A 56438-nucleotide genomic window follows, 5' to 3' on the forward strand; every position below is an offset into this window, starting at 1 on the left:
CGGATTGCCGTGCCGGCGGCGCTCACCGAGGCCGTCGACGGGCCGGCCGCCACCGCCGCCGACGCGGTCGACCTCATCGAGGCCCTGGCCCGCCGGCTCGTGCTCGGCATGGAGACCCTCGGCTGGGACGCCACCAAGGCCGGCGCGGTGGTCGAGGAGGTGGTCGGCGGGCCGGTGCCGAAGGCCGCCGAGGTGCTCGACTTCGCCGCCCGCGAGGTGGTGCCCCGGCTGGACCGGACCACCGACGAGATCGGCCGGGTGCTCGGCGCGCTCGACGGCCGGTTCGTGCCGCCCGGCCCGTCCGGCTCGCCCACCCGCGGGCTGGTCAACGTGCTCCCCACCGGCCGCAACTTCTACTCCGTCGACCCGAAGGCCATCCCCAGCCGCAACGCCTGGGACGTCGGGGTCGCCCTCGCCGATTCGCTGCTGGCCCGGCACCTCGCCGACACCGGGGCGTACCCGCGCTCGGTCGGGCTCACCGTCTGGGGCACCAGCGCCATGCGCACGCAGGGCGACGACATCGCCGAGGTGCTGGCGCTGCTCGGCGTCCGTCCGGTGTGGGACGACCGGTCCCGCCGCGTCACCGGCGTCGAGGTGGTGCCGCTGCCCGAACTGGGCCGCCCCCGGGTCGACGTCACGGTGCGCATCTCCGGCTTCTTCCGCGACGCCTTCCCGCACGTGGTGGCCCTCATCGACGACGCCGTCCGGCAGGTCGCCGCGCTCGACGAGCCGGCCGCCGACAACTACCTGAAGGCGCACGTCGACGCCGACGTCGCCGAGCACGGCGACGCACGCCGGGCCACCGCCCGCATCTTCGGCTCCAAGCCGGGGGCGTACGGGGCGGGGCTGCTGCCCCTCATCGACGCCCGGAACTGGCGCACCGACGCCGACCTGGCCGAGGTGTACGCCGTCTGGGGCGGCTACGCCTACGGGCCGGGGCTGGACGGGCGGGAGGCGCGCGCCGACATGGAACGCTCCTTCGCCCGGATCGCCGTCGCCGTGAAGAACCAGGACACCCGCGAGCACGACATCGTCGACTCCGACGACTACTTCCAGTACCACGGCGGGATGGTGGCCATGGTCCGCCACCTCACCGGCGGCTCCCCGGCCGCGTACGTGGGCGACTCGGCCATGCCGCACGACGTCCGCACCCGCACGCTCGGCGAGGAGACCCGCCGGGTGTTCCGCGCCCGGGTGGTCAACCCGCGCTGGATCGCCGCCATGCGCCGGCACGGCTACAAGGGCGCCTTCGAGCTGGCCGCCACCGTGGACTACCTGTTCGGCTACGACGCCACCGCCGGCGTCGTCGACGACTGGATGTACGAGCGGCTCGCCGAGGCGTACCTCTTCGACCCGGAGACCCGGGAGTTCCTGGAGCGGTCCAACCCGTGGGCGCTGCGCGGCATCGCCGAACGGCTGCTGGAGGCCGCCGACCGCGGACTGTGGGCCGCCCCCGAGCCGGTCACCCTCGACCGGCTGCACGAGACGTACCTGGCCAGCGAGGGCGACCTGGAGGACCGGCAATGACGTCGTACCCGTTCAGCGCGGTGCTCGGGATGGACGAGATGCGGCTCGCGCTGCTGCTCAACGCGGTCAGCCCGGCCATCGGCGGGGTGCTGGTCCGGGGCGAGAAGGGCACCGCCAAGTCCACCGCCGTGCGCGCCCTCGCCGGGCTGCTGCCCCCGGTCGACCGGGTCGCCGCCTGCCGCTTCGCCTGCGACCCGGCCGCGCCCGACCCGGGCTGCCCGGACGGGCCGCACCCGGCCGGGTCGGCGGCCGAGCGCCGCCCGGCCCGCCTGGTCGAGCTGCCGGTGGGCGCCGCCGAGGACCGGGTGGTCGGCTCGCTCGACCTGGAAAAGGCCCTCGCCGAGGGGGTACGCGCCTACGAGCCCGGCCTGCTCGCCGCCGCCCACCGCGGCGTGCTCTACGTCGACGAGGTCAACCTGCTCCACGACCACCTGGTCGACCTGCTCCTGGACGCCGCGGCGATGGGCCGCTGCCACGTGGAGCGGGAGGGCGTGTCGGTCAGCCACGCCGCCCGGTTCCTGCTGGTCGGCACCATGAACCCGGAGGAGGGGGAGCTGCGCCCGCAGCTGCTCGACCGGTTCGGGCTCACCGTCGAGGTGGCCGCCAGCCGCGACCCCGCCGTACGCGCCGAGGTGGTCCGCCGCCGCCTCGCCGCCGACGCCGACCCGGCCGGTTTCGCCGCGGGCTGGGCCGGGACGGACGCCGAGGTGGCCCGCCGGGTCGCCGCCGCCCGGCGCCGGCTGCCCGGTGTGGCGCTGCCCGACGCGGCGCTGCGGCAGATCGCCGAGGTCTGCGCCGCGTTCGACGTGGACGGCATGCGCGCCGACATCGTCACGGCCCGCACCGCCGTGGCGCACGCCGCCTGGCAGGGCCGGGAGCGGGTGGCCGCCGAGGACGTCCGGGTCGCCGCCCGCCTGGCCCTGCCGCACCGCCGCCGCCGGGACCCGTTCGACACCCCGGGGCTGGACGAGCAGCGCCTGGACGAGGCGCTGCGCCGCGCCCGCGAGCAGCACCCCGACGACGACCCGGACGGCGGCGGCCCGGACGGCGGGCCCGGCGGTGGGCCGGAGCCGGACCGCGGGCCGGACTCCGCCGGCGGGCCCGGCGCGACCGGGGCGGACCCCGACGGTCCCGGCCGGCCGGCCCGCGGGAAGGGCGGCGCCGGTGGTCGGGACCGGTCCGGGTCGTCCGACGCCGCGGGACGCCCCGGGCCGGCGGACGACGGGCGGGGCGCTGCCGGCCGCGACGGCCGCTGGCCGGCCAACGGCCGCGCCGACGGAACGGACCGGGACGACCGGTCCGGCGACGGTGCCGACGGGACGGGCCGGGACGACCGGTCCGGCGGCGACCGCGCCGGTGGGACGGGCCACGACGACCCTGCCGCCGATTCGGATCCGTCCGGCCACCCGGCCGACGACGGGAGCGGCGGTGGCGACGACGCCGACGGCACGCCGTCCGGTGGCGGCCACCGGGAGCGGCCGCACGCCCGACGGTTCCGCCCCGGCGGCGGGCCGGGGGACCCGGACCATGTGGAGGGAGGGACCGTGGCCGTACCCGACCGGGGGCTGCGCGCCCGGCTGCTCACCGCGCCCGGCGTGGGCGAGGGCGTGCCCGGCCGGCGCTCCCGGGCCCGCACCGGGCGGGGCCGCACCACCGGTGCCCGGGTGCCCGCCGGCCCGGCCGGGGCGCTGCACCTCCCGGCCACCGTCCGGGCCGCCGCCCCGCACCAGGCCGCCCGCGGCCGGGCCGGCGGGCCGCTGCGGCTGCGCCCGTCCGACGTGCGCGAGGCGGTCCGCGAGGGACGCGAGGGCAACCTCGTCCTCTTCGTGGTCGACGCCAGCGGGTCGATGGGCGCCCACCGGCGGATGGCCGCCGTCAAGGGCGCCGTGCTGGCCCTGCTCACCGACGCGTACCAGCGGCGGGACAAGGTGGCCGTGGTCGCCTTCCGGGGCGCCGGGGCACAGACCCTGCTGCCGGCCACCTCCTCGGTGCTCGCCGCCTCGGTCCGGCTGGCCGAGCTGCCCACCGGCGGGCGTACCCCCCTCGCGGAGGGGCTGCTCGCCGCGGCCGACCTGCTCCGGCTGGAGCGGCTGCGCGACCCGAAGCGCCGCCCCCTGGTGCTGGTGGTCACCGACGGCCGCGCCACCGCCGGCCCCCGCCCGCTCGACCGGGCCGCCCGCGCCGCCGCGGTGCTCGCCGCCACCGGCGCACCCTGCGTCGTCGTCGACTGCGAGTCCGGCCCGGTCCGCCTGCACCTGGCCCGCCGGCTCGCCGCCCAACTGCACGCCCCGCACCACCACCTCGCCGACGTGGCCAGTGACCCGCTCGTCGGCCTCACCACGAGGAGCGCCGCCTGATGCCGCAGGGGAAGCCGACCCACGTGCCCGCCGACGGGCTGACCACCCGGCAGCGGCGGCACCGGCCGCTGCTGATCGTGCACACCGGACAGATGAAGGGGAAGTCGACCGCCGCGTTCGGGCTGGCGCTGCGCGCCTGGACCGCCGGGCTGCCGATCGGCGTCTTCCAGTTCGTCAAGAGCGCCAAGTGGCGGGTGGGGGAGGAGAACGCCTTCCGGGCCCTCGGCGAGGTGCACGGGCGCACCGGGCAGGGCGCGCCGGTCACCTGGCACAAGATGGGCGAGGGCTGGTCCTGGATCCAGCGCGGCGGGGCGGCCGACCACGCCGAGGACGCCCGCGAGGGGTGGCGGCAGATCCGGCGCGACCTGGCCGCCGAGCGCTACGGGCTCTACGTGCTCGACGAGTTCACGTACCCGATGAAGTGGGGTTGGGTCGACGTGGACGAGGTCGTCGCCACCCTGCGCGACCGGCCCGGCTTCCAGCACGTGGTGATCACCGGGCGGGACGCGGACCCGCGGCTGGTCGAGGCGGCCGACCTGGTCGCCGAGCTGACCAAGGTCAAGCACCCGATGGATGCCGGTCAGAAGGGCCAGAAGGGCATCGAATGGTGAAGCCCTGGGCGCTGCCCCGGCTGGTCGTCGCCGCCCCGGCCAGCGGACACGGCAAGACCACCGTGGCCACCGGGCTGCTCGCCGCGCTGCGCCGCCGCGGCCTGACGGTCAGCCCGCACAAGGTCGGCCCCGACTACATCGATCCCGGCTACCACGCGCTCGCGGCCGGCCGCCCCGGCCGCAACCTCGACCCCTGGCTGGTCGGCCCGGAGCGGATCGCCCCGCTGCTGCGCCACGGCGCCGGCGTGCCCACCCCGGCCGACGTGGCCGTGGTGGAGGGGGTGATGGGGCTGCACGACGGCGCGGTCGGCCACGGCGGATACGCCTCCACGGCCCACGTGGCCCGGCTCATCGAGGCGCCGGTGCTGCTGGTGCTCGACACCACGGCGCAGGGCCGGTCCGCCGCCGCGCTGGTGCTCGGGATGCGCGCGTTCGACCCGGCCGTACGCATCGGCGGGGTGGTCCTCAACCGGGTCGGCTCGCCCCGGCACGAGACGCTGCTGCGCGACGCCCTCGCCGAGGTGAACGTGCCGGTGCTCGGCGCGGTGACCCGGGCCGCCGAGGTGGCCGCGCCGTCCCGCCATCTCGGGCTGGTGCCGGTCGCCGAACGCGCGCCGGAGTCGGTCGCCGTGGTGGCCGCCCTCGCCGACCTGGTCGAGTCCACCGTGGACCTCGACGCGGTGCTGGGGCTGGCCCGCACCGCGCCGCCGCTCACCGCGCCCGCCTGGGATCCCGCCGCCGTGGTCGGCGGCCCCGCCGGCACCGCCCGCCCGGTCGTCGCGGTGGCCGGCGGGGCGGCGTTCACCTTCTCGTACGCGGAGACCGCCGAACTGCTCACCGCGGCCGGCGCGGACGTGGTGACCCTCGACCCGCTGCGCGACGCGGCCCTGCCGCCCGGCACCCGGGCCGTGGTGCTCGGCGGCGGCTTCCCCGAGCTGCACGCCGACGCCCTGGCCGGCAACACCGCGCTCCGCGCCGAGCTGGCCGGCTTCGACGGCCCGGTGGTCGCCGAGTGCGCCGGGCTGCTCTACCTCGGCCGCTCCCTCGACGGGGTGCCGATGTGCGGGCGGCTCGACCACACCGCCCGGATGACCGGCCGGCTCACCCTCGGCTACCGCGACGCGGTGGCGGCCGCTGACTCCCCGGCGCACCGCGCCGGCGACCCGGTACGCGGACACGAGTTCCACCGCACCGTCACCGACCCCGGGCACGGCGACCGTCCCGCCTGGCACTGGGACGGCGCCCCGCACGGCTTTGTCACCGGCCGGGTGCACGCGTCCTACCTGCACACCCACTGGGCCGGGCACCCGGCGGCGGCCCGCCGGCTGGTCGAGGCGGCGAGCCGGTGACCCCGCCCGCCGCCGTGCTGACCGGGATCGGGGTCGGACCCGGCGACCCGGAACTGCTGACGCTCCGGGCCGCGCGACTGCTGGGCGAGGCGGACCTGGTGTTCGTACCCGTGCTGGACCGGCTCGCCGCGGACCCGGACGCGCCCGCCGGGCGGGCCGAGACCACCGTGCGGGCGCACGTGCCCGCGGACCGGCTGCGCCGGCTGCCGTTCGCCCTGGACGACCGGGGCGGGGTGACCGTCCGCCGGGAGCGGGCCTGGGACGCCGCGGCGGCGGCCGTGGTGGCCGCCGTCGACGCCGGCGCCCGGTCGGTCGCCTTCGCCACCATCGGCGACCCCAATGTCTACTCGACATTCGGCTACCTGGCCGACGGCGTCCGGGCCCGGCGACCCGGGGTCGCGGTGCGGACCGTGCCCGGCATCACCGCCATGCAGGACCTGGCCGCCCGCGCCGGGGTGGCGCTCTGCGAGGGCCGGGAACCGCTCACCCTGCTGCCCGCCACGGCCGGCCTCACGCCCGTCGCCGACGCGCTCGCCGGCCCCGGGACCGTCGTCGTCTACAAGGGCTGGCGCCGCCACCCTGACCTGGTCGACGAGCTGCGCCGGCAGGGCCGGCTGGGCGACGCCGTGCTGGGCCGGGCGCTGGGCCTGCCCGGCGAGCGGATCGGGCCGGTGGACGCCGGCGCCGGCGACCTGCCCTACCTGTCGACGCTGTTGGTCCCGGCCCGCCGGGACGGCCGGGGAGGAAAACTGTGACCACCACCGGCAAGGTCTGGTTCGTCGGGGCCGGCCCCGGCGCGGCCGACCTGCTCACCCTGCGGGCCGCCCGCGTCATCGCCGAGGCCGACGTCGTGATCTGGGCGGCCAGCCTCGTGCACGCCGACGTGCTGGCCCACGCCCGCCCGGACGCCGAGATCGTCGACTCCTCCCAGCTGCCCATCGAGGGCGTCCGGCCGCTGTACGAGCGGGCCGCCGCCGACGGGCTGACCGTGGCCCGGATCCACTCCGGCGACCCGGCCCTGTGGGGCGCCGTGCAGGAACAGCTCGACAGGTGCCGGGACCTCGGTTTGGCCGTCGAGGTGGTGCCCGGGGTGTCCTCGTTCACCGCGGTCGCCGCGCTGGTCGGCCGGGAGCTGACCATTCCCGAGGTGGCCCAGTCGGTGATCCTCACCCGCCTGGAGGGCGGCAAGACGCCGATGCCACCCGGCGAGCGGGTCCGCGAGTTCGCCCGGCACGGCACCACCATGGCGCTGTTCCTCTCCGCCGCCCGCTCCGGGCAGGCCCAGGCGGAGCTGCTGGCCGGTGGCTATCCGCCGGAGACGCCGGTGGTGGTCGCGTACCAGGCGACCTGGCCGGACGAGCTGGTCGTCCGGTGCACGCTGGGCGAGCTGGAGGCCACCGTCAAGGCGCACCGGCTGTGGAAGCACACCCTGTTCCTGGTCGGGCCGGCGCTCGCCGCCAGCGGCACCCGCTCGCACCTCTACCACCCGGGGCACTTCCACACCTACCGGCGGGCCGAGCCGGGCGCCCGCGCCGCGCTGCGCCGTGCCCGCGCCGACCGGCCCGGCGATCCAGCCGGGGACGGCCGGTGACGTACGCCGAGCCGCCGCTGCGCGAGCCGGACCTGCCGCGCACGGCGAAGGTCCGGCCCGCCGCGCTGCGTACCGGCTGGACCACCGGCGCGTGCGCCACGGCGGCGACCAAGGCGGCGCTGACCGCGCTGGTCACCGGCGAGCCGCAGCGCCAGGTGGAGATCGGCCTGCCGGCCGGCCGGCGGGTCACCTTCGCGGTGGCCCGCTGCGACCTCGACCCGTCCCGCCGGGCGGAGGCCGTCGTGGTCAAGGACGCCGGCGACGACCCCGACGTCACCCACGGCGCCGAGCTGACCGCCACGGTCACCTGGCGGGACGAGCCGGGGCTGCGCCTCGACGGCGGGCCGGGCGTCGGCACGGTCACCCGGCCGGGGCTCGGCCTGGCGGTGGGTGGCCCGGCCATCAACGAGACCCCGCGCCGCATGATCGGCCAGGCCGTCGCCGAGGTGGTCGACCTCGGCGAGACCGGCGTCCGCGTCGTGATCAGCGTGCCGCGCGGCGAGATCATGGCCCGCAAGACCACCAACCGGCGGCTCGGCATCCTCGGCGGCATCTCCATCCTCGGCACCACCGGGATCGTCCGGCCGTTCTCCACCGCCTCCTGGCGGGCCAGCGTGGTGCAGGCCGTGCACGTGATGGCCGCCCAGGGGGAGCGGACCGTGGTGCTCTGCACCGGCGGGCGGACCGAGCGGGCGGCCCGGGCGCTGCTGCCGGAGCTGCCCGAGGTGTGCTTCGTCGAGGTCGGCGACTTCACCGGCGCGGCCGTCACGGCGGCCGTCGGGGACGGGATGACCGGGGTGGTCTTCGTCGGCATGGCCGGCAAGCTGGCCAAGCTCGCCGCCGGCATCCTGATGACCCACTACACCCGGTCCAAGGTGGACCTGTCGCTGCTGGGGGCGGTCACCGCCGAGGCCGGCGGCGGCCCGGACCTGGTCGCCGCCGTCACCGCCGCCAACACCGGCCGGCACGCGTACGAGCTGTGGGCGGCCGCCGGGCTGCTCGGCCCGGCCGGGGACCTGCTCTGCCACCGGGTCCGGGCGGTGCTGCGCCGCTTCGCCGAGCACGCGGTCAGCGTCGACGTGGCCATGGTGGACTTCGCCGGCGACCGGGTGGTCGCCTCCTCCGGGCGGTGGGCCGCGTGACCCCGACCGTGCTCGTGGCGGGCATCGACGCCGCCGGCCGTCCGGCGCACCCCGCGCTCGTCGAGGCGCTGGCCGGCGCCGGGCTGGTCGTCGGCGCGGCCCGGCACCTGGCCGCCGTGCCCGTGCCGCCCGGCTGCCCCACGGTCGTCCTCGGCCCGCTCGCCCCCGCCCTGGACCGGCTCGCCGCCGCCGTCGCCGCCGGCACGCCCGCGGTGGTGCTGGCCAGCGGCGACCCCGGCTTCTTCGGCATCGTCCGCCGGCTCCGGGCCGCCGGCCTGCCGCTGCGGGTGCTGCCCGCGGTCTCCAGCGTCGCCGCCGCGTTCGCCCGCGCCGGGCTGCCCTGGGACGGCGCCGCCGTGGTCACCGCGCACGGCCGCGACCCGCGCCCCGCGCTCAACGCCTGCCGGGCGCTGCCCGCCGTCGCGGTGCTCACCGCCCCCGGCGCGGGCGCGGCCGAGCTGGGCGCCGGACTGGCCGGCTGGGACCGCCGCCTGGTCGTCGCCGAGCACCTCGGCGCCCCCGACGAGCGGGTCACCTGGACCACCCCGGCCGGGGCCGCCGCGACGGCCTGGACCGACCCGCACGTCGTGCTCAGCCTCGCCCCGGCGACCGCGCCGGCCGTGATGCGCGCCGACGACCAGCCCGCCGCCGCGCCGCCCGGGGGGTGGGCGCTGCCCGAGTCCGCGTACGCCCACCGGGACTCGATGATCACCAAGGCCGAGGTGCGGGCCCTCGTGGTGGCCCGGCTGCGGCCCCGCCTGGGCCGGCTCGTCTGGGACGTCGGCGCGGGCAGCGGCTCGGTCGGCATCGAGTGCGCGCTGCTCGGCGCGGCGGTGCTCGCCGTCGAACGCGACCCGGACGCGCCGATCCGGGCCAACGCCGCCCGCCACGGTGTCGACGTCCGGGTGGTGACCGGCACGGCCCCGGCGGCCCTGGCCGGGCTGCCCGACCCGGACGCGGTCTTCGTGGGCGGGGGCGGCGTGGACGTGCTCGCCGCGGTGGCCGACCGCCGCCCGCCCCGGGTGGTGGTCACCCTGGCCGCCCTCGACCGGGTCGCGCCGGCCGTGCACCTGCTGCGCGCCGCCGGCTACGCGGTCGACGGCTGCCAGCTCGCCGCCGCCCGCCTCGCCGACCTGCCCGGCGGCTCGCTGCGCCTGGCCGCCACCAACCCGGTCGTCGTCCTCACCGCGGAACACCGATGACCGTCCACCCGGAGGAACCCGTGACCACACCCTCGGACCTGTCCACAGGGGACCCCCGCGCCGCCGGAGGCGTCGACAGGGAGCCGCTCATTGTCGGACTCGTGGCGGCGACCGCCGCCGGGCGGCGGCACGCGCGTACCGTCGCCGCGGCCTGGCCGCACGCCCGGCTCGTGGAGGCGGGGAGCGCCGCCGACGCGCTGCGGGCCGCCTGGCGGGAGTGCGACGCGGTGGTCGCCTTCCTGGCCACCGGCGCGGTGGTCCGCATCCTCGCCCCGCTGCTCGGGGACAAGCACACCGACCCGGCCGTGGTGGTCGTCGACGAGGCGGCCCGGCACGCCGTGGCCCTGCTCGGCGGGCACGCCGGCGGCGCCAACGACCTCGCCACCGAGGTGGGCGCGCTGCTCGACGCCCGGCCGGTGGTCACCACCGCCACCGACGCGGTCGGCCTACCCGGGTTGGACACCCTCGGCTGGCCGGTGGAGGGCGCGGTGGCCGCGGTGTCCCGGGCGCTCCTCGACGGCGAGCCGGTCCGGCTGGTCGCCGACGCCACGTGGCCGCTGCCCGCCCTGCCCGCGCACGTCCACGTCGAGGTTGCGCGCCCGCCGACCGGCTCGCGCACAGCGCTGGCCGCCGCGGCGCCCATCGCCGGGACGCCTGACGTCGACGACGGTGCCGCCGACGCTGGTGACGGCGGCGGTGCGGACGGCTGGCGGATCCTGGTCACCGACCGGATCGTCCCGGTCGACGGGCGGACCGTGGTGCTCCGGCCGCCGTCCCTGGTCGCCGGGGTCGGGTCCAGTCGGGGTGTGCCCGCCGCCGAGGTGACCGACCTGCTGCGCCGGGCGCTCGCCGACGCCGGCCTCAGCCCGGCCAGCCTGCGCTGCTTGGCCAGCGTGGACCTCAAGGCCGACGAGGCGGGCATCCGGGCGGCCGCAGAGGCGTACGGCGTGCCCCTGGAGACGTGGCCCGCGGCGGACCTGGCGGCGGTCGACGTGCCGCACCCCAGCGAGGTGGTCCGCGCCGCGGTCGGCACGCCGAGCGTCGCGGAGGCCTCGGCACTGCGCGGCGGCGGCACGCTGCTGGTGCCGAAGACCGCCTCGGCGATGGCCACCGTCGCGGTGGCCCGGCACGCCCCGCGCGGCCGGCTCGCGCTGGTCGGCCTCGGCCCGGGCGCGGCCGACCTGCGCACCCCGCGGGCGGTGGCCGAGCTGCGCCGGGCCGCCGTGGTGGTGGGCCTGGACCAGTACGTCGACCAGGTCCGTGGCCTGCTCCGCCCCGGCACGCGGGTGCTGGCCAGCGGGCTCGGCGCGGAGGAGGCGCGGGCCCGGGCCGCCGTCGCCGAGGCCACCGCCGGTCACGCGGTCGCTCTGGTCGGCTCCGGCGACGCCGGGGTGTACGCGATGGCCAGCCCCGCCCTGGAGTACGCCGACGACCGGATCGACGTGGTCGGTGTGCCCGGGGTGACCGCCGGGCTCGCCGCGTCCGCGCTGCTCGGGGCGCCGCTGGGGCACGACCACGTCTACCTGAGCCTGTCCGACCTGCACACCCCGTGGGAGGTGATCGCGGGCCGGATCGCCGCCGCGGCCGGCGGCGACCTGGTGGCGCTGCTCTACAACCCGCGCAGCCGCACCCGTGACTGGCAGCTCGGCGCGGCGTTGGACGCCTTCGCGGCGCACCGCCCGCCGGACACCCCGGTCGGCGTGGTGCGCAACGCCAGCCGCCCCGGCGAGCGGGTGCACCTGGCCACCCTGGCCACCCTCGACCCGGCCCTTGTCGACATGTACAGCGTGGTGGTGGTCGGCAGCTCGCAGACGTGGGTGGTCGCCGGCCGGATGGTGACGCCCCGGGGGTACCGGTGGCGGTCGTGACCATCGGCGCCTGCCAGGGCTGCGGCGCCTGCCTGCTCACCTGCCCGACGCACGCCATCCGCCCCACCCCCGCCGGCCTGCGCGTCACCGACCGCTGCACCGGCTGCCTCGAATGCCTGGAGATCTGCCCCGTGGACGCGATCCGCGTCGACCCCGAACCCGGAGGAGAGCGATGACCTCGACCCCGACCGCCGTCCCCACCATCGGCCGCTGGAGCCGCGTCGAACGGGCCCGCCTGGGCGGCATCGTGTGCGCGGTCGCCGCGCTGCACGTGGCCGGCGTGACCCTCTACCTGTACTGGAACCACCAGCCGGCGGCGGCCGGCGGGCTGGCCGGCGCCGGCACCCTGGCCTACGTGCTGGGGGTGCGGCACGCCTTCGACGCCGACCACATCGCCGCCATCGACGACACCACCCGGCTCATGCTGCTGCGCGGCCGGCGGCCGGTCGGCGTCGGCTTCTTCTTCGCCCTCGGGCACAGCGCCGTGGTGCTGCTGCTCGCCCTCGTGGTCGGGCTCGCCTCCACCCGGCTGACCGGTGACCGGATGGCCGGCGTCCGCGAGGTCGGCGCGACCGTCGCGATCGTCACGGCGACCGGCTTCCTGCTGCTCGTGGCGGCCCTCAACGCGGTGGTGCTGGCCGGGCTGGCCCGGCTCTGGCGGCGGCTGCGCGCCGGCGCGCTGGACGAGACCGAGCTGGACCTCCTGCTGCTCAACCGGGGGCTGATGCACCGGATCCTCGGGGCGCGGGCCCGCACCCTGGTCCGCTCCTCCTGGCACATGGCCCCGGTCGGTTTCCTCTTCGGGCTCGGCCTGGAGACGGCCAGCGAGGTGACCCTGCTGGCGCTGTCGGCGAGCACCGCCGCGGCCGGCGGGCTGCCCGTGCTGGCGCTGCTCACCCTGCCGCTGCTCTTCGCCGCCGGGATGTCCGCCATGGACACCGCCGACAGCCTGCTGATGAGCCGCGCCTACTCCTGGGCGTACCGGCAACCGGCCCGGCGGCTCTGGTACAACCTGGCCACCACCACCATGACCGTGCTGGTCGGCGGCCTGGTCGCCAGCGTCTACCTGGCCGGGCTGCTCGCCGACCACCTCGGGGTCACCGTCCTGGCCGGGTACGCCTCGACCGCCGACCACTTCGAGCAGCTCGGCTACGCCGTGGTGGGCCTCTTCGCCCTCGCCTGGGGCGGCGCCGTGCTGCTCTGGCGGCTGCGCGGCCACGACCGCCGCTACGGGCAGGCCGCCTCGTGAGCGTGAGGAGTGAGCCGGGTCTGCGAGCCCCGCAGTCGCGAACGGAGATCCGCTCGTGAGCCGGACCGTGCACCCGATCGAGGCGGAGTCCTACCGGATCCTGCGCGGGCGGGTCGACCTGTCGCACCTGCCGCCGCTGACCCGGGCGGTCACCGAGCGGGTGGTGCACGCCAGCGCCGACCTTGACTACGTCGCCGACCTGGTCTGCGACGAGGACGGCCTGGCCGCCGGGCTGGCCGCGCTGCGGGCCGGCGCGCCGATCGTGACCGACGTGTGGATGGTCGCGGCCGGCATCACCCGGGCCGGGCGGGAGATCGTCTGCCCGGTCGCCGAGCCGGCCGCCGCCGAGCTGGGCCGCGCCGCCAGCATCACCCGCTCGGCCGCCGCGGTGCGGATCGCGTCCGACCGGGTGGGTCCGGGCGCGGTCTGGGTGGTCGGCTGCGCCCCCACCGCGCTCGTCGAGCTGATCGCGCTCGACGCGGCCCCGGCCCTGGTGGTCGGCCTGCCGGTCGGCTTCGTGGGCGCGGCCGAGTCCAAGGCGGCGCTGCGGGCCAGCGGCCTGCCCGCCGTGTCCAACGTGGGCGAGAAGGGCGGCTCCGCGGTGGCCGCCGCCGCCCTCAACGCCCTGCTGTATCTGGAGGAGAAGTGAAGGACCGGACCCCGCTGCTGATCGTCGGGCACGGCACCCGCAGCGCCGCCGGCGTCGCCCAGTTCGCCGCGCTGGTGGAACGGATCCGCCGCCGGGGCGCGGTCGCCGACGTCGAGGGCGGCTTCATCGAGCTGTCCCGCCCGCCGCTGACCGACGCCGTCGGCGCGCTCGCCGGCCGTGGCCACCGGTCCGTCGTGGCGCTGCCGCTGGTGCTGGCCGCCGCCGGGCACGGCAAGGGGGACATCCCCGCCGCCCTCGCCCGGGAGAAGGAGCGCCACCCCGGCCTGCGGTACGCCTACGGGCGGCCGCTCGGGCCGCACCCGCTGCTCCAGGAGACGCTCGCGCGGCGGATCGACGCGGCGCTCGACGGGGCCGACCGGGCCGGCACGTGGGTGGCCCTGGTCGGGCGCGGCTCCACCGACCCGGACGCCAACGCCGAGGTGACCAAGGTGGCCCGGCTGCTCTGGGAGGGGCGCGGCTACGCCGGGGTGGAACCCGGCTTCGTCTCGCTCGCCGAGCCGTCCGTGCCGGCCGTGCTGGAGCGGCTGCGGCGGCTCGGCGCCCGGCGGATCGTGGTCGCCCCGTACTTCCTCTTCGCCGGGGTGCTGCCGGACCGGATCGTGGCGCAGAGCCGGGAGTTCGCCGCCGACCATCCCGGACTGGACGTGCGGATGGCCGAGGTGATCGGGGATTGTGATCCCCTCGCCGACCTGGTCCTGGAGCGGCACGCCGAGGCGCTGCGCGGGGACATCCGGATGAACTGCGACACCTGCGCGTACCGGGTGGCGCTGCCCGGGTTCGCCGACAAGGTGGGCCGGCCGCAGACCCCGCACCACCACCCCGACGACCCGGCCGACGGGCACGGCCACCACCATCACCACCACCATGCCGGCCACCACGACGAGCCGGCGCTGCGTCCCGGACAGGTGGCCGTGGTGGGCGGCGGGCCCGGCCCGGACGACCTGATCACCGTACGCGGCCGGGCGCTGCTCGACGCCGCGGACGTGGTGGTGGCCGACCGGCTCGCCCCGGCCGGGCTGCTGCGCCGGCTGCGCCCCGGCGTGCTCGTGGTGGACGCCGCCAAGGTGCCCCGCGGCCCGTCGATGGCCCAGGACACCATCAACGACACGCTGATCGCGCACGCCCGCGCCGGGCGCCGGGTGGTCCGGCTCAAGGGCGGCGACCCGTACGTCTTCGGCCGGGGCCACGAGGAGGTCCTCGCCTGTGCCGCGGCCGGGGTGGAGACGGTGCTCGTGCCGGGGGTGAGCAGCGCGGTGGCCGCGCCCGCCCTGGCCGGGGTGCCGGTGACCCACCGGGGCGTGGCGCACGAGGTCACCGTGGTGTCCGGGCACCTGCCGCCCGGGCATCCCGATTCCCTGGTGGACTGGGCCGCGCTGGCCCGGGCCCGGGGCACGCTGGTGCTGCTCATGGCGGTGGACACCGTCGGGCGGATCGCCGCCGAACTGCTCGCCCATGGGCGGGCGCCGGAGACGCCGGTGCTGGTGGTCCGCGACGCCGGACACCCGGAGCAGTGGTCGGCCCGCTGCCGGCTGGACGAGGTCGGCGCGCTCGCCGACCGCGCCGAGGTCCGGCCGCCGGCGGTCTTCGTGGTCGGAGCGGTGGTGGGGCTCGCCGCCGATCCCGCTTCGGCGCCTGCCGCGACCGGGCGGGCGCCTGCCGCGACCCACCCGGCGACTGCCGCCGTCTCGGCTCGGGGGTGATGTGCGGGTCCGGCGGATCAGCCGGTGACGGCGCGGGCCAGCACGTAGCCGAGGGTGGCCGCGGCGAGGCCGGCCGCGATGCTGCCCAGCACGTTGGCCAGGGCGTGGCCGCGATGGCCGCCGCGGTGCAGCCGCAGGGTCTCGTAGCTCAGGGTGGACCAGGTGGTCAGCGCGCCGCAGAAGCCGGTGCCGAGCAGGGCGGTCACCGCGGGGGAGGCGGGCACGGCGGCCACCGCGCCGAGCACCAGCGACCCGACCACGTTGACCGTCAGCGTGCCCCAGGGGAACGGGGAGCCGTGCCGGGCCTGCACGGCCCGGTCGGTCAGGTAGCGCAGCGGCGCGCCCACCGCCGCCCCGAGCGCGATCAGCAGGACGGTCACCGGCCCGCCCCGCCCCGCGCCCGGGCCAGCACCCGGCCGGCCACCGCGTCCCCGGCCGCGACCGCCAGCAACGCCCCGGCCAGGGTTGCCGCCACGTACGCGAGCGCGGTGCCCGGCGCCCCGGCGGCGATCGCCCGCTGGGCGTCCACGGCGTACGTGGAGAAGGTGGTGAAGCCGCCGAGCACGCCGACGCCGAGGAACGGCCGGACCAGCGGCCCGGCCGGGCGGGCGGTGAGCACCGCCATGAGCGCGCCGATCAGCAGGCAGCCGGTGAGGTTGATGCCGAAGGTGGCCCACGGGAAGCCGGTGGGCGGGTGCGGGAACGCGGCCTGGAGCCCGGCCCGGCCCAGCGCGCCGAGCACCCCGCCGGCGGCGATGACCCCGAGCACCGCCGCCGGGTGGGCGGGCAGCTCCCGCCGGTCGGCGGGGACGCGCAGGTCGACGTCGGGGTCGACGCGGAACTCGGACGGTCCGGTCACGGTGCCTCCCACCAGGACGCGCAGCACTGGCAGGGACCGTTGGCGAGCGGGTCGCGGTTCTCCCGGCCGTTGCCGGGACGGCGGGCCCCACCGCCGGTTCCGCCCGAGCATAACGCCGTCCCTCAGCCGGCCTCGTCCGCGGCCGCGCCCGCCGGTCGGGACCGGCCGGGGTGGGCCGGTCAGGCCGCGACGTCGGCCAGCTCGTGGGTGGCCGCGGCGTCGCCCGGGGTACGCCGGGCACGCCGCTCGGCCACCAGCAGCACCGCGAGGCCGAGCAGGGTGAGCCCGGCGCCGGCCCAGATCGGGGCGGTGAAGCCGAGGCCGGCGTCGATGGTCAGGCCGCCGAGCCAGGCGCCGAGCGCGTTGCCGACGTTGAACGCGGCGATGTTCGCCCCGGAGGCCAGGGTCGGGGCCCGGCGGGCGTACTTCATGATCCGCATCTGGAGCGGCGGCACGGTGGCGAAGCCGAACGCGCCCATCAGCACCAGCGCGACCACGGTCAGCGCCGGGTTGCCGGCGGTCAGCGCGAAGCCGACCAGCACCAGGGTGAGCACCGCCAGCACGGTGACCAGGGTCCGGGACAGCGACACGTCGGCGGCCCGGCCGCCGGCCAGGTTGCCGGCGAACAGCCCGACCCCGAAGAGCACCAGCAGCCACGGCACGGTGCCGGCCGCGAAGCCGCTCACCTCGGTGAGCGTGTACGCGATGTAGGTGAACGCGCCGAACATGCCGCCGAAGCCGAGCACGGTGACCACGAGCGAGAACCAGACCTGGGCGTGGGTGAAGGCCCGCAGCTCGCCGCGCAGCCCGCCGGTCGGCGCGGCGTCGGTCGCCGGACCGCGGCCGGGCACCAGGACGGCGAGGCCGACCAGCGCGACCAGCCCGATGGCGGTGATCGCCCAGAACGTGGCGCGCCAGCCGAGGTGCTGGCCGAGGAGGGTGCCGAACGGCACGCCGAGGACGTTGGCGATCGTGAGGCCGGCGAACATCATGGCGATCGCGCCCGCCCGGCGGGCCGGCGCGACCAGGCCGGCCGCCACGACCGCGCCGATGCCGAAGAACGCGCCGTGGCAGAGTGCCGCGACGATCCGGCCGGCCAGCATGGTGCCGTAGTCGCCGGCCAGCGCCGAGAGCAGGTTGCCGGCGATGAAGAGCACCATGAGGCCGAGCAGCACCGGCTTGCGGCGCAGCCGGGTGACGGCGGCGGTGAGCGCCACCCCGCCGACCGCGACGCTGAGGGCGTAGCCGGAGATCAACCAGCCGGCCACCGACTCGCTGACCGCGAAGTCGGCGGCGACCTGGGGGAGCAGCCCCATGATCACGAACTCGGTCAGCCCGATGCCGAACGCCCCGATCGCCAGGGCGATCAGGCCGCCGGGGAGGGCCGAGGTGCGCTGTGCCATGCCGTACCCAATCCATGCGTTCGAAACAAAAGGCGCGTGCAACTACCCGCGCCGACAACGAAGATAGTTGCACGCGCCGTATACCGGCGCAAGGGTGGTAGCCTGGGGCCGTCCAGGTCACACCAGAGGGGGCGTCATGGGGATCGCCGACGACGCGGTGGAGATCCGCGCGCAGGGCTGGCGCACTCTCGCCGCGCTGCACGGCCTCATCGAGACCGCGCTGGAGCGCGCCCTCCAGGGCGAGCACGACCTCTCCGTCGTGGAGTACACGGTGCTCGACGCGCTCTCCCGGCAGGACGGCTGGCACATGCGGATGCGGCAGCTCGCCCGCGCCGCCGCGCTCTCCGGCAGCGCCACCACCCGCCTGGTCACCCGGCTGGAGGAGCGCGGCCTGCTCACCCGCGTGCTCTGCGCGGACGACCGGCGCGGCATCTACACCGAGCTGACCGCGGCCGGCTCGGAGCTGCTCGGCCGGGCCCGCCCCACCCACGACCGGGTGCTCGCCGACGCGCTCGCCGAGGCCGAGCGCACCCCCGAGCTGGCCCCGCTGGTCGACGCGCTGCACCGGCTGCCCGCCGCCCGCTGAGCACCGACACCCCCGGCGCGGCCGAATCTCCTCCCACTGCATCGGCGACCGGCTATGCCGACGCCGCTGACCTGGCAGGACGGGCCGTACGGGCGTACGGTGATCGCACCCGCCCGGCGTGACGCGGCGCCGGCGCACCCGTCGCGCAGGAGGCCACCGTGCAGGACCGCACCCCTCGTCCGGACGAGCTGGAACCCGTCGAGCGGGCCGGCGTCGACGAGCTGCGGGCGCTGCAACTCGACCGGCTGCGCTGGTCGCTGCGGCACGCGTACGACAACGTGCCGCACTACCGGCAGGCCTTCGAGGCGGCCGGCGCGCACCCCGACGACCTGCGCGAGCTGGGCGACCTGGCCCGCTTCCCGTTCACCGGCAAGGCCGAGCTGCGGGAGAACTACCCGTTCGGCATGTTCGCGGTGCCCCGGGAGCGGGTCGCCCGGCTGCACGCCTCCTCCGGCACCACCGGGCGGCCCACCGTCGTCGGCTACACCCGCGCCGACCTCGACACCTGGGCGAAGCTGATGGCCCGCTCGATCCGGGCCTCCGGCGGCCGCCCGGGCGACCGGGTCCACGTGGCGTACGGCTACGGGCTGTTCACCGGCGGGCTCGGCGCGCACTACGGCGCCGAGGAGCTGGGCTGCACGGTCATCCCCGTCTCCGGCGGGATGACCGAGCGGCAGGTCATGCTGATCCGCGACTTCGAGCCCGAGGTCATCATGGTCACCCCCAGCTACATGCTGGCCATCGTCGACGAGATGGAGCGCCAGGGCCTCGACCCGAGGTCCACGTCGCTCCAGGTCGGCATCTTCGGCGCCGAGCCGTGGACCGAGGACATGCGCCGGGAGATGGAGCAGCGCCTCGACATGCACGCCGTGGACATCTACGGCCTCTCCGAGGTGATGGGCCCCGGGGTGGCGGTCGAGTGCGTGGAGACCAAGGACGGCCTGCACCTGTGGGAGGACCACTTCTACCCGGAGATCATCGACCCGGTCACCGGCGAGGTGCTGCCCGACGGCGAGCGGGGCGAGCTGGTGCTCACCTCCCTCACCAAGGAGGCCATGCCGGTGGTCCGCTACCGCACCCGCGACCTCACCCGGCTGCTGCCCGGCACGGCGCGCAGCATGCGCCGGATCGAGAAGATCACCGGCCGGACCGACGACATGATGATCGTGCGCGGGGTCAACGTCTTCCCGACCCAGATCGAGGAGCTGATCCTGCGTACGCCCGCGCTGTCGCCGCACTTCCAGTGCGTGCTGGACCGGCAGGGCCGGATGGACACCCTCACCGTGAAGGTGGAGCGGCGGGCCGGGGTGGCCGCCGACGAGGCCGAGCGGGCCGGCGCCGTCCTGGTCGAGCAGGTCAAGAACACCATCGGGGTGAGCGTGGCGGTCCAGGTCATCGAACCCGACGGGGTGGAGCGCTCGATGGGCAAGATGCGCCGGATCGTCGACCAGCGGCGGGGCAACTGACGTGGCGGGCGAGGACGGCCGCACCGCGGCCCACGACATGTTCGACGCCGACGTGGCGTCCAAGGGGCTCGGCATCGAGCTGGTGTCGGCCGGCGACGGCGCGGCGGTGGCCCGGATGCGGGTCACCCCGGCCATGCTGAACGGCCACGCCATCGGCCACGGCGGCTTCGTCTTCCTGCTCGCCGACACCGCGTTCGCGCTGGCCTGCAACAGCCACGGCCCGGCCACCGTGGCCGCCGGCGGCGAGATCAGCTTCCTCCGCCCGGTCCGCGAGGGCGACCTGCTGGAGGCCCGGGCCACCGAGCGGGTCCGCTACGGCCGCAGCGGCATCTACGACGTCACGGTGTGGCGGGACGACGAGGTCGTCGCCGAGTTCCGCGGCCGCAGCCGCACCATCGCCCGCGACTGACCGGCGTGCCGGCCCGTCCGCCCGCCGCGCTGCGGCAGGATGGGCCGATGGCACACATCCTGCTCCTGCACTCGGTCTACGGGCTGCGCCCCGCCGTGCTGGCCGCCGCCGACCGGTTCCGCGCCGCCGGGCACGAGGTGACCACCCCCGACCTGTACGAGGTGCCGGCCGCCGACACCGTCGACGCCGGCTTCGCGCTGTTGGAGAAGATCGGCCGGGACGTGGTCCTCGACCGGGCCCGCGCGGCGGCGGCCGGACTGCCCGCGGACACGGTGCTGGCCGGCTTCTCCATGGGCGCGGGCGTCGCCGGGGCGCTGCTCGCCGAGCGGCCGGAGGCCGCCGCGCTGCTCCTGCTGCACGGCACCGGCGGCGATCCCGCCTCGGTACGCTCCGGCCTGCCGGTGCAGCTGCACCTCGCCGACCCCGACGACTACGAGACGCAGGACGAGGTGGACGACTGGCAGCGGGCGATGACCGCGGCCGGCGCCGAGCTGACCGTGTACCGCTACCCGGGCCCCGGGCACCTCTACACCGACCCCGGCACGCCCGATCACGACGCGCCGGCCGCCGCCCTCACCTGGGACCGGGTCCTGGCGTTCCTCGCCGACCGCTGACCCCCCCCGGGACCGGCCCCGGTCCGGCCGCCCCGGGGACGACGTCCGGGTCGGAGTGGCCCCGTGCCCGCTCCGGCCCGGACGTCGTCTCACGCGGCGAGCCCCCGCACGCCGCCGGCCGAGGTCAGCCCGGCCCGGGCGGACGCCCCCACCGGCCGCTCCCGGCCGGTCCGGCGCGGACGCGGCGGCCCGACGGCCGGCGGTTGCCCGCCCACCGCCCCCACCCGGCCCGCCGGCTCGCGCGGCGGGCCGCCGGGTAACGGGTCCCGGAGCCCCGGGAACACCCCGAGCCGGGCCCGCACCGCCCGGCCCGGCCGGTTGCCGCCGGACCGGACCGCCGGGAGAGCGCCCCGGGCAGGGGACCCGGCGGAGGCGCCCCCCGGCACCGCCGCCGGCCGGCCCGCCGCGCCGCCGACCCGTCCTCTGCGGACGGCGACGGTCCGCCGGCTGGCCGTCCGCCCGCTGGCCGGCGCGCCGGTTCCCGCCGCCGCGCCGCCCCCCGCCGCCACACCCGGCGTCGGGGTACCTACCGCGACCGTGCCGGGCGTCGGGCCGTCCCCCGCGGCCACACCCGGCGTCGGGCAGCCCCCCGCGGTCGTGCCGGGCGTCGGGCCGTCCCCGGCGGCCACACCCGGCGTCGGGCCGTCCGCCGGCACATCCGGCGTCCGGCCGTCCGCACCGGGGACCGGCGCCGGTCGGGCCCCTCCACCCGACCGGAGCCCCACCCCGGCCGGGCACGCGGCCCGGCCGGTGGTGACCCCGCCGGCGGCCGGGCGGATCGCCCCGACCGGCCCGGCGTCCCGCAGCCGGCGGGCGAACTCCGCCCGCACGGCGCGGGGCAGCCGGTGCGCGGCCACCCGGGCCACGGCCGGCTCGGCGACCGCGTACCCGCCGGTGGTGGTCCGGCGCAGCAGGCCCGCGTCGACCAGCGCACGCAGCACCGGCTCGGCGCGCCCGGCCGGCCAGCCGAGCATCCGCGCCAGCGTGGCGGCCGGAACGTCCACATCCCGGGCGGCGACCGCCATCAACACGGCCCGCCGCTCCCCGTCCAGCCGGTCCAGCCGGGCGTCGACCAGCCGGCGGACCGGCTCGGGCACCCCGGCCGGCTCGGCGTCGGCGCCGAGCGTGGCGACGTACGCCGCCGCGGCGCCCGGGTTGCCGACGACCAGCGGGAGCAGCTCCGCGGCCGGCGCCGTGGGCCGGCCGGCCCGGTCGAGCAGGTGCCGCAGCAGCCGTCCGGTGTCGACGGTGCCCAGCGCGGGCAGCGGCACCCGGCGCCGCCGGCCGGCCGCCCCGGGCAGCAGGTCGGCCCAGCGCGGACCGTGCGTGGCCAGCACGGCGAGCGGCAGGCTCCGTTCGGTGGCCGCGGCGAACAGCCGGTGCAGGAACCGGTTCAGCGCCGGCGCGGCCCGGTCCAGGTCGTCCACCGCCACCACCACCGGCTGGCCGCCGGCCAGGTCCAGCAGGAGCTCTCCGCACACCTCGGCGCCGCGCGCGGCGGCCGCCGGGTCGGCCGGTGCGGCCAGGAACGCGGCCAGCGCGTGCGCCGCCGCAGCGCGCCGGGCCGCCGGCAGCCCGTCCAGGGTGTTGCCCAGCCGCCGGCGTACGGCCTCCGGCGACTGGCCGTCGCGGAGCCCGGCGAGGCCGCGGACCAGGTCCGCCAGCGGCGCCAGCTCGCCGTCCGGGAACGGCGGGCAGTGCGCCACACACCAGCGCACCGCGACGCCGTCCACGGTCGACACCGCGCGGACCAGCTCGTGCAGGAGCCGGCTGCGCCCGCTGCCCGCCGGGCCGACCAGCGAGATCCAGCGTGGACGCCGCTCCCGCACGGCCCGCACGATCTCGTCGCCGGCCGTGGCCAGCTCGCGGCGGCGGCCGACCAGCGGGGCGTGGTGCCGGGCCGGCCGGCGCCGGGCCACCCCGGTCACCCGCCAGACGTCCAGCGGCGCCGCCCGGCCGGCCACCGCCAGGGCGGTGAGCGGGCGCTGCTCGACCAGGCCCGCGACGGCCCGCCGGGTGGCCGCGCACAGCACCACCCCGCCGGGCGGGGCGTGCTCCTGCAGGCGGGCCGCCGTGGTGATCACCGCGCCGCTGGCCGCGCCGTGCCCGCCGTCCCGGGTGGCGGCCAGGTCGACCAGCACCTCGCCGGTGGCCACGCCGACCCGGACCCGCAGCCGGGTGCCTGCCGGCAGCCGCCGGTCCAGCGCGTCCTGGATCTCCAGTCCGGCGCGTACCGCCCGGTAGGCGTCGAAGCCGTCCGAGTCGTGCGCCCCGAACAGTGCCATCACCGCGTCGCCGACGTACTTCTCCACGACGCCGTGCCACCGGTGGAGCACCGCGGCCACCGTGCCGAAGTAGGCCTGCTGCAGCGCCCGCACGTCCTCCGGGTCGAGCCGCTCGACGAGACCGGTCGACCCGACGATGTCGGCGAAGAGGACGGTGACCGTGCGCCGTTCCTCCGGCACGGGCCAGCGGGCCCCGGTGACCGCTTCCCGACTCCCCACGGGCGTGGTGATCAGCATCGCACCCACCCTTTCCCCGGTCCGGTGCCTGACGACCACCGGAGACTTTCACCACCGGGTCCTCGGGGGATCGGTAGGACGACGTATGTCGACCACCCGCAACCATTAGTCGTAATGTCGACGCGAGGAGTACCACAAGGGCGTTGAGCCCGTAGAACGGTGCGGGAACCTGTGACTAGGCTGCGGGGCATGGCCAGCGATGTGGACACTGCGCCGCTCGTCGGCCGTGCCGACACGGTGGGAGCGCTGCGGTCGGCCCTGCTCGACGACGTCGCCCCCGGTCAGACCGCGGCGGTGTTCCTCACCGGTGAGAGCGGCGTGGGCAAGACCCGGCTGCTCACCGAGGTCGGCGAGCGACTGCGGGACGCGGGGGCGCTGGTCCTCACGGGCGTCTGCCTCGACATCGGCGACGCCTCGCCGCTGCACCCGCTGCGCCAGGCGCTGCGCCGCCTCGACGCCGACCTGACCGAGGCCCGCACCTCCTCCGCGGTCCGCGGGCTGCTCCAGGTCTTCGACGAGGAGACCCCCGGCCCGGACGGCGCCGGCGCGCTGCTGGAGCGGGTGTCGCGCGGCCTGCACCTGGTCGCCGGCGGGCGGCCGCTGGTGCTGGTCCTCGACGACCTCCAGTGGGTCGACCGCAGCACCCGCCAGCTCCTGCTGTACCTGCTCGCCGGCCTCGGCGACCTCCAGCTGTCGGTGCTCGCCGCGATCCGGGCCGAGTCGTTGCAGGGCGCGCACCCGCTGCGCCGGGTGCTCACCGAGCTGCGCCGGCTGCGCTCGGTCCGGGTGGTCGACCTGGCGCCGCTGGAGCGGGCCGGCACCGACGAGCTGGCCGCCGCGATCGTGGGCGCGCCGCTGGCCCCCGACGCCGCCGACCAGATGTGGCAGCGCAGCGGCGGCAACCCGTTCGTGGTGGAGGAGCTGGCCCGCGACCTCCGCGACGGCCACGACGGCCTCTCCGACACGCTGCGCGAGGTCTTCCTGGCCCGGGTCGACGCGCTGCCGCAGCCCGCGCACGCCGTGGTGCACGCGGTCGCCGCCGGGGTCGAACCGGTCGAGCACTGGCTGCTGGCCCAGGTCGTCCGGCTGCCCGAGGACCAGCTGATCGAGGCGGTCCGGGAGGCGGTGGCGCACCGGCTGCTGGTCGGCGCCGACGACGGCTACCGGCTCCGGCACCGCCTGGTCGCCGAGGTGCTGGCGCACGAGCTGCTCCCCGCCGAGCGGGCCGCGCTGCACCGCCGCTACGCCGAGACGTTGACCTCGGCCACGGCCGAGCTGCACCAGGCCCGGCTGGCCCACCACTGGCGGCTGGCCGGCGAGCCGGCCCGGGCCCTGCCGGCCGCGATGGCCGCCGCCCGCGAGGCCGAGCGGCTGCACGGCTACGCGGAGGCGCACCGCCACTGGTCGGCGGCCCTGAGCCTGGCCACCACCCCGCCCGCCGTGCTGCCCGACGGCGGCCGGCCCGAGCCGGCCGAGGTCGACCGAGCCGAGCTGCTGACCCACGCGGCCGAGTCGGCGCACCACTGCGGTGAGCACGCCCGCGCGCTGGCCCTGCTGGAGGAGCTGGCCGCGGACCCGGCCGGCCCGCCCACCTGCGCCCTGCACATCCGGCGGGCCCGCTACCTGGCCGCCGCCGGCCGGTCCGCCCCGGCCGAGGCCGAATACCGGCGGGTGCTCGCCGCGGACGACTGCACGCCCCGGGAGCGGGCCACCGCCGCCGCCCACCTGGCCGAGCTGCTGCTGCATCTGGGCCGCTACGCGGAGGCCGGCGACCAGGCCCGCGAGGCGCTCCGGCTCGCCGCCGACGTCGAGGGCACCGCCTCGGAGGTGGTGCTGGCCAGCGCCGCGCTCGGGTTCAGCGAGGCCTACCTGGAGGACCCGGACGCCGGGCTCGCCGTCATGCGGGAGGCGCTGGACACCGCCGAGCGCTCCGGCCGGCCGGAGGACGTTGCCTGCGCGTACCTGCACCTGGCCGAGCTGCTCACCGGGCCGCTGAACATCCTCGAGGAGGGCGTGGTGGTGGCCCGCCGGGGCGCCGAGCGGGTCGCCGAGCTGGGGCTCGGCCGCACCTGGGAGACCCGGCTGCTGGCCATCGCCACCAACGGGCTGTTCCGGGTGGGGCAGTGGGCCGAGGCCGAGAAGGTGGTGGCGGCCGCGCTGCGGCACCGCCCGTCCGGCGCCGACGCGGTCGAGCTGCTGCTCGCCCGGTGCCGGCTCTCCGTCGGCTACGGCGACGTCGAGGCCTCCGACCGTGACCTGGAGGCGGTCGCCACGGTGCTGGCCGGCGGCGGGGCCCGGCACGTGCTGCCGATGCTCATCCTGCGGGCCGGGCTGGCCATGTGGCAGGGTCGCCACGACCTGGCCCGGCAGGCGGTCCAGCGGGGCCTGACCGAGAGCCGCTCCGACGACGTCATCGTGCTGGCCACGCTGGCCTGGCACGGGCTGCGCGCGGAGGCGGAGGCGTCGGCCAGCCGGACGGTCGAGGTGGACCCGAACGCGGTCCGCCGGCTGCGCGGGGTGGTCGACCGGGTGGCCGCCAAGAGCGGCAAGGCGGGCGCCCCCGTGCGCTACGTCGCCGACGCGTTCCTGGCCCTCTGCGCCGCCGAGCTGAGCCGGCTGGACGACGGCCGGGGCGACCCCGAGCTGTGGGCCCGCGCGGCCACCGAGTGGGACCGGCGCAACCACCCCTACCCGGCGGCCTACTCGCGGCTGCGGCAGGCCGAGGCGCTGCTGGCCCGGCGCAGCCGGGTCGCCACCGCCGGCAAGCTGCTGCGACAGGCCCACCGGACGGCCCAGTCGCTCGGTGCCCTGCCGCTGAGCGAGGAGATCCGCACCCTGGCCGGGCGGGCCCGGGTCGCCCTGGACGAGGGCACGGCCGCCGCGCGTCCGGCGCCCCGGCCCCGGGCCGCCGAGCCGGCCGCGCCCACGGTGGACGAGCTGGTGGTGCTCACGGCCCGGGAGCGGGAGGTGCTCGCGGCGGTCGCCGAGGGGCTGACCAACCGGGAGATCGGCCAGCGGCTGTTCATCAGCGAGCGGACCATCGGCGTGCACGTGTCGCACATCTTCGACAAGCTCCAGGTCCGCACCCGGGTGCAGGCCAGCGCGATCTTCCTGCGCAACCGGGCCGAGTAGCCGCGCGTCGGCAATACGTCGTTCTACTGATCCGGCCGCCGTACGCCGGCTGGAAGGCTGTCCAGCGTCACCGGGTGGCGTCGTGGGGGCGCCGACCACTGTGGAGGAGAGATGACCGAACCGGTCTGGGGTCCCGTGCACCACGACATCGTCGGGCTGCTCGCCGACCACCCCGCCGACGTGCCGGCGGTCGTCGACCACCTCACCAAGCTCCAGGACCTGCTGGTCCGGCTGCCTCCGCTGGAGGAGAGCTGCCCGCTCGCCGATTTCAACAAGCTCTACCTGGTCATCACCTCCACGGTCCTCGACGGCCTGTACGACGACCGCTTCAGGGACCCGACCTTCCTGGCCCGGCTCGACGTGGAGTTCGCGGCCCGTTACTTCGACGCGCTGCGGTTCTGGACGGACTCGCACCCGAGCACGCCGAAGGCCTGGTCGTGCCTGTTCCGGCGGATGCGCGGCCCGGACGCCCGGCCGCTGCCGTCGGCCGCCGCCGGGGTGAACGCCCACATCAACTACGACCTGCCGTTCGCGCTGGTGACCACCTTCGACAGCCTGGAGTCCGAGCCGGTCGACAGCAGTGACCAGCACCACGACTACCTGGAGATCAACAAGATCTTCGCCGAGCGGATCCCGGAGCTGCGCCGCGGCTACCTGGACCACTGGCAGCTGATGATCGACATGGTGAACGGCGACATCGACGACTGGTACCAGGGCGAGCTGGTCGAGTACACCCGGAACGTGGCCTGGCGCAACGCGCAGAAGATCTGGCGCTGCCGGCACGACCCGGAGGCCCGCGAGTGTGAGCGGATGCGGCTGGACGACAACGCCGCACTGCTCGGCCGGCTGCTGCTGTCGCCCCTCGGGGCGTTCCTGCAGTAGCCGGGACGGGGGGTCCCCGCGTCCCGCCCCCGTCGGGCGCGGGACGCGGGGACGCCGTCGGTGGTGCGAGGATGGGCCGGTGGAAGAGGCGCTCCCCGGCAACGTGACGGCCGGGGTGGTCCGGGTCGGCGACACCGTCCGGCGTCCGGCCGGCCCGTGGACCGCGAGCGTCGACGCCCTGCTCGGCCACCTGCACGCGGTGGGCTTCCGCGGCGCGCCCCGGCCGCTCGGCCGGGACGACCGGGGCCGGCAGGCGCTGGAGTACGTCCCGGGGGAGCTGGGCGACCCGGCCGGCACGTACTCCCTCGACGAGCTGGCCTCGATCGGCGCGTTCCTGGCCGATCTGCACCGCGCGACGGCGTCCTTCACGCCCCCGCCCGGCGCGAGCTGGCAGACGGCCATCGCCCCCGACGGCGCGGAGCTGGTCTGCGGCTCAGCGGCCGGCGCTGGCCGCGCTGCTCGGTCGCCGGGCCCGGGCCATGGTCGACCTGCTGACGGCGGGCGCCCGCGACGGGGTGCAGCTCTGGGCGCGGATCCACGCCGAGGACGGGGCGTACTGGCGGGCCACGGCCGCGCTGCTGGACGCGGGGGTGGACCGCTGGAGGGCCGCCCTGGCGTGACCGGTCAGCCGCGCCGGGTCCGCCCCCGGTACGCGGCCGCGGCGGCCCGGTTGTTGCACAGCTCGCAGCAGTAGCGCTGCCGGCCGGCGCGGGTCCGGTCCAGGTAGGGCGCGTCGCATCCGTCGGCCGCGCAGACGCCGAACCGTTCCGTCCCGCCGGTCGCCGCGGCCCGGGCCAGGGCCCCGGTGACGAGGGCGGCGAACGGTCCGACCGGGCCGGGCCGGGGCAGCGGGGTGAGCCGCAGCGTGCCGTCGGGCCCGGGCTCGACCACGGTGCCGGCGCTGACCCCGGCGAGCACCTCGTTGAGCGTGGCCACCCGGGCGGCCGGGTCGGGCGCGGCGAAGACCGCGTGGAGCCGGTCGCGCAGGTCGCGCAGTCGGGGCAGGTCGGCCTCGGTGAGCGGTGCGGTGACCTCGGCGAGGCCGGGGTCCCGGGCGGCGGCGCGCAGCCGCGCCACGGAGAGCTGGTCGACCGGGTCCTGGAGCACCCAGGAGCTGTGCAGCAGCGTGATGGCCAGGCGCAGCGCGGGTTCCAGGGGTGGCACCGCGCTCATCCGCGTCTCCTCCCTCGTCGGGTTGCCGACACGTCCGCGGTCCTCCCGCACTTGACCGATCGCCGCCCGCCATCCTAGCGTCGTCAGTTGTAAAGCGGCTTTAAAAACTTATGGAGGTGGCACATGCGACGTCTGCCCGCCCTCGTGTCCGTGGCCGCGCTGCTGGTCACCGGCGCGCTCGCCGGCGGCGGCAGCGCCCAGGCGGAGGCGCCCGCCGAGCCGGCGGCCGCGGGCCACGCGGCGCCCACGGTGGTCCGCGACATCGAGATCCCGGTCGCCGGGCAGCCGGCCGTCCGGGCCTGGCTGGTCCGGCCGCAGCGCGCCGGGGGCGGGCTGGCCGGGGTGCTGGACCTGCACTGGTTCGAGCCCGGCCGGGCCAACCAGGACCGCGGCGAGTTCCTGGCCGAGGCCACCGCCCTGGCCGGGCGCGGCGTGGTGTCGGTGCTGCCGCAGCTCACCTTTCCGTGGGCGGGTGACCCGGTCGGCGACGCCCGGGACCGGGGCGCCGTCACGGCCCAGCTCGACGGGGTCCGGGCGGCGTACCGGCGGCTGCTCGCCGAGCCGGGGGTGGACCGGGCCCGCACCGCGGTGGTCGGCCACGACTACGGCGCCATGTACGCCGTCGACCTGACCGCCCGCGAGCCGGGGCTGCGCAGCGCCGTGCTGCTCGCGCCGGACGCGACCTGGGCCAACTGGTTCGACCGCTACTGGCTCCAGCTGCCGGCGGGGGAGAAGGAGGCGTACCGGGCGGTCTTCGCCGGCCTGGACCCGGTGGACCTCGTGGGGCGGCTGGGCGCCGGGGCCTACTTCCAGTTCGCCGGCGCGGACCGGTTCGTCGGCGCGGAGACCCGCGCCGCCTTCGCCGCCGCGGCGCCCCGGGCCACGGTGTCGCTCTACCCGGAGGAGGAGCACGACCTGGGCGCCGCGCGCACCCGGGACGACCGGCTCGCCTGGCTGGCCGGCCGGCTCGGGCTGCGCGGATGACCCGAGGGATCCACCGGACCGGGCGGCGTCGGGGGGCGTCGCCCGGTCCCGGCCGGCGGTTGAGCGGCCCGGACTGAGGGCGCGGACGGGTGTCGGTCCGGCCCGACCGGGTACCCGGCGGCCATGCCGCACACCGGGTCGGTCCGCCGCTTCGCCTTCCGCTTCGACCCGGCGTTCCGGCTGCCGCTGGCCCTGCTCGGGGTGCGGCCGGAGACCGCCCGGGTCGAGCTGGGCCCGGACGAGCTGACCGTGCGGTTCGGTCCCTGGCGGCTGCGTACCGCCCGCAGCAACGTGAGCGGGGTCGAGCTGGGCGGCCCGTACCGCTGGTGGCGGGTGGTCGGGCCGCACCTGTCCCTCGCCGACGGTGGGGTCACCTTCGGCACCGGCGTGGCCGCCGGGGTCTGCCTCCGGTTCGCCACTCCGGTGCCGGCGCTCGTCCCCGGCCCGTGGCCACGCCACCCGGCCGTCACGGTGACGGTGACCGACCCGGAAGCGCTGCGCGACGCCCTGGCCACCCCACCCTGATCATCTTTCTTCCGCTTGCCCGGTTCCGCCGGGCCGCGCCCCGGGTACCGCCTACCGTCGGGTCAGGGCCTGAAGGGGTGCACATGGCGGAGGCACGGGACGGGGCGCAGCCCCGGCGGGGGCGGGGGCGCCGCCACCAGGCGCAGTCGACCCCCGCGGACCGGGCGCTGCGCGACGCTCGCGACCCCGAGCGCGGCGATCGCGCCCGGCGCGGCCCGGCGACGCTGCCCGAGCGCGTGGAGAGCCCGGTGCGGCGGGCCCAACCGACCGGCGGGTTCGCCCGCTGGCTGTTCCAGCACCGGGTGCAGCCGGAGGGCCCGGAGACCCGCGAGCACCAGTCGAAGGGTCATCCCTGGTGGCGGGTGATGTGCCTGACCGGTGTGGACTACTTCTCCACCCTCTCCTACCTGCCGGGCATCGCGGCGGTGGCGGCCGGCGCGCTGAGCCCGCTCGCGACCCTGCTGATCGTCGCGCTGACGCTGTTCGGGATGCTGCCGATGTACCGGCGGGTCGCCCGGGAGAGCCCGCACGGGCAGGGCTCGGTCGCCATGCTGGAACGGCTGCTGCCGTTCTGGCGGGGCAAGATCTTCGTGCTGGTGCTGCTCGGCTTCGTGGCCACCTCGTGGATCATCACGATCACGCTCTCCGCCGCCGACGCCACCGTGCACCTGCTGGAGAACCCGGTCCTGCCCGAGTCGTTCCCGCACGGCACCACGGCCGCCGTGGTGGTGACCGTGGTGCTGCTGCTCATTCTCGGCGGGGTGTTCCTGCTGGGGTTCAGCGAGGCGGTGCAGGTCGCCATCCCCCTGGTGGCGGTCTTCCTCGGCCTGAACGCGGTGATCGTGGTCGCCGGCCTGGCCGAGGTCGCCGCCGACCCGGAGACGCTCACCGGCTGGACCGACCGGCTGACCCAGGTCGGCGGCGCGGGCGACGTGCTGGCCACCAGCGTGCTCGCGTTCCCGCTGCTGGTGCTGGGCCTCTCCGGCTTCGAGACCGGGGTGAGCATGATGCCGCTGGTCAAGAGCGACGGCGTCGACGCCGAGCACCGGTTGGCGGCCCGGATCCGCAACACCCGCAAGCTGCTCACCACCGCCGCGCTGATCATGTCGGTCTACCTGATCGCCACCACCTTCGTCACCACCGTGCTCATCCCGGCGCACGAGTTCGCGCCCGGCGGGGCGGCCAGCGGCCGGGCCCTGGCCTTCCTGGCCCACGAGCACCTGGGCGAGGCGTTCGGCACGGTCTACGACATCAGCAGCATCCTCATCCTCTGGTTCGCCGGCGCCTCGGCGATGGCCGGCCTGATCAACATCGTGCCCCGCTACCTGCCCTCCTACGGCATGGCGCCCGAGTGGGGGCGTGCGGTCCGGCCGGTGGTGCTGGTCTACACGGCGATCAGCATCGCCATCACGGTCGCCTTCCGCGCCGACGTCAACGCCCAGGCCGGCGCGTACGCCACCGGGATCCTGGCCATGATGGTCTCCGGCGCGATCGCGGTGACCATCTCCGCCTACCGGTCGCGGCACCCGTTCGCCGGGATCGGCTTCACGGTGCTCACCCTGGTGCTGCTCTATGCACTCGTCGAGAACGTCATCGAGAAGCCGGACGGCATCACGATCTCCGGCCTGTTCATCGCCGGCATCGTCGCCGTCTCGCTGATCTCCCGGGTGTCCCGCACCACCGAACTGCGCGCCGAGCGGATCGAGTTCGACGAGGCGGCACGGCGGTTCGTCGCCGACTCGATCGCCCACGACGGCCGGCTGCACCTGATCGCCAACAAGCGGCAGAGCGGCTCGCTGAAGGAGTACCGGCTCAAGGAACGCGCGCAGCGCGGCATGAACCCGGTGCCCGGCGCCGCCGACGTGCTCTTCCTGGAGATCGACATCAGCGACCCCTCGCGGTTCAGCGAGGTGTTGCGGGTGCACGGGGTCGAGGTCGGCGGATACCGGATCCTGCGGGCCGACAGCCCCGCCGCGCCCAACGCCATCGCGGCCATCCTGCTGGCCCTGCGGGACGCCACGGGGGTCCGCCCGCACTGCCACTTCGAGTGGTCCGAGGGCAACCCGATCGCGCACCTGCTGCGCTACCTGATCCTCGGCCGCGGCGACACCCCGCCGGTGGTCCGGGAGATCATCCGCAAGACCGAGCCGGACCCCACCCGCCGGCCCGGTATCCACGTCGGCGGCTGAGCACCGCCACCGGCCGCCGGCCCCGTCCCGCTTCCACGACCCGAGGGGTACGCGGGCCGCCACCCGCACCGGGCTGCGCCCGGCTACCGGCGCCCCGCCGGTGCGCGCCGGTCAGGCGAGCGCGCGCACCCGGGCGAGGAAGTCGCCGGCGCAGAAGTCGAGGAAGCCGTCCGGGTCCGGGCCGGCGTTCTGCAGCACGATGTGGTCGTACCCGGCGTCGACGTAGGCCTTCACCTTCGCCAGGTGCGGCTCCGGGGCCGGCCCGACCGAGAACTGCTGCCGGATGTGCTGGTCCTCCACCCAGACCGTGGCCGCGTCGAAGTTCACGGGGTTGGGCAGCTCGCTCATCACCTTCCACCCGGTGACCGCCCAGCGGCTGGTCTCCTTCGCCGCGCGCACCGCCTGCTCCTCGTCGGAGGCCCAGGCCATCGGCACCTCCGCGTAGTGCGGCCCCCGCCCGCCGGCTTCCCGGTAGCACTCCACGATCGACGACTTCGGCTCGGTGGCGAACAGCCCGTCGCCCAGCTCGGCGGCCATCGCCGCCGAGGACCGTCCGCTGGCCGCCACGGCGATCGCCGGGGGCGTCTTCGGAAGGTCCCACACCCGGGCGTCCTCCAGCTGGAGGTGCCGGCCCTCGTACGACTGGTAGCCGCCCTGCCAGAGCAGCCGGATGATCTCCAGGGCCTCGCGCAGCCGCTCGTGCCGGCCGCGGACGCTGGGGAAGCCCTGCCCGACCACGTGCTCGTTGAGCCGTTCGCCCGCGCCCACACCCAGGGTGAACCGCCCGCCGGAGATCAGCGCCATGGTGGCCGCGGCCTGGGCGATGATCGCCGGGTGGTACCGCACCGAGGGGCAGGTGACCCCGGTGGCCAGGCCGATCGTGCGGGTCTTCGCGGCGATGGCGGCGAGCGCGCTCCAGGTGAAGCAGGAGTGCCCCTGCACCTCCAGCCAGGGGTGGTAGTGGTCGCTCATCTCGACGAAGTCGAAGCCGGCCTGTTCCGCGCGGACCGCCTGCCGGATGAGTTCCTGCGGGCCGAAGGCCTCCGAGGCCAGCTTGTAGCCGATCTGCATCGCCCTGGTCTCCCGTTCTCCGCGCGGCTGGACCGCTGCCCTTCCCATCCCACACCGCGACAAACGCCGCCGGAGCGAAGGACCCAGCCTCCTAGGACGCCCTGGCGGTGGTGACCCTGCGCGCTCCGGGCACGGAAAGGCCCGCGCCTCGGGGGAGCGGGCGCGGGCCGGCGGTGCGGGGGTGCGGCCTACTTGGACGGCTCGGGGAGCTCGCAGTCCACCTTGGGGTTCGCGCCGATGTAGTTCAGCGGGCCGGCCACGATCGTGACGAGGATGGTGCCGGCCTCGGCGCAGTTGGTCTCGTCGTTGCCGTAGTAACCGCGCTGTCCGGCGGCGATGGCGCCGATGACGAGCCAGATGACGACCAGGACGCCGACTATCGAGGTGCCGCGCATGGGTTGCCTCCACTGGGGTTGTGGTGGATTCGAGGTGGAGGTCATGTACCCAGAGCGGGGGAACGGTCAAACGGCGCCGCGGCTGCGGCGCGGCCGATTCCGACCATCGCTTGCCCGGATCAGTGCGGCGGCGCCGGGCTCTCCGGGGGTCGCCCCCGGCTGCGCAGGTGGTCGGCGACGGCCACCCCGGCCAGCACCAGCGTCGTGCCCAGCGCCGCGTAGATGGGGGCGAGGTAGAGAAGGAAGGGCGCGAGCGTCAGCAGCGCCAGGACGCCGCCCGGTCGGGAGACCGACACCCGGCTGAACACCTCGTACTCGAACGCGGCGCGACCGGTCAGGAACAGCGCCGGCCCACCCAGGATGATCGCCAGCCAGGCCGGCGGGGTGCGCCCGGTCGGTTCGAGCAGCACCAGGTCGAACCCCGCGGCGCTGGTCACGACGCCGGCCACCATCAGCAGGTGGGTGTACGGGGCGGAGTTCAGGAACTTGCTCGGCTGTTTGGACATGGCGATGGCGTGCGGCAGCAGCTCGCCGGACTTGTGCACGTAGATCCGCCAGAGCAGCAGGGTGGTGGCGAACGCGATGGCGAACGCCCCGATGTTCTCCGCCTCGGAGTGGTGCAGGCTGAAGACGGTGCCGGTGACCAGGATGGCGTCGCCCAGCGCGATGATGAAGAACTGCTGGTAACGCTCGGAGAGGTGCTCGGCGGTCACGTTGCGCTGGGCGTCCGGCACCACGCCCAGTCCCGGCACCGGGTACGCGAGCCGGAAGCCGAGGTAGTCGATGCCGAGGGCTACCAGCCAGAGCGTCTCGCGGGCGTGGCCGCTCGCCGTCGCACCGACCAGCCAGGGGATCGCGGAGACCGCGAACCAGATGAAGATCCGGGCGGCCCGGCGCTGGGTCTGCCGGTGGTGCCGGACGGCCGGCATGAGGAACAGCCCGCGTCCGAGATGGATCGCCACGTACGCGCCGGCGAAGACCAGCCCCCGGCCGCTGAAGGCCTCCGGGATGGCGGTGGTCATCAGCAGCGCCCCGAACATCACCCCGACGATCAGCAGCTTGATCTCGGGACGTTGCGGGTCGTACATGTCGGTGACGAGCGTGGTGATCGCCCAGGTCCACCACAGCGCCATCAGCATGATCAGCGCTTGGACGGCCCGCTCCCAGTCGATGCCGGTGACGAGCCCGCGGGAGATGAGGGAGAGCGCGACCACGTACACGAGGTCGAAGAAGAGCTCCAGCAGGGTCACCCGGCGTGGCGCCTCGGGGTCCCGGACCGGTGGCCGCCGCTCGGCGGGCTGCTCCGGCGTGGGGGTGGGCACGAGCTGCTCCTGCGGTGGCGGGATCGGCGCGGCGGGCCGTCCGGCCCTGCACCGACCGTAGCCACGCCCGCGTGGGCGCGGGCCGGCTTCCGGCATTTCGCGCCCGTCCGAGGCGCGGCCAGTGGTGACCGCCGGTCACCACCGGCCGCGCGTCGGATCAGGCGCCCTCGCCGGCCCCGGCCGGCAGCACCCGCTCGGCCTCGGCGCGGGCGCCGGCCAGCACCTTCGCCTGCTGCGACCAGGTCGCCAGGCCCGGCGCGGCGCGCAGGCCGGCGGCCTTGACGGTCTCCCGCAGCGTCGCCTCGTCCAGCTCGCTGAGCTGCTGGTAGGTGCGGATGCCGGCGGCCTGGAGGGCGGCGGCCAGCTTCGGCCCGATGCCCTGGATCCGCCGGAAGTCGTCGGCGGCGTCCACCTGGGCCGGAGCGGCGTCCTCGACCGCGGCGCGCGGCGCGGGCACCGTCACGGGCGCGACCGGCTCGTCGGCCACCGGCTCGTCGGCCACCGGCTCGGTGGCGACCGGCTCGTCGGCCGCCGGCTCGGCCGCTGCGGCCGGCTCCTCGGCCACGGCCACCGGCTCCGGCGCGGTGCGGGCCGGCTCGGCCTCCTCGTCGGCGGCGCGCGGCGCGGGCACCGCCACCGGCTGCCCCTCCTCGGCCACCGGCTCGGCCGCCACCGTGCGGGCCGGCACCTCGTCGGAGGCGGCCGGCTCGGTGACCGTCACCGGCTCGGTGGACGGCAGGGGGGTGGCCTCGGCGGCCAGCGTGGCGGCGGCCGGGGCGGCGTCCTGGTCGGCCGGGGCCGGCGCCTCGGTCACCGCGGCGGGCGCCGGCACCTCGTCGACCACGGCCTCCGGCCGCTCCCGGTCGACCGTGGCGGTCACCTCGGGCGCCGGGGCGGCGGCACCCTCCACCGTGGGCGTGCCGGTGCCGGCCGTGTTCCGTCGGCCGCTCACCACCCACCCGATGACCAGGCCCACCAGCAGGGCCAGGATCAGCACCAGCCACTGCCCGAAGCTCGACGGCATGCCAACCTCCTCCTATGTACGTGAACGACAATCGCGAGAAAACCGGGGGCAGCTTCGCACACGTACGCGCGGGACGACAGGGAGGTCGGCGGCTGCCGCCGCCGGTGGGACGGGACGTGCCGGCCGGTGGCCGCGGGATGACCGAGCGTGTGCTGCGCCGAAGGGGCGCCCCGGACCCTGGTGCCGTTCGAGGGTTCGGGACGCCCCGGTCTTCGCGCCGGGCCGCTCAGCAGGCCTGGCGGGGCGCCGGCAGGTCGGCCGCGTCCCAGCTGTAGAAGCAGCCGGCCACGGCGTCGCGGGGGGAACGCCAGGTCGGCAGGTACGGCGAGGTGTGCGCCGAGAGCCGCTCGTTGACCTGCTGGTAGAACGGGTTGTCGCGGACCTCGGCGGCCAGGTCCGGGTCGACGTCCACCGTCTCCATGAGGTGCACGCACAGGTCGTGCAGGTAGTACAGCGAGCGGTGCCGTATCCCGGTGAGGCGAGGCAGGTCGGTGGCGTCGGACTCGGCGAAGATCTGCGCCACCCGGCCCTGTGCGCCCGGCACGATCCGGCTGACGACCAACAGTCGACTCATCGGGACCCCTCTCGCCGCTGGCGGTGCCGACTCCGGTCCAGGGCGCCGACCACCGTGGGCACACCCTGCCGGGCCCGCTGTCACCTGGCCGTCACGGCCCGGACGGTGACATTGATGGCGGTGGTGACGCCGGCGGCGGTCAGCGCGGGTGGGGTGTGGTGGGTGCGGTCGAGCCGCGCGGCGACGAGCCGGTCGGGCGGCCGGGGGCGTTGGTCCGGTCGGCGCGCCGTTGGGGCGCCTCCCGCCGGCTGGCCCGCCGGATCGGGGCGAGGGTGTCGTCGAGCAGCGCGCACATGGCCGGGGACGGTTCCAGGCGCAGCTCGCGCAGCAGCAGGTCGCGGTAGACGTAGAAGGCGTGCACCGCTTCGAACGCGTTGCCCTCGGCGAGGTGGATGCGGACCACCAGGCGGTGCGGTGTCTCCCGCAGCGGCTCGGCGGCCATCGCCTCCAGCGCCGCCTCCAGGGCCTCGCCGTGCCGCCCGGCGGCGAGATGGTTGCCGGCGAGCTCCTCCAGCATGTGCAGCCGGAGCTGCCGCAGCCGTTCCCGTTCCAGCAGCACCCAGTCGTCGTACCAGCCGGGGAGCAGGTCGTGCCGGCCGGCGCCGGCGGCGCCGCGGGGCACCCGGCCGTCGCGTACCTGGTCGGCGGACGCCACCAGCTCGTCGACGTCGAGGTGGACGGCGGGGTCGAGGCGGACGGTGTCGCCGTCGGTGCGCAGCGGGCAGCAGGGGTCCTGGCGGAGCCGCCACAGCGCGGTGCGCAGGGAGGAGAGCGCCCGGTCCTCCGAGGTCTCCGGCCACAGCAGCCCGGCGAGGTGGCTCCGGGTGGCGGCCGGGCGGAGCCCGATGAGGGCGATGACCCGTTGCAGGCCCCGGGGGACCACCACCGGTACGCCGTCGTGGAGCAGCCGGAACCCGCCGAGCAGGTGCAGCGACACCTGTGGGGCGGGGTCCCCCGCCGTCGGCAATCTCGATCCACCGGACACGGGCGCACCCCCAGCACGCGGAACCCTCGTCCCGACCGTCCTCTGTCGCTCGGCTCGGCTGCCCGCGACGCCGGTGTCGGAACGGCTCCGCCGTGGCGGAAAAAGCCCGCTGTGACCGGGCTGACCGGTACGGAGGATATCAACACTTGTTACTCTGAGTCAACGACGCGTCGGTTTGCTGACCGTCTGTAATGGTCACACGAGCGCCCTGTGAACTGCGAAAAAGTGTCGCTATCCATTCGCGGATTCTGATCTTCACATAGCCCGCACACAGTTTGCGTCAACGCAGCGTCACCAACTTCCCGGGCCGATGGTGGCCGGTTGACGCCGCGTTGACGGTGCCGGCGGCACCGTGGCGCCAGTCGTGCGCCGAGATCGCTCGTCCCGCACCGGTACGCATCCAGGGGAGGCCGCGGATGGACCGCTCGCTCATCGTCGCCAAGGTGGTGCCGACCGCCGAGGATCGGGTCGCCGAGATCTTCGCCGCGTCCGACGCGACCGAGCTGCCGGGCCTGGTCGGCGTCCGGCACCGCTCCCTCTACCGGCTGCACGACCTCTACGTCCATCTCCTGGAGACGGAGGCGCCGACCGAGGGGGCGGTGGAGGAGGCGCGCGGCCATCCCGAGTTCGTCCGGGTCAGCGAACGGCTGCGCCCGTACATCTCGCCGTACCTGCCGACCTGGCGGTCGCCGCGCGACGCCATGGCCCACTGCTTCTACCGGTACGACGCCCCCGGGCGGCGGCCGTGACCACCACCGCACCGCGGGACGAGCAGCTGTGGGCCCGCTGCGACGACTGCGCCTCGCTGCTCTACCGCAAGCGGCTGCGGCGCAACCTCGACGTCTGCCCGGAGTGCGGGTCGCACGCCCGGCTGGACGCCCCGGACCGGGTGGCGCAGCTGGTCGACCCGGACTCGTTCACCCCGCTGCCGGACCGGGCGGTGCGGGTCGACCCGATCGGGTTCGTGGACGCGCTGCCCTATCCGCACCGGCTCGGCGCGGCCCGCGCCGGCTCCGGCCTGGACGAGGCCGTGCTCTGCGGGACCGCCCGGGTCGGCGGCCACCCGGTCGCCCTCGCGGTGATGGACTTCCGGTTCCTCGGCGGCAGCCTCGGCTGCGCGGTCGGCGAGCTGATCACCCGCACCGCCGAGCGGGCGCTGGCCGACGCCACCCCGCTGGTGATCGTCACGGCCTCCGGCGGGGCGCGGATGCAGGAGGGCGCGCTGTCGCTGATGCAGATGGCCACGGTCAGCCAGGCCGTCGCCGGGCTGCGTGAGGCGGGGCTGCTCACCGTCAGCGTCGTCACCGACCCCACCTACGGCGGGGTGGCGGCCTCCTTCGCCACCAACACCGACGTGGTGCTCGCCGAGAGCGGCGCCCGGCTGGGCTTCGCCGGCCCCCGGGTGATCCGCCAGGTCACCGGCGCCACCCTGCCCGAGGGCTTCCAGACCGCCGAGTTCCTGCTCCGCCACGGCCAGGTCGACCTGGTGGTGCCCCGGCACGCGCTGCGCGGGCGGTTGACGGCGCTGCTCGCCGCCGCCGAGGCCAGCCGGCGGGTGCCCGTACCCCGGCAGGAGCCGGCGCCGCGACCGGCCGTCACGGCCGGCGCGCCCGGACCGGCCCGGGACGCCTGGGAGACGGTACGCACGGCCCGGCACCCCGGCCGGCCCACCACACTGGACTACCTGGAGACCGCCTTCGACGGCTTCGTGGAGCTGCACGGCGACCGGCTCGGCGCGGACTGCCCGGCGATCGTCGGCGGGGTGGCCCGCCTGGACGGCCGGCCGGTGATGGTGATCGGCCACCAGAAGGGGCACAGCACCGCGGAGCTGGTGGCCCGCAACTTCGGCATGGCCAGCCCGGCCGGGCACCGCAAGGCCCTGCGGCTCATGCGCCTCGCGGCCCGGCTCCACCTGCCGGTGGTGACCCTCGTGGACACCCCGGGCGCGGACCCGGGCGTGGACGCCGAGCAGCAGGGCCAGGCCGCCGCGATCGCGGAGAACATCCTCGCGCTGAGCGTCCTGCCCACGCCGGTCGTCGCGGTGGTCACCGGCGAGGGCGGCAGCGGCGGCGCGCTCGCCCTCGCGGTCGCCGACCGGGTGCTGATGCTGGAGCACGCCGTCTATTCGGTGATCAGCCCGGAGGGTTGCGCCGCGATCCTCTGGTCGGACAGCTCGGCCGCCCCGCAGGCCGCCCGGGCGCTCCGGCTCACCGCCACCGACCTGTGCCGGCTCGGGGTGGTCGACGAGGTGGTGCCCGAGCCGCGGCCCGCCGCACACAACGATCCCGCCGGCGCGGCCGAGCTGCTGGGCCGGGCCGTGGCGGCGAACCTCGCCCCGCTGCTCGCCGTGCCGCCCGCCACCCTGGTCCGCCGCCGCCGGCAGCGGTTCCGCCGCTTCGGCGCGGCCCGGTCGGCCGGCGTGAACCCGCCGGTCGAGGCGGTCGATCGGACGCGAACGGAGGTGGCCGGGTGAGCGCGAGGAGTGAGCCGATCTTGCGAGCCCCGCAGTCGCGAACGGAGGTGGCCGGGTGAGCGCGAGGAGTGAGCCGATCTTGCGAGCCCCGCAGTCGCGAACGGAGGTGGCGCAGTGAGCGCGGACGGCGGAGCCGAGGAGGTGCTGGAGGGGTTGAGCCGGCACGCCCGCAAGCTGGTCGCCGAGCTGGCCGGCCCGGTGCGTCGGGTACGGCTGCGCAGCGGCGAGACCGTGCTGGAGGTCGAGTGGCACCACCCGGTCCCGCCGGCCCCCGCGCCGCGTGCCGAGGCCGACCCGGTCACCGCACCGCGGGTCGAGCCGGCTCCCGTGACGGAACGGCCGGCGGTGCGGGCGCCCGTGGTGGGCACCTTCTACCGCGCCCCCGAGCCCGGCGCCGCCCCGTTCGTGGTGGTCGGCGACGTGGTCCGCCCCGGCCAGGTGATCGGCATCGTGGAGGCGATGAAACTCATGAACGAGGTGGCCGCGGGCCAGGCCGGGCGGGTGGTCGAGGTGCTGGTGGAGGACGGCAAGCCGGTCGAGTACGACCAGCCCCTGATCGCCCTGGAACCGCTCACCGGACGGGACGCCTGATGTTCGAGAAGGTGCTGATCGCCAACCGGGGCGAGATCGCGTTGCGGGTGCTGCGCGCCTGCCGGGAGCTGGGCGTGCGGACCGTGGTGGTGCACTCCAGCGCGGACGCCGACTCGCTGCCGGTGCGGCTGGCCGACGAGACCGTCCAGATCGGACCGGCGTCCAGCCGGCAGAGCTACCTGAACGCCGCCGCGATCGTCGAGGCGGCCCGGCAGACCGGCGCGCAGGCCGTGCACCCCGGCTACGGCTTCCTCTCCGAGGACGCCGACTTCGCCGAGATCTGCGCCGAGAACGCGCTCGTCTTCGTGGGCCCGCCGCCGCAGGTGATGGCGGCCCTGGCGGACAAGTCCACGGCGCGGGCGCTGATGCGCCGGGCCGGCCTGCCGCTGCCGCCGGGCAGTGTGCGGACCCTGCCGACCGCCGCCGAGGCGCTCGACGTGGCCGCCGAGGTCGGCTACCCGGTGATCGTCAAGGCCGCCGCCGGCGGGGGCGGGCGCGGGATGACCGTGGTCCGCTCGGCCGCCGAGCTGCCCCGCGCGTACGCCCGCACCCGGGCCGCCGCCCAGGTCGCCTTCGGCGACGACCGGGTGTACGTCGAGCGGTACCTGGCCGACGCCCGGCACGTCGAGGTGCAGGTGCTCTGCGACGGCCACGGCAACGGCATCCACCTGGGCACCCGGGACTGCTCGGTGCAGCGCCGGCACCAGAAGCTCATCGAGGAGGCGCCCGCCCCGGCGCTGCGCCCGGCCACCCTGGACACCCTCGCGGAGACCGCGCTGCGCGGCGCCCTGTCGGTCGGCTTCAGCGGCGCCGGCACCGTCGAGTTCCTGGTGGACGAGGCGGAGCGCTGCCACTTCCTGGAGATCAACTGCCGGATCCAGGTGGAGCATCCGGTGACCGAGCTGGTCACCGGCATCGACCTGGTCCACGAGCAGCTGCACGTGGCTGCCGGCACGCCGCTGCGCTGGCGGCAGGAGGACGTCCGGCTGCGCGGGGTGGCCGTCGAGTGCCGGGTCAACGTGGAGGACCCGGACCGGGACTTCGCTCCCGCCCCCGGCCGGCTGGAGCGGTTCCGGCCACCCGGCGGCCCGTTCACCCGGGTGGACACCCACGGCCACGTCGGCTACCTGGTCAGCCCGCACTACGACTCCCTGCTGGCCAAGGTGGCGGTCTGGGCGCCGGACCGGGACGGCGCGCTGGACCGGCTCGACCGGGCGCTCGGCGAGTTCGAGGTGGCCGGCCCCGGCGTGCGCACCACCATCCCGTTCGCGCGGCGGGTGCTGCGCGACGACGCCTTCCGGGCCGGACGGCACACCACCGCCCTGGTCGACCGCCTGCTCCACCCGCCCACCGCCGACGCCGCGCCGGTCGCCGAGGTGGCCCCGCCCGCCGAACCGGCCGTGCCCACCCCCGTGCCCGACATCCGCGCCGACACCGACCCGGCCGGCCGCACTCCCGTCACCGCCGCGCCCGCCGCCGGCCCGAACGCCTGGAGGAACCCATGACCGTCGCTCCCGACCGACCGCTCACCAACGAGATCACCGACATCCTGGTGACCCATTGCGGCCTGGACGCCGACGCGGCCGCCCGCACCCCGGCCGCGAGCCTGGAGGAGCTGGGCATGGACTCGCTGGCGCTGCTCGAACTCTCCGCGGTCGTGGCGGACCGCTGGCGGGTGAAGATCCCGGAGCAGGCCGGGCAGCTCAGCATCGCCGGCGTCGCCGACCTGGTGGCCCGGAAGGCGGACCCGCCGGGGCACACCGAGAACGCCGTCGACATCGCCGCCCCGCTGCCGCTGGTCTGGGAGATCACCAACGACGTGGCCCGGTGGACCGAGCTGTTCACCGAGTACGCGGCGGTCGAGATCCTGCACCGGGAGGGCGACACCGTCCGGTTCCGGCTCACCATGCACCCCGACGAGAACGGCACGTCGTGGAGCTGGGTCAGCGAACGCACCGCCGATCCGGGCACCCGCGAGGTGCACGCCCGGCGGGTGGAGACCGGCCCGTTCGAGTACATGCGCATCCACTGGCGCTACGACGAGGTCGACGGCGGCACCCGGATGACCTGGGTGCAGGACTTCGCCATGAAGCCCACGGCGCCGGTCGACAACGCCGGCATGACCGAGCGGATCAACACCAACAGCAAGGTCCAGCTCGCCGTCATCAAGGAGCGGATCGAGCGGGCGCACGCGGGAGGCGCGCGATGACCGACACCTCCACGGCCCGGGTCTCCGTCCACGACGTCACCGCCGACCGGCGGCGCGGTGGCGAGCTGCGGGTGCTGCTCGGCCCGAAGACCGTCGGCAGCACCTCCGGCTTCATGGGGGTGGCCACCCTCGCGCCGGGGGAGCGGATCGCCGAGCACTACCACCCCTACAGCGAGGAGTTCCTCTACGTCGCCCGCGGCGCGATCACCGTCGACCTGGACGACCGGCCGGTGCCCGTCGCCGCCGGGGAGGCGCTGTTCGTGCCCAGGGACGTGCGGCACCGGCTGCGCAACACCGGCGACGAGCCGGCCGAGGTGGTCTTCCACCTCGGGCCGCTCGCCCCCCGCCCGGAACTCGGCCACGTCGACACCGAGGGCGCCCCACCACCCCGGAAACCGTCGTGACCGGCCGGCGGACCGTGGTCACCGGCGTCGGCGTCGTCGCACCCGGCGGCGCCACCCGGGACCGGTTCTGGAAGACCATCACCGAGGGGCGCACCGCCACCCGGCGGATCAGCTTCTTCGACCCGTCGCCGTTCCGCTCGCAAATTGCCGCCGAGTGCGACTTCGACCCGGACGCCGCCGGCATCACCCTCGCCGAGCGGCAGCGGGCCGACCGGTACGTGCAGTTCGCCCTGGCCTGCTCCGCCGAGGCGCTCGCCGACAGCGGCCTCACGCTCACCGACGCCGACCGGGAGCGGGCCGGCGTGGTGCTCGGCACCGCCGTCGGCGGCACCATGGCGCTGGAGAAGGAGTACGTGCGGGTCAGCGACTCCGGCCGGAACTGGCTGGTCGACCACACCCTCGGCGGGCCGTACCTGTACCAGGCGCTGATCCCGAGCAGCCTGGCCGCCGACGTGGCCTGCCGGCACGGCCTGCACGGCCCGGCGCAGGTGGTCTCCACCGGCTGCACGTCCGGCATCGACGCCATCGGGTACGCCCACCAGCTCGTCGCCGACGGCGAGGCGGACATCGTGCTGGCCGGGGCCGCCGACTCGCCGATCTCCCCGGTCACCGTCGCCTCGTTCGACGCCATCGGCGCCACCAGCCCGGACAACGACGACCCGGAGCACGCCTCCCGGCCGTTCGACGCCGACCGGCACGGCTTCGTCCTGGCCGAGGGCGCGGCCGTGCTGGTGCTGGAGGAGGCCGAGCACGCGCTGCGGCGGGGCGCGCACGTCTACTGCGAGGTCGCCGGCTACGCCAGCCGCAGCAACGGTTTCCACATGACCGGGCTGCGCCCCGACGGGGCGGAGATGGCCGTGGCGATCACCGACGCGCTGCGCCAGGCCCGGCTCGCCCCGTCGGCCGTGTCGTACGTCAGCGCGCACGGCTCCGGCACCCGGCAGAACGACCGGCACGAGACGGCCGCGTTCAAGCGGGCGCTGGGCGCGGCGGCGTACCGGGTGCCGATCAGCTCGATCAAGTCGATGGTCGGGCACTCGCTCGGCGCGATCGGCTCCATCGAGATGGCCGCGTGCGCCCTCGCGATCGAGTACGGCGTGGTGCCGCCGACCGCCAACTGGGCCACCCGGGACCCGGAGTGCGACCTGGACTACGTGCCCAACGAGGCCCGGGAGGTGCCGGTGGACGTGGCGCTGTCGGTGGGCAGCGGCTTCGGCGGCTTCCAGTCCGCGATGATCTTCCGCCGGCTGGCGGTTTACCCGTGAGCGCGAGGAGTGAGCCGGTGTTGCGAGCCCCGCAGTCGCGAACAAGGACAGCGCCGTGACGGCCCGGGCCGTGGTGACCGGGATCGGGGTGGTCGCCCCGACCGGTGTCGGCGCCGACGCGCACTGGGACTCGGTGCTCGCGGGCACCCGCCGCACGGGGCCGATCACCCTGTTCGACCCGGCCGGCTATCCGACCCGGGTGGCCGGGGAGGTGCCCGACTTCGACCCGGCCGGTTTCAGCGACACCCGGCAGCGGGTGCAGACCGACCGGTGGACGCACCTCGGCTTCGCCGCCACCCGACTGGCGCTGACCGACGCCGGCCTGCCCGACGAGGCGCCCGACCCGTACCAGTGGGCGGTCACCCTGGCCAGCTCCTCCGGCGGGAACCTGTTCGGGCAGAAGGAGCTGCAACGGCTCTGGGGCGGACCGAGCCGGACCGTCGGGGCGTACCAGTCGATCGCCTGGTTCTACGCGGCCAGCGTGGGGCAGCTCTCCATCCGGCACCAGCTCAAGGGGCCCTGCGGGGTGACCGTCTCCGAGTCGGCCGGTGGGCTGGACAGCCTCGCCCACGCGGTGCGGACCATCCGGCGCGGCACCCCGCTGGTGGTGGCCGGGGCGACCGAGTGCCCGCTCAGCCCGTACGCGCTGGCCTGCCAGCTCCGCTCCGGGCTGCTCAGCGACGTGGCCGACCCGGAGCGGGCGTACCGGCCGTTCGACACCGGCGCCGCCGGGTACGTGCCCGCCGAGGGCGGTGCCGTCTTCGTGGTGGAGGAGCTGGGACACGCCCTCGCGCGGGGCGCCCGGGTCTACGGGGAGATCACCGGCTGGGCGGCCACCCACGACGCGGCACCGACCGACCCGGAGGCCGGGCCGGACCCGACCCACTACGCCCGGGCGCTGCGGCTGGCCCTGGACCGGGCCGCGGTCCGCCCGCACGACGTGGACGTCATCTGGCCGGACGCGCTCGGCGTGCCCGCGTACGACCGGGCCGAGGCGGCCGCGCTGCGCGCGGTCTTCGGCGCGACGACCCCGCCGGTGACCACCCAGAAGCCGCTGACCGGCCGGGCCCACCAGGGCGGTTCGGCGCTGGACGCGGCCACCGCGCTGCTCGCCTTCCACCACGGCCTGCTGCCCGCCTCGGCCGGGCCGGAGCAGCCGGCGCCGGGCTGCGAGCTGACCTTCCTGCGCCGGCCGCGCCCGCCGCGCAGCCGCATCGCCCTGGTCGGGGCGCGCGGCTTCGACGGCTTCAACAGCGCGGTGGTCCTCCGCGGCGCGGCGCCTCCGCCGTCCGGGGGCGAGAGGTGAGGGGGCGCCGGGTCAGGACGGTCGGGCCAGGTACGCCGTCTTGACGTCGCCGGAGAACCCGCAGGCCCGGTAGAAGGCGTGGGTGGCGGGCCGGCGCGAGCCCGTCATGAGCATCGCCTTGTAGCAGCCCGCGTCCCACGCGGCCTGGAGCGTGCCGGCCATGATCTGCTTGCCCAGGCCGGTGCCGCGCCGCGATTCGTCGACGACGACGTTCTCGATGACGGCGTAGGGCGACGCCGATCGGGAAATGTTGGGAATCACGTTGAGGTACGTGGTGGCGACGACGACCCCGTCCAGTTCGAGGACGAACAGGTGCAGCGCCGGATTGCTCAGGATCTGCGCGAAGGCCCGTTCGTCGGATCCGTCGGTCAAACGGGGATCGTCGGGCTGCAATTGCCGGTAGAGGCGGATGATCTGCGCGAAGTCGCCGGGCCGGGCCACACGGAACATGCCGCGAGCGTAGACACCTGCCGGGCCGCACCGCACGCCGCCGAGCACAGCGTCGAGCGGCCGGCGGGGTACCGGGCCGGCGTGGCACCGATCCTGCCTGTCCGATCGAGCCTGAGCAATCCGTCCGGCCGCCCTTATTGATCTAGCCATTTGCATGTAGCAATGGATCCAACGGCTGTCGTACTGTTCCGTCAGCACCCCGGAGAACGCACGTGTTGGGCGTATTTCGCCCACTTCGAGGCTGGGCGGTGGGCGGTCGTGACAGCACATCCTATGGCGGAAGATCCTGTGTCGACAGACGCGAGTTGGGTGGACGACATTCTGTTCACCGGGCGTCCCACCGACATTTGTCTCCGCCTGCCCGAGCCGGTCGACAAGGCCACCCTGCGCCGACTCGTCGGCGAGGCGCAGACCCGGCTGTCCGGCGCCGGCCTGCGCCCCGGCGGCGCCGCCGCGCTGCGGCTGCCCCCGTCGCTGGCATACGTGGTGCACCTGCTGGCCACCTGGCGCACCGGCGCGCAGGCGATCCTGCTCGACCACCGGCTCACCGACCACGAGGTCGACAAGGCCCTGCGCCGGCTCACCCCGCAGGTGGTGGTCGCCCCGGTGCGGACCGGCGGCGGGGCGCTGCGGATCTTCGTCGACGTCACCGCGGGCGTCACGGCGTACGCGGACCGCCCGGCCGGCAGCCCGCACGCGGTGATCCAGCTCAGCTCCGGATCCACCGGGCCGTCCAAGGTGATCGGGCGCACCGCCGCGGACCTGGTCGGCGAGGTGCACCGCTACACCCGGATCGACGGGGTGGCGCTGCCCGGCGAGCGGATCGTCCTGCTGCCCTCCATGGTGCACGTGCTCGGCCTCGTCGGCGGCCTGCTCTACGGGCTGCACGCCGGCGTCGAGCTGTGCCCGCCCGAGCGGCTCAGCGGCGACGCGATCCTCGCCGCCGTCGGCGCCCAGGACAGCCCGGCCACCGTGCTCGGCGTGCCGTTCCACATCGGCCTGCTGGCCTCCACCGTGCCGTCCGGGCCGCTTCCGCAGCTCCGGCGGATGACCACCGGCGGCGAGCTGGTCCCGGCCGCCGTGGCCCGCGCCTTCACCGACCGCTACGGCGTCCCGCTCGGCAACATGTACGGGATGACCGAGGTCGGCGTCATCGGCACCGACCTGCACGGGGCGCACCGCCCGGCCATCGCCCCCGCCCCCGGCGTCCGGGTCTGCGAGTCCGGCGGTGAGCTGTGGGTGAGCTGCCCGGCCAACCCGTACGTCGGGCTCGCCGACCCGACCCGCTGGGCCGACGGCTGGCTGCACACCCGCGACGCCGGCGTGGTCGACCCGGGCACCGGGCTGGTCACCATCAAGGGCCGCCTCGACTCGCAGGTGTCGGTGGGCGGCATGAAGGTCGACCTCACCGAGGTCGAGGCCACCGTCGCCGAGCTGCCCGGGGTGACCGCCGCCGTGGTGGTCTGGGACGACGGCGTCACCGCGTACGTGCAGACCGACGGCTCGCTGTCCGAGGACACCCTGGACAAGCTGCTCGCCGAGCGCCTGGCCGGCTACAAGCGCCCCCGCACCCTGCACCTGCTCGACCAGCTGCCCCGCACCACCACCGGCAAGCTGGTCCGCTCCGCGCCGGCGCTCCGGGACGCCGCGTCATGACCGGCCCGCTACGCGAGGGCGACCTCGACCGGCCCGGCCGCCCCGGCGACCGCGACGGCGAGCACCAGGCCGGCCCCGCCGGCCGGATGGCCGACCCGCACCCCGGGACAGCCCGGGACCGGGCGCAGCAGCTCGCCGCCGTCCGGCGCGGGCATCCGGCGGCGCAGCCCGCCGTCGCGCAGCCCGGTGCCGAGCGCCTTGCCGACCGCCTCCTTGGCCGTCCACAGGCGCAGGAAGTCCAGCTCCCGCCCGGCCTCGGCCCGAGCGGCCAGCCAGGCCGCCTCGTCCGGGTCGTACCAGCGCCGGGCCAGCGGCGTGGCGGGCAGCGGCCGGCGCCGCTCGACGTCCACCCCGACCGGCCCGCCGGGCCGGGCGGCCACCACGACCATCCCGTCGACGTGGCTGACGCTGACCGGCAGCGTCCGCCCGCCGGCCGCGTACACCTCCGGGCGCCCGCCGGGCGCCCGTCCCACCCCGATCTCCGCCTCGGGCCGGCCGAGCAACGCGCCACCCGCGCGCCTCAGCAGCCGCCGCGCCAGCTCCCGCTGGTCGCCGGTGGTCCGGCCGGTCCACACGTACACGGTGTCCCGACCGGGCACCGGTAGCTGGTTCACGGAAAGAGGTTAACGCCATGCGAGACGAGGTCCGCGTCTTCGTCATCGAGCAGCTCGCCGACATGAACTACGACGTCGAGGACATCGACGACGACACCACCCTCGGCCCCTCCGGCGTCGACCTCGAGTCGCTGGCCCTGGCCGACCTCGCGGTCCGGGTCGAGGACCGGTACGGCCTGAAGTTCGCCGACGACGAGTCGGAGAAGCTGGCCCTCATGACGGTCGGCGAGTTCACCACGATGGTCGCCGACCGGGCGGCCGCGAACAGCGACAAGTCCTGATGACCGGTCAGCCCGACCTGGGGCGAGCTGACCTGGTGAGCATGCTCGCCGAACTGACCGCGAAACCCGTCGACCAGGTGCCCGACCGGATCGGCTCGATGGAGCTGGCCTGGCTCGTGCACCTCGTCGAGCAACGCTACGACCGCCGGCTGGAGCTGACCGACGACCAGCTCGCCGGCATCCGCACCGTCGACGACGCGCTGGCGGTGTTCCAGACCTCGCTGACCGTTCCCGCAGATGGCTGAGCGGGAGCCTGTACGGATCACCGGCGTCCACGCGCTCAGCGCCCTCGGCAGGGGCGCCGACGCGCTGCTCGCCGGGGTGCTCGCCGGCACCCCGGCGTTCACACCGGTGCGCCGCTTCGACACCGCCGGCCGCCGGGTCACCGTGGCGGCCACCCTGCCCGAGGTCGGCACCCTCGCCGACGAGCTGGCCGACGCGGTCGACCGTGCGTGCCGGGCGGCCGGCCTGGACCGCACGCACCGCGCGGGCGCCGCGCTGTTCCTGGCCGCGCACGGCGGTCCGCACTCCCTGCCGGCGCCCCGGGGACCGGACGGCGGGGACGCCGGGCCGGCGGTGCCGGCGCTCGCCGGCCACCTGGCCCGCCGCTGCGGCCTCGGGCAACGCACCCGCGTCTACACCACCGCCTGCGTATCGGCGAGCACCGCGGTCGCCGACGCCGCGACCCTGATCGGCCGGGGCGGCCTGGACCGGGTCGTGGTCGCCGCCGGCTACCTGGTCGAGCCGGACCAGTACGCCCTCTTCGACGCCGGCCGGGCGCTCGCCGCCGACGGCGCGGTCCGACCGTTCAGCGCCGGCCGGCAGGGCCTGCTGCTCGGCGACGGGGTGGTGGCCGTGGTCCTGGAGTCGGCCCGCGCCGCCGCCGGACGGGGCGCCCCGACGCTGGGGACCGTGGCGGGCTGGGGGCGGGCCGGCGACGCGTACCACCCGTGCCAGCCGCACCCGCGGGGGCTGGGCCTGGCCCGGGCGGTCGAGGCGGCGCTGCGCCGGGCCGGGCTGCCCGGCACGGCGGTGGGCTACGTCAACGCCAACGCCACCGGCACCCCGTACAGCGACGCGTCGGAGGCGGCGGCGCTGGGCCGGGTGTTCGGCGCGGCGGCCGGGCGGATCCCGGTCAGCTCCACGAAGGCGGTGCACGGGCACGCGCTGGAGGCGTCCGGCCTGCTCGAACTGGTGGTCACCGTGCTCGCGCTCGGGCACGGCAAGCTGCCGGTCAACGCCGGCTGGCTCGGCCCCGACGAGAGCTGCCCGCTGGACGTCGTCACCGACGCGCCGCGCCCGGCGGCCACCGCCCACGCGCTGACCCTCAACGCCGCGTTCGGCGGCGCGAACACCGCCCTGCTGGTCGGTGCGCCGTGACCGCCGCCGTGCTGGCCGAGGCGCGCTGGCCGGAGGCCGGTGACGGGCCGCCGCCGGCCGTGCCGGGCTTCGTGCACTCGGCGTTCGCGCCGCTGGTGGTGGCGGTGGCCGACCGCTGCCTGCGCGCCCGGTACGGCGCGGGGCCGCTGGCCGTCGGCAACCGCACGGCGGTGGTGCTGGTCAGCGCGAGCGGCGATCGGGCCAGCGCCGCGCACGTCCGGGCCACGGTCGCGGCCGGCGGCCGGGTCGGCCCGCTGTTCTTCTTCCAGTCGGTGCCGAACAGCGTGGCCGGGCACGTCGCGGCGCGCTGGGGACTGGACGGGCCGGTGGTGTGCCTGAGCCCGACGGGGGAGCCCCGGGCCGAGGGCACCGCCGAGGCGGACCTGCTGCTGTACGACGGCGACGCCGCGCAGGCGTTGCTGGTCCTGATCGAACAGGCACCGGACGGTACGCCGGGCGAGGCGACCGCGGTGCTGCTGGGGGAGGGAACACGTCAATGAGGACGAGGGGACTCCGCGGCGCCCTGGCGGCCGACACCGAGCTGGGCGCGGGGAACGTGCTCGCCCGGGTGCTGGCCCACGGCGCCGACCGGGACGGGCCCGGGCTCACCTTCGACACCGCGGTCGACGGCCACCCGGCCGAGACCCCGCTGACCCTGGGCCGGCTCGACGAGCTGGTCGCCGCCCGCGCCGCCTGGCTGCACGAGCGCGGGATCCGGCCGCGCGACCCGGTCGCCGTCTGGGCCGGTTCCGCCGCCGACATGGTGCTGTCGTTCCTGGCGCTGGCCCGGCTCGGCGCGATCCCGGCGCTGATGAACGGCCGGCTGCGCCCGGAGATCGCCGCCGAGTACGTCCGCCGGCTGCGCGCCGCCGGGGTGCTCGCCGACGCCGCGCACGCCGCCGCCCTGCGGGGGCACGACCTGGGCGCCCCCCTGCTCGGCGAGCCCGCCGAGGCGGGCGGCGGCGACCCGGCCGCGGCTCCGCCGCACTACCGGCACCACGACGACGACCCGGTCGTCATCACCCACACCTCCGGCACCACCGGGGTGCCGAAGGCGGTGCTGCACTCGCACGCCAGCCTCTTCGCCGCCACCCGGCACCTGCTCGCCATGCCGCAGGCGCAGGGCACCACCCGGATCCTCAACGCGCTGCCCGCCCCGCACACCGCGACGGTGCTGATGGTCAACCAGGCGCTGGGCAACCGGGCCGAGATGTACCTCCTCTCCGAGCAGGGCGGCGAGCGGGTGCTCGACGCGATCCAGCGCTGGCGGCCGGACGGCGTGTTCGGCTTCTCCGTCACCTGGGCCGAGCTGGCCCGCTTCGACCTGTCCGCGTACGACCTGGAGTCGGTGCGGCTGTGGTTCAACACCGGCGACTGCTCGCACGAGCCGCACGTGCGTCGGCTGGTCAAGGTGGGCTCGCGGGACGTGATGACCCGCGACGGGGTGACCCGGGTGCCCGGCTCGGTCTTCATCGACGGGCTCGGCTCCAGCGAGATGGGCCACTCGATGTTCCACGTCACGCACACCGTCGACACCGACCGGTACGGCCGCTGCGTCGGGCGGCCGTACCGGTTCACCCGGGTGGCCGTGCTCGACGAGGCGGGCAACGAGCTGCCGCCCGGGCAGGTCGGCTGGCTGGGCATCGACTCGCCGTCGCTGTTCCGCGGCTACTGGAACGACTCGGTCACCACCTACCGGTCCCGGCTGCGCGGCTGGTACCTCACCGGCGACCTGGTCCGCGCCGACGCCGACGGCCGCTACTACCACCTCGACCGGGCCGTGGACTCCGTCGAGACGGGCGACGGGAAGCGCTTCTTCACCGCGCTGTCCGAGGAGCGGATCCTCGCGGCCTGCGCCGACGTCACCGACTGCACCGTGGTGATCGTCTCCGAGGGTGGCACGGTGGGTCGACCACTCCGGCTCGGCGCGCCTGACGCCGCGCCGCGACCCGGAGCAGTCGTGACCGACGTGCTGCTGGAGCTGGCCGCCGGGGCGGACCCGGCCGAGGACCGTACCGCGCGCATCCGGGCCGCGATCGGGCCGGACCTGGCCGCCACGCTGCGCCGGGTGGTGCCGGTGCGCGCCGACGACATCCCGGTCACCGTGACCGGCAAGGTCCGCAAGGTCGCGCTGCGCGAGCGCTATCTCGCCGAGGCCCCGTCATGAGCGCCGTCATCACCGGCATGGGGCTGTTCACCCCGGCCGGCCGGGGCGTCGAGGAGACGTTCGCGGCGCTCACCACCGGACGGTCCGGGCTGTGCCGGCCGCCCGAGGGGCACCCGGCTCGGGGCAGCCTCGAGGTGGCCGGGATCCTGCCGGACATCGACCCGCGCAGCGTCGCCTCGGGCCCGGAGACCAAGGTGCTCGACCGGGTCGTGCTGCTCGCCCTGATCACCGCGGCCGAGGCGCTCGCCGACGCCGGCATCGAGGTGGGACGCGACGTCGACCCGGACCGGATCGGGGTGATCGTCGGTGGGGTCGGCGGGATGTCCACCCTGGAGAGCCAGGTCCTGGCCCGCGCCGCGCGGGGCCGGGCGGCCGTCAGCCCGTACTTGCTCACCGGCATCCTGCCGAACATGCCGTCGGCCCGGATCGCCATCGCCCACGGCATCCGGGGCTACAGCTCCGCGGTGGGCACGGCCTGCGCCTCCGGCGCCCAGGCGGTGGCCGACGGGGTACGCCTCATCCGGGCCGGCGAGGCCGACGTGGTGGTCTGCGGGGCGAGCGAGGCGCCGCTGTTCCCGACCTTCGCCGACACCTTCGGCAACGCCCGGGCCCTGGCCCGCGGCTGGGACGACCCCACCGAGGCCAGCCGACCGTTCGACAAGCGGCGCAACGGGTTCGTGCTGGCCGAGGGGGCGGCGCTGCTGGTGCTGGAACGCGCCGAGCACGCCGCCGCCCGGGGGGTCACCGGCTACGCCGAGGTCGCCGGCTACGGGGTGAACACCGACGCCCACCACCCGACCGCGCCCCGGCCGGACGGCGCGGGGGCGGCCGCGTGCATGCGCCGGGCGCTGGCCGGCGGGGGCGTGACGCCGGCCGACGTCGGCTACGTCAACGCGCACGGCACCGGCACCAAGCTCGGCGACATCGCCGAGACCACCGCCCTCGCCGCGGTGTTCGGCGCCGGCGGGGTGCCGGTCAGCTCCACCAAGGCGCTCACCGGGCACCTGCTCGGCGCCTCCGGCGTGCTGGAGGCGGCGGCCACCGCTCTCGCCCTCGCGCGCGGGCTGCTCCCGCCCACCTACCACCTCGACGACCCGGACCCGGACTGCGAGGCGGACCACGTCCGCGCCGCACCCCGGGAGACCCGGGCCGAGCACGCGCTGACCAACTCGTTCGGGTTCGGCGGCCAGAACGTCAGCCTGCTGCTGCGCCGCAACTGATCGGACGCCACCCCGGGCGGACGCCCGGGTCGCAGTCACGGGGGGAACAGGGGGAAAGGCTACCTATGGACATCAATGGAATAGACCACATCGAGCTGTACGTCGGAGACGCCCGCCAGGCCGCCTTCTACTTCGACACGGCCGTCGGCTTGCGGGTGCGGGGCCAGGGCGGCCCGGAGACCGGGCTGGCCGGGCAGCGCTCGCTGCTGCTTCAACAGGCCGACATCCGGATGGTGCTCACCACCGGGCTGACCGCCGAGCACCCGGCGTCGACGTACGTGCACCGGCACGGCGACGGCATCGCCGTGGTGGCCCTGGAGGTCGACGACGCCGCCGGCGCGTACGCGGAGCTGGTTGCCCGGGGCGCGACCGCGGTGACCGCGCCGCGCACCTTCACCGGCGCGGACGCCGAGGTGGTGACCGCCGAGGTGGGCGGCTTCGGCGACGTGCTGCACCGCCTGGTCGAGCGGCGCGGCGACCGGACGCGGTTCCTGCCCGGGGCGATCGAGGAGCTGCCCGGCGGCGGCGGCACCCGGCTGCTCGCCGAGATCGACCACCTGGCGGTCTGCGTGCCGCCGGGCCAGCTCGACGAGACGATCGGGCACTACGAGAAGGTCTTCGGCTTCGCGCAGATCTTCGAGGAGCACATCGAGGTCGCCGGGCAGGCGATGAACTCGAAGGTGGTGCAGAGCCCGTCCGGGCGGGTCACCCTCGTGCTGCTGGAGCCGGACACCGGCCGGCGGCCCGGGCAGATCGAGGACTTCCTGCGCTGGCACGCCGGCGCCGGGGTGCAGCACCTCGGGCTGCGCACCGACGACATCGTCACGGCGGTCGGCGCCCTCGCCGGCCGGGGGGTGCGCTTCGCCGGCACCCCGAACGCCTACTACGACGACCTGGAGCGGCGGGTCGGGAAGGTGGACGCGCCGCTGGACCGGCTGCGCGACCTGAGCATCCTGGTCGACTCCGACCACGACGGCCAGCTGCTGCAGATCTTCACCGAGTCGATGCACGTGCGCCGCACCCTCTTCCTCGAACTCATCGAGCGGCGCGGGGCGCGCACTTTCGGCAGCGGCAACATCAAGGCGCTCTACGAGGCCAAGGAACGCGAACTCGCCGCGGCGGGGGCGACCCCCGCCGTCGCGGCCGGGACGGCAGGAGGGGTTCGGGCATGACCACGACACATCCGGCACTGACCGCCGAGGAGGAGGCGCTGCTGCCGTCCGAGTCCGACGTGCGGCACTACGCCGAACACGGCTGGTACCTGAGCGGGAAGCTGCTCACCGACGAGGAGGTGGACACGCTCGCCGCCGCGACCGACCGCTACTACGGCGGGGAGCGGGACCGGCGGCTGCCCGTCCGCCCGCCGAAGCTGGCCTACTGGGAGCCCGCCAAGGGCGACGTGCAGCGGCACAACGACTACGTGCACCACGAGCACGACGCCATCGGCCGGATCCTGCGCAAGCCGCTCATCGGTGCGGTCGCCGCCCGGCTCGCGCGGGCCGGCGAGATCCGGATCTTCCAGTCCACCCTGATCCACAAGCCGCCGATCTCCGGTGAGCCGTCCAACATCGTGCCCTGGCATTTCGACAAGCACTACTGGGCGTCGTCCTCCTCGGAGAACATGCTCACCGCGTTCATCCCGTTCCACGACTGCGGCGAGGAGATGGGCACCATCACCATCGTCGACGGGTCGCACCGCTGGCGGGAGATCGGCGCCGACGACACCGTGGTGCGGCACTTCGCCGACCGGGACCGCGACCAGCTGGAGGCGATGCTCGCCGAGAACGCCGCCCACAACGGCGCGGAGATCCGCAAGGTCCCCATGGTGATCCCGAAGGGACACATGAGCTTCCACCACTGCCGCGTCTACCACGGCAGCGGGGCCAACGTGAGCGGCCGACCCCGCCAGGCCATCTCGCTGCACCTGCAGGACGGCGCCAACGCCTGGCGGGAGTATCCGCTCTCCGACGGCACGCTCGCCGCGTACAACCACGACGTGCTGGTCCGCCGCACCCCGGAGGGCCGGCCGGACTACGCGGATCCCGCATTCTGCCCGGTCATCTGGCGCGGCCGCGCCCCGCAGGGAGGCTGAACATGTCACGGTACGACTGGGGTCGGACGCACCCGGGCATCGAGCGGCTGGAGCGGGCGGTGACCGACCGCCGCGACGTGGTGGTCAAGCACCCGCTCTACGCCAACCTGGACACCCACGAGGCGCTTGTCACCTTCATGGGGCGGCAGGAGTGCGCCGACACGGTCAACGACGCGCTCGCCGCCCGGGCGCGGCTGTGGGACGGCATCCTGGCCGCGATCAAGGAGGGTCGTCCGGCGTGACCGGTCCCGACCCGGTCGGCCTCTACCGGACGGTCCGGCTGATCCGCCGCTTCGAGGAGCGGGCCATCGAGCTGGTCGACGCCGGGGAGATCGTCGGCGGCATCCACCCGTACCTCGGGCAGGAGGGCGTCGCCGCCGGGGTCTGCGCGGCGCTGCGCGCCGCCGACCTGGTGACCGGCACCCACCGCGGGCACGGGCACGTCCTGGCCAAGGGCGCCGACCCGGCCCGGATGCTCGCCGAGCTGTGCGGCCGGGTCACCGGGCTCAACCGGGGCCGGGGCGGGTCGATGCACGCCGCGGACTTCGGCGTCGGGGTGCTCGGCGCCAACGCCATCGTCGGGGCCGCCGGCGCGATCCTCACCGGAGCGGTGTGGGCGCGCCGGCGGCGCGGCGACGACGTGGTCGGGGCGACCTTCTTCGGCGACGGCGCGGTCAACGAGGGGATGCTCCTCGAAGCGTTCAACCTGGCCGCGCTCTGGCGGGTGCCGGTGCTGTTCGTCTGCGAGAACAACGGCTACGCCACCACCATGCCGGTCGGGGGCGCGGTCGCCGGCACCATCGCCGGCCGCGCCGCCGCCTTCGGCATGCCGGCGGTCGCCGTCGACGGCCAGGACCCCGAGAAGGTACGCGAGGTCACCGCCGCCGCCGTCGCGCGGATGCGCGCCGGCGGCGGCCCGGAGCTGGTCGAGGCCCGCACCTACCGGTTC

At 76.2% G+C, this 56438-nt stretch carries 51 protein-coding genes and 5 pseudogenes (2 of these 56 cut by a window edge); 43 read left to right on the forward strand and 13 right to left on the reverse strand.

Annotated elements, in window-relative coordinates; all coding sequences use genetic code 11:
• The 13 genes and pseudogenes from cobN to cobA all read left to right on the forward strand — a co-directional run.
• Positions 1-1527 carry the final stretch of a cobaltochelatase subunit CobN gene (gene cobN, locus NFX44_RS23025; RefSeq protein ID WP_262285662.1) on the forward strand. Its footprint begins 2142 nt before the window's first position, so only the last 1527 of its 3669 coding nucleotides appear in the window; its start codon lies off the left edge, out of view; its stop codon occupies positions 1525-1527.
• Between the two features lie 5 nt (positions 1528-1532).
• Positions 1533-3884, forward strand: a pseudogene (locus tag NFX44_RS23030) (VWA domain-containing protein); the annotation flags it as partial.
• Positions 3884-4495, forward strand: coding sequence for a cob(I)yrinic acid a,c-diamide adenosyltransferase (cobO, locus tag NFX44_RS23035; RefSeq protein ID WP_262285663.1), 612 nt, complete (start codon positions 3884-3886; stop codon positions 4493-4495). The pseudogene NFX44_RS23030 and the gene cobO, both read left to right, overlap by 1 nt.
• Entirely contained in the window at positions 4489-5844 is a 1356-nt protein-coding gene (locus tag NFX44_RS23040) for a cobyrinate a,c-diamide synthase (protein WP_262285664.1), read from the forward strand. The genes cobO and NFX44_RS23040 overlap by 7 nt, the downstream gene beginning before the upstream one ends.
• Positions 5841-6599 (forward strand): precorrin-2 C(20)-methyltransferase, encoded by a 759-nt coding sequence (gene cobI, locus NFX44_RS23045; protein WP_262285665.1) that lies wholly within the window; start codon positions 5841-5843, stop codon positions 6597-6599. Before NFX44_RS23040 ends, cobI begins: the two co-directional genes overlap by 4 nt.
• Positions 6596-7435: a precorrin-4 C(11)-methyltransferase gene (gene cobM, locus NFX44_RS23050; RefSeq protein WP_262285666.1), complete on the forward strand. Its 840-nt coding sequence runs from the start codon at positions 6596-6598 to the stop codon at positions 7433-7435. The genes cobI and cobM overlap by 4 nt, the downstream gene beginning before the upstream one ends.
• A complete protein-coding gene (locus NFX44_RS23055; protein ID WP_262285667.1) occupies positions 7432-8577 on the forward strand; it encodes a cobalt-precorrin-5B (C(1))-methyltransferase in 1146 nt (381 codons plus the stop codon). The genes cobM and NFX44_RS23055 overlap by 4 nt, the downstream gene beginning before the upstream one ends.
• Positions 8578-8579: 2 nt before the next feature.
• Positions 8580-9779 (forward strand): annotated as a pseudogene (cbiE, locus tag NFX44_RS23060) (precorrin-6y C5,15-methyltransferase (decarboxylating) subunit CbiE); the annotation flags it as partial.
• A gap of 89 nt (positions 9780-9868) precedes the next feature.
• On the forward strand, positions 9869-11647 hold the full coding sequence (gene cobJ, locus NFX44_RS23065) for a precorrin-3B C(17)-methyltransferase (protein WP_262285728.1): 1779 nt from the start codon (positions 9869-9871) through the stop codon (positions 11645-11647).
• Positions 11635-11793, forward strand: a pseudogene (locus NFX44_RS23070) (4Fe-4S binding protein); the annotation flags it as partial. The gene cobJ and the pseudogene NFX44_RS23070, both read left to right, overlap by 13 nt.
• Before the next feature lie 26 nt (positions 11794-11819).
• Positions 11820-12896 carry a HoxN/HupN/NixA family nickel/cobalt transporter gene (locus NFX44_RS23075; protein WP_262285668.1) on the forward strand — a complete coding sequence of 359 codons (1077 nt, stop codon included), beginning with the start codon at positions 11820-11822 and terminating at the stop codon, positions 12894-12896.
• 55 nt (positions 12897-12951) lie between these two features.
• Complete coding sequence (locus NFX44_RS23080; protein WP_262285669.1) at positions 12952-13545, forward strand: precorrin-8X methylmutase; 594 nt, start codon at positions 12952-12954, stop codon at positions 13543-13545.
• A complete protein-coding gene (gene cobA / locus NFX44_RS23085) occupies positions 13542-15266 on the forward strand; it encodes a uroporphyrinogen-III C-methyltransferase (RefSeq protein ID WP_262285670.1) in 1725 nt (574 codons plus the stop codon). The genes NFX44_RS23080 and cobA overlap by 4 nt, the downstream gene beginning before the upstream one ends.
• Before the next feature lie 17 nt (positions 15267-15283).
• Here cobA and crcB read toward each other — a convergent pair whose 3' ends face one another.
• From crcB to NFX44_RS23100, 3 genes are all read right to left on the reverse strand, one after another.
• Entirely contained in the window at positions 15284-15646 is a 363-nt protein-coding gene (gene crcB / locus NFX44_RS23090) for a fluoride efflux transporter CrcB (RefSeq protein ID WP_262285671.1), read from the reverse strand.
• Positions 15643-16137, reverse strand: coding sequence for a CrcB family protein (locus NFX44_RS23095; protein ID WP_262285729.1), 495 nt, complete (start codon positions 16135-16137; stop codon positions 15643-15645). The genes crcB and NFX44_RS23095 overlap by 4 nt, the downstream gene beginning before the upstream one ends.
• Positions 16138-16304: 167 nt before the next feature.
• On the reverse strand, positions 16305-17528 hold the full coding sequence (locus NFX44_RS23100; RefSeq protein WP_262285672.1) for an MFS transporter: 1224 nt from the start codon (positions 17526-17528) through the stop codon (positions 16305-16307).
• A 136-nt stretch (positions 17529-17664) separates the two neighbouring features.
• On the opposite strand from NFX44_RS23100, the gene NFX44_RS23105 reads away from it, so the two are divergent.
• The 4 genes from NFX44_RS23105 (at position 17665) to NFX44_RS23120 (ending at position 20603) form a co-directional block, all read left to right on the forward strand.
• Positions 17665-18114: a MarR family winged helix-turn-helix transcriptional regulator gene (locus NFX44_RS23105; RefSeq protein WP_262285673.1), complete on the forward strand. Its 450-nt coding sequence runs from the start codon at positions 17665-17667 to the stop codon at positions 18112-18114.
• Positions 18115-18272: 158 nt separating this feature from the next.
• Entirely contained in the window at positions 18273-19580 is a 1308-nt protein-coding gene (paaK, locus tag NFX44_RS23110; protein WP_262285674.1) for a phenylacetate--CoA ligase PaaK, read from the forward strand.
• Between the two features lie 37 nt (positions 19581-19617).
• Positions 19618-19989 carry a hydroxyphenylacetyl-CoA thioesterase PaaI gene (paaI, locus tag NFX44_RS23115; RefSeq protein ID WP_262285730.1) on the forward strand — a complete coding sequence of 124 codons (372 nt, stop codon included), beginning with the start codon at positions 19618-19620 and terminating at the stop codon, positions 19987-19989.
• Positions 19990-20036: 47 nt separating this feature from the next.
• Positions 20037-20603: a dienelactone hydrolase family protein gene (locus NFX44_RS23120; protein WP_262285675.1), complete on the forward strand. Its 567-nt coding sequence runs from the start codon at positions 20037-20039 to the stop codon at positions 20601-20603.
• 89 nt (positions 20604-20692) lie between these two features.
• Here NFX44_RS23120 and NFX44_RS23125 read toward each other — a convergent pair whose 3' ends face one another.
• Complete coding sequence (locus NFX44_RS23125) at positions 20693-23125, reverse strand: adenylate/guanylate cyclase domain-containing protein (RefSeq protein ID WP_262285676.1); 2433 nt, start codon at positions 23123-23125, stop codon at positions 20693-20695.
• A gap of 189 nt (positions 23126-23314) precedes the next feature.
• On the opposite strand from NFX44_RS23125, the gene NFX44_RS23130 reads away from it, so the two are divergent.
• From NFX44_RS23130 to NFX44_RS23145, 4 genes and pseudogenes are all read left to right on the forward strand, one after another.
• Complete coding sequence (locus NFX44_RS23130) at positions 23315-26257, forward strand: helix-turn-helix transcriptional regulator (RefSeq protein ID WP_262285677.1); 2943 nt, start codon at positions 23315-23317, stop codon at positions 26255-26257.
• 111 nt (positions 26258-26368) lie between these two features.
• A complete protein-coding gene (locus NFX44_RS23135; protein WP_262285678.1) occupies positions 26369-27139 on the forward strand; it encodes a DUF5995 family protein in 771 nt (256 codons plus the stop codon).
• A gap of 79 nt (positions 27140-27218) precedes the next feature.
• A pseudogene (locus NFX44_RS23140) lies at positions 27219-27425 on the forward strand (aminoglycoside phosphotransferase family protein); the annotation flags it as partial.
• Positions 27426-27618: 193 nt separating this feature from the next.
• A complete protein-coding gene (locus tag NFX44_RS23145) occupies positions 27619-27759 on the forward strand; it encodes a hypothetical protein (protein WP_262285732.1) in 141 nt (46 codons plus the stop codon).
• Between the two features lie 4 nt (positions 27760-27763).
• Here NFX44_RS23145 and NFX44_RS23150 read toward each other — a convergent pair whose 3' ends face one another.
• Positions 27764-28312 carry a CGNR zinc finger domain-containing protein gene (locus tag NFX44_RS23150; protein WP_262285679.1) on the reverse strand — a complete coding sequence of 183 codons (549 nt, stop codon included), beginning with the start codon at positions 28310-28312 and terminating at the stop codon, positions 27764-27766.
• Positions 28313-28435: 123 nt separating this feature from the next.
• On the opposite strand from NFX44_RS23150, the gene NFX44_RS23155 reads away from it, so the two are divergent.
• The 3 genes from NFX44_RS23155 to NFX44_RS23165 all read left to right on the forward strand — a co-directional run bounded on the left by NFX44_RS23155 (position 28436) and on the right by NFX44_RS23165 (position 32010).
• Positions 28436-29296, forward strand: coding sequence for a S9 family peptidase (locus NFX44_RS23155; protein WP_262285680.1), 861 nt, complete (start codon positions 28436-28438; stop codon positions 29294-29296).
• A 123-nt stretch (positions 29297-29419) separates the two neighbouring features.
• Positions 29420-29821 (forward strand): hypothetical protein, encoded by a 402-nt coding sequence (locus NFX44_RS23160; RefSeq protein ID WP_262285681.1) that lies wholly within the window; start codon positions 29420-29422, stop codon positions 29819-29821.
• An 83-nt stretch (positions 29822-29904) separates the two neighbouring features.
• Complete coding sequence (locus NFX44_RS23165) at positions 29905-32010, forward strand: APC family permease (protein WP_262285682.1); 2106 nt, start codon at positions 29905-29907, stop codon at positions 32008-32010.
• A gap of 111 nt (positions 32011-32121) precedes the next feature.
• Here the strand turns inward: NFX44_RS23165 and NFX44_RS23170 are convergent, their stop codons facing one another.
• From NFX44_RS23170 to NFX44_RS23195, 6 genes are all read right to left on the reverse strand, one after another.
• Positions 32122-33081, reverse strand: a complete 960-nt coding sequence (locus NFX44_RS23170) for a TIGR03557 family F420-dependent LLM class oxidoreductase (RefSeq protein ID WP_262285683.1) — start codon at positions 33079-33081, stop codon at positions 32122-32124.
• Positions 33082-33269: 188 nt separating this feature from the next.
• Positions 33270-33476, reverse strand: a complete 207-nt coding sequence (locus NFX44_RS23175; protein ID WP_262285684.1) for a hypothetical protein — start codon at positions 33474-33476, stop codon at positions 33270-33272.
• Between the two features lie 119 nt (positions 33477-33595).
• Entirely contained in the window at positions 33596-34798 is a 1203-nt protein-coding gene (locus tag NFX44_RS23180; RefSeq protein WP_262285685.1) for a low temperature requirement protein A, read from the reverse strand.
• Positions 34799-34955: 157 nt separating this feature from the next.
• Positions 34956-35822, reverse strand: a complete 867-nt coding sequence (locus NFX44_RS23185; protein ID WP_262285686.1) for a helix-hairpin-helix domain-containing protein — start codon at positions 35820-35822, stop codon at positions 34956-34958.
• A 226-nt stretch (positions 35823-36048) separates the two neighbouring features.
• Positions 36049-36396, reverse strand: a complete 348-nt coding sequence (locus NFX44_RS23190) for a TcmI family type II polyketide cyclase (RefSeq protein WP_262285687.1) — start codon at positions 36394-36396, stop codon at positions 36049-36051.
• A gap of 139 nt (positions 36397-36535) precedes the next feature.
• Positions 36536-37381 (reverse strand): BTAD domain-containing putative transcriptional regulator, encoded by an 846-nt coding sequence (locus NFX44_RS23195; RefSeq protein WP_262285688.1) that lies wholly within the window; start codon positions 37379-37381, stop codon positions 36536-36538.
• Positions 37382-37797: 416 nt separating this feature from the next.
• On the opposite strand from NFX44_RS23195, the gene NFX44_RS23200 reads away from it, so the two are divergent.
• From NFX44_RS23200 to NFX44_RS23235, 8 genes are all read left to right on the forward strand, one after another.
• Positions 37798-38130 carry a TcmI family type II polyketide cyclase gene (locus NFX44_RS23200; protein ID WP_262285689.1) on the forward strand — a complete coding sequence of 111 codons (333 nt, stop codon included), beginning with the start codon at positions 37798-37800 and terminating at the stop codon, positions 38128-38130.
• Entirely contained in the window at positions 38127-39854 is a 1728-nt protein-coding gene (locus NFX44_RS23205; protein WP_262285690.1) for an acetyl-CoA carboxylase carboxyltransferase subunit alpha, read from the forward strand. The genes NFX44_RS23200 and NFX44_RS23205 overlap by 4 nt, the downstream gene beginning before the upstream one ends.
• 114 nt (positions 39855-39968) lie before the next feature.
• A complete protein-coding gene (gene accB / locus NFX44_RS23210; RefSeq protein ID WP_262285691.1) occupies positions 39969-40445 on the forward strand; it encodes an acetyl-CoA carboxylase biotin carboxyl carrier protein in 477 nt (158 codons plus the stop codon).
• Positions 40445-41950 carry an acetyl/propionyl/methylcrotonyl-CoA carboxylase subunit alpha gene (locus NFX44_RS23215; RefSeq protein WP_262285692.1) on the forward strand — a complete coding sequence of 502 codons (1506 nt, stop codon included), beginning with the start codon at positions 40445-40447 and terminating at the stop codon, positions 41948-41950. Before accB ends, NFX44_RS23215 begins: the two co-directional genes overlap by 1 nt.
• Entirely contained in the window at positions 41947-42654 is a 708-nt protein-coding gene (locus NFX44_RS23220) for an SRPBCC family protein (protein ID WP_262285693.1), read from the forward strand. Before NFX44_RS23215 ends, NFX44_RS23220 begins: the two co-directional genes overlap by 4 nt.
• A complete protein-coding gene (locus tag NFX44_RS23225; protein ID WP_262285694.1) occupies positions 42651-43058 on the forward strand; it encodes a cupin domain-containing protein in 408 nt (135 codons plus the stop codon). The genes NFX44_RS23220 and NFX44_RS23225 overlap by 4 nt, the downstream gene beginning before the upstream one ends.
• Complete coding sequence (locus tag NFX44_RS23230) at positions 43055-44323, forward strand: beta-ketoacyl synthase (RefSeq protein ID WP_262285695.1); 1269 nt, start codon at positions 43055-43057, stop codon at positions 44321-44323. The genes NFX44_RS23225 and NFX44_RS23230 overlap by 4 nt, the downstream gene beginning before the upstream one ends.
• 55 nt (positions 44324-44378) lie before the next feature.
• Complete coding sequence (locus NFX44_RS23235; protein ID WP_262285696.1) at positions 44379-45629, forward strand: beta-ketoacyl synthase N-terminal-like domain-containing protein; 1251 nt, start codon at positions 44379-44381, stop codon at positions 45627-45629.
• A gap of 12 nt (positions 45630-45641) precedes the next feature.
• On the opposite strand, the gene NFX44_RS23240 is transcribed toward NFX44_RS23235, so the two are convergent.
• On the reverse strand, positions 45642-46127 hold the full coding sequence (locus tag NFX44_RS23240) for a GNAT family N-acetyltransferase (protein WP_262285697.1): 486 nt from the start codon (positions 46125-46127) through the stop codon (positions 45642-45644).
• Between the two features lie 225 nt (positions 46128-46352).
• Here NFX44_RS23240 and NFX44_RS23245 point away from each other — a divergent pair, with 225 nt between their 5' ends.
• A complete protein-coding gene (locus NFX44_RS23245; protein ID WP_262285698.1) occupies positions 46353-47735 on the forward strand; it encodes a class I adenylate-forming enzyme family protein in 1383 nt (460 codons plus the stop codon).
• An 8-nt stretch (positions 47736-47743) separates the two neighbouring features.
• On the opposite strand, the gene NFX44_RS23250 is transcribed toward NFX44_RS23245, so the two are convergent.
• Positions 47744-48349 (reverse strand): 4'-phosphopantetheinyl transferase superfamily protein, encoded by a 606-nt coding sequence (locus NFX44_RS23250; RefSeq protein ID WP_262285699.1) that lies wholly within the window; start codon positions 48347-48349, stop codon positions 47744-47746.
• Between the two features lie 17 nt (positions 48350-48366).
• Here NFX44_RS23250 and NFX44_RS23255 point away from each other — a divergent pair, with 17 nt between their 5' ends.
• From NFX44_RS23255 to NFX44_RS23300, 10 genes and pseudogenes are all read left to right on the forward strand, one after another.
• Positions 48367-48630: an acyl carrier protein gene (locus NFX44_RS23255; RefSeq protein ID WP_262285700.1), complete on the forward strand. Its 264-nt coding sequence runs from the start codon at positions 48367-48369 to the stop codon at positions 48628-48630.
• On the forward strand, positions 48630-48875 hold the full coding sequence (locus tag NFX44_RS23260; RefSeq protein WP_262285701.1) for an acyl carrier protein: 246 nt from the start codon (positions 48630-48632) through the stop codon (positions 48873-48875). The genes NFX44_RS23255 and NFX44_RS23260 overlap by 1 nt, the downstream gene beginning before the upstream one ends.
• Complete coding sequence (locus NFX44_RS23265; RefSeq protein ID WP_262285702.1) at positions 48868-50010, forward strand: beta-ketoacyl synthase; 1143 nt, start codon at positions 48868-48870, stop codon at positions 50008-50010. The genes NFX44_RS23260 and NFX44_RS23265 overlap by 8 nt, the downstream gene beginning before the upstream one ends.
• Complete coding sequence (locus tag NFX44_RS23270) at positions 50007-50510, forward strand: beta-ketoacyl synthase chain length factor (protein ID WP_262285703.1); 504 nt, start codon at positions 50007-50009, stop codon at positions 50508-50510. The genes NFX44_RS23265 and NFX44_RS23270 overlap by 4 nt, the downstream gene beginning before the upstream one ends.
• Positions 50507-52177: a class I adenylate-forming enzyme family protein gene (locus NFX44_RS23275; protein WP_262285704.1), complete on the forward strand. Its 1671-nt coding sequence runs from the start codon at positions 50507-50509 to the stop codon at positions 52175-52177. The genes NFX44_RS23270 and NFX44_RS23275 overlap by 4 nt, the downstream gene beginning before the upstream one ends.
• Positions 52174-53397: a beta-ketoacyl synthase gene (locus NFX44_RS23280; RefSeq protein WP_262285705.1), complete on the forward strand. Its 1224-nt coding sequence runs from the start codon at positions 52174-52176 to the stop codon at positions 53395-53397. The genes NFX44_RS23275 and NFX44_RS23280 overlap by 4 nt, the downstream gene beginning before the upstream one ends.
• 65 nt (positions 53398-53462) lie before the next feature.
• Positions 53463-54569 carry a 4-hydroxyphenylpyruvate dioxygenase gene (hppD, locus tag NFX44_RS23285; RefSeq protein ID WP_262285706.1) on the forward strand — a complete coding sequence of 369 codons (1107 nt, stop codon included), beginning with the start codon at positions 53463-53465 and terminating at the stop codon, positions 54567-54569.
• A complete protein-coding gene (locus NFX44_RS23290) occupies positions 54566-55489 on the forward strand; it encodes a phytanoyl-CoA dioxygenase family protein (protein ID WP_262285707.1) in 924 nt (307 codons plus the stop codon). The genes hppD and NFX44_RS23290 overlap by 4 nt, the downstream gene beginning before the upstream one ends.
• Before the next feature lie 2 nt (positions 55490-55491).
• Positions 55492-55629: pseudogene (locus NFX44_RS23295) on the forward strand (heme oxygenase); the annotation flags it as partial.
• A gap of 98 nt (positions 55630-55727) precedes the next feature.
• Positions 55728-56438, forward strand: the 5' portion of a protein-coding gene (locus tag NFX44_RS23300; protein ID WP_262285708.1) for a thiamine pyrophosphate-dependent dehydrogenase E1 component subunit alpha. It continues 261 nt past the right edge of the window; the window shows 711 of its 972 coding nt (coding positions 1-711); it begins with the start codon at positions 55728-55730; its stop codon lies beyond the right edge, outside the window.

The organism is Micromonospora sp. MA102 (genome assembly GCF_025460765.1).
In the GTDB taxonomy this organism is placed as follows: Bacteria; Actinomycetota; Actinomycetes; order Mycobacteriales; family Micromonosporaceae; genus Micromonospora; species Micromonospora halotolerans.

Coding starts and splice junctions, on each gene's coding strand:
- cobO (WP_262285663.1), top strand. CDS start 3,884: ATGCCGCAGGGGAAGCCGACCCACGTGCCCGCCGACGGGCTGACCACC.
- NFX44_RS23040 (WP_262285664.1), top strand. CDS start 4,489: ATGGTGAAGCCCTGGGCGCTGCCCCGGCTGGTCGTCGCCGCCCCGGCC.
- NFX44_RS23075 (WP_262285668.1), top strand. CDS start 11,820: ATGACCTCGACCCCGACCGCCGTCCCCACCATCGGCCGCTGGAGCCGC.
- NFX44_RS23100 (WP_262285672.1), bottom strand. CDS start 17,528: ATGGCACAGCGCACCTCGGCCCTCCCCGGCGGCCTGATCGCCCTGGCG.
- NFX44_RS23105 (WP_262285673.1), top strand. CDS start 17,665: ATGGGGATCGCCGACGACGCGGTGGAGATCCGCGCGCAGGGCTGGCGC.
- paaI (WP_262285730.1), top strand. CDS start 19,618: ATGTTCGACGCCGACGTGGCGTCCAAGGGGCTCGGCATCGAGCTGGTG.
- NFX44_RS23120 (WP_262285675.1), top strand. CDS start 20,037: ATGGCACACATCCTGCTCCTGCACTCGGTCTACGGGCTGCGCCCCGCC.
- NFX44_RS23125 (WP_262285676.1), bottom strand. CDS start 23,125: ATGCTGATCACCACGCCCGTGGGGAGTCGGGAAGCGGTCACCGGGGCC.
- NFX44_RS23130 (WP_262285677.1), top strand. CDS start 23,315: ATGGCCAGCGATGTGGACACTGCGCCGCTCGTCGGCCGTGCCGACACG.
- NFX44_RS23135 (WP_262285678.1), top strand. CDS start 26,369: ATGACCGAACCGGTCTGGGGTCCCGTGCACCACGACATCGTCGGGCTG.
- NFX44_RS23145 (WP_262285732.1), top strand. CDS start 27,619: ATGGTCGACCTGCTGACGGCGGGCGCCCGCGACGGGGTGCAGCTCTGG.
- NFX44_RS23150 (WP_262285679.1), bottom strand. CDS start 28,312: ATGAGCGCGGTGCCACCCCTGGAACCCGCGCTGCGCCTGGCCATCACG.
- NFX44_RS23155 (WP_262285680.1), top strand. CDS start 28,436: ATGCGACGTCTGCCCGCCCTCGTGTCCGTGGCCGCGCTGCTGGTCACC.
- NFX44_RS23160 (WP_262285681.1), top strand. CDS start 29,420: ATGCCGCACACCGGGTCGGTCCGCCGCTTCGCCTTCCGCTTCGACCCG.
- NFX44_RS23165 (WP_262285682.1), top strand. CDS start 29,905: ATGGCGGAGGCACGGGACGGGGCGCAGCCCCGGCGGGGGCGGGGGCGC.
- NFX44_RS23170 (WP_262285683.1), bottom strand. CDS start 33,081: ATGCAGATCGGCTACAAGCTGGCCTCGGAGGCCTTCGGCCCGCAGGAA.
- NFX44_RS23175 (WP_262285684.1), bottom strand. CDS start 33,476: ATGCGCGGCACCTCGATAGTCGGCGTCCTGGTCGTCATCTGGCTCGTC.
- NFX44_RS23185 (WP_262285686.1), bottom strand. CDS start 35,822: ATGCCGTCGAGCTTCGGGCAGTGGCTGGTGCTGATCCTGGCCCTGCTG.
- NFX44_RS23190 (WP_262285687.1), bottom strand. CDS start 36,396: ATGAGTCGACTGTTGGTCGTCAGCCGGATCGTGCCGGGCGCACAGGGC.
- NFX44_RS23200 (WP_262285689.1), top strand. CDS start 37,798: ATGGACCGCTCGCTCATCGTCGCCAAGGTGGTGCCGACCGCCGAGGAT.
- NFX44_RS23215 (WP_262285692.1), top strand. CDS start 40,445: ATGTTCGAGAAGGTGCTGATCGCCAACCGGGGCGAGATCGCGTTGCGG.
- NFX44_RS23220 (WP_262285693.1), top strand. CDS start 41,947: ATGACCGTCGCTCCCGACCGACCGCTCACCAACGAGATCACCGACATC.
- NFX44_RS23225 (WP_262285694.1), top strand. CDS start 42,651: ATGACCGACACCTCCACGGCCCGGGTCTCCGTCCACGACGTCACCGCC.
- NFX44_RS23245 (WP_262285698.1), top strand. CDS start 46,353: ATGGCGGAAGATCCTGTGTCGACAGACGCGAGTTGGGTGGACGACATT.
- NFX44_RS23255 (WP_262285700.1), top strand. CDS start 48,367: ATGCGAGACGAGGTCCGCGTCTTCGTCATCGAGCAGCTCGCCGACATG.
- NFX44_RS23260 (WP_262285701.1), top strand. CDS start 48,630: ATGACCGGTCAGCCCGACCTGGGGCGAGCTGACCTGGTGAGCATGCTC.
- NFX44_RS23265 (WP_262285702.1), top strand. CDS start 48,868: ATGGCTGAGCGGGAGCCTGTACGGATCACCGGCGTCCACGCGCTCAGC.
- NFX44_RS23275 (WP_262285704.1), top strand. CDS start 50,507: ATGAGGACGAGGGGACTCCGCGGCGCCCTGGCGGCCGACACCGAGCTG.
- NFX44_RS23280 (WP_262285705.1), top strand. CDS start 52,174: ATGAGCGCCGTCATCACCGGCATGGGGCTGTTCACCCCGGCCGGCCGG.
- hppD (WP_262285706.1), top strand. CDS start 53,463: ATGGACATCAATGGAATAGACCACATCGAGCTGTACGTCGGAGACGCC.
- NFX44_RS23290 (WP_262285707.1), top strand. CDS start 54,566: ATGACCACGACACATCCGGCACTGACCGCCGAGGAGGAGGCGCTGCTG.